Here is a 57,671-nt window from a genome sequence, read left to right on the forward strand (position 1 = left end):
TGCGCGTCAAGTCCGATGGTAGTGGCGTCGAACTCGCCAACGTCAAGATGTCGATGAATCCCTTCGATGAAATCGCCGTCGAGGAAGCCATGCGTCTCAAGGAAGCCGGCAAGGCCACTGAAGTGGTCGCCGTCTCCTGCGGCGTGACGCAGTGCCAGGAAACCTTGCGCACCGCCATGGCCATCGGCGCCGACCGCGCCATCCTGGTCGAGACCGATGCCGAACTTCAGCCGCTGGCGGTGGCGAAGCTCCTGAAAGCTCTGGCCGACAAGGAACAGCCGCAACTGATCATCCTCGGCAAGCAAGCCATCGATGACGACAATAATCAGACCGGCCAGATGCTGGCCGCCCTGCTGGGCTGGGGACAAGCCACCTTTGCTTCCAAGGTCGTCATCGACGGCGACAAGGCGATTGTCACCCGCGAAGTCGATGGCGGTCTGGAAACCGTGTCGCTGGCGCTGCCGGCCATCGTCACCACCGACCTGCGCCTGAACGAGCCGCGCTACGTGACCTTGCCCAACATCATGAAGGCCAAGAAAAAGCCGCTGGACGTAGTCAAGCCGGCCGATCTCAACGTCGATGTGGCGCCAAGGTTGAAGACCCTGAAAGTGGTCGAGCCGGCCAAGCGTAGCGCCGGCATCATCGTGCCGGATGTGGCGACCCTCGTGGCCAAGCTGAAGAACGAAGCCAAAGTCATTCAATAATATTCAAGATATTCAAGGAATCCATCATGACTGCATTGGTCATTGCCGAACACGATAACGCTACCCTCAAGGGCAGCACCGCCCATACCATCACCGCCGCCCTCCAGTGTGGTGGCGACGTCCACGTCCTCATCGCCGGCCATAACTGCGGCGCTGCCGCTGCCGCTGCCGCCCAGCTGGCTGGCGTGGCCAAGGTATTGGTCGCCGACGCGGCGTACTTTGCCGATGGCCTGGCCGAGAATGTCGCCGAGCAGGTGCTGGCGCTGGCCAGGGATTATGCGCACATCCTCGCTCCGGCGACTGCCTATGGCAAGAACATCGCCCCGCGCGTGGCCGCCAGACTGGATGTGGGCCAGATTTCCGAAATCACCAGGGTCGATGCTTCCGACACCTTCGAGCGGCCGATCTATGCCGGCAATGCGATTGCCACCGTGCAATCGATCGATCCCATCAAGGTCATCACCGTGCGCACCACCGGCTTTGACTCCGCAGCCAGCGGCGGCAATGCCGCCGTCGAGACCATTCCTGCCGTGGCCGATTTCGGCAAGTCGGCGTTCGTCTCGCGCGAAGTGGCCAAGTCCGACCGCCCCGAACTGACCGCCGCCAAGGTGATCGTCTCGGGTGGCCGTGGCATGGGGTCGGGCGAGAGCTTCAAGATTCTCGAGCCCCTGGCCGACAAGTTGAACGCCGCCATGGGCGCTTCGCGCGCCGCGGTGGACGCGGGCTATGTGCCCAACGACTGGCAAGTGGGCCAGACCGGCAAGATCGTCGCGCCCCAGTTGTACATCGCCGTCGGTATTTCCGGCGCGATCCAGCATCTGGCTGGCATGAAGGATTCGAAGGTGATCGTGGCGATCAACAAGGATGCCGAAGCGCCGATCTTCAGTGTGGCCGATTACGGCATCGTCGGCGACCTGTTCGAGATCGTGCCGCAACTGGTCAAGGAACTCGGCTGAGTTCGTGGTTCGCGCCGCATAAGGCAGTAAAAGTCACGGGGCGGCCTGCCCCGTGACCGGGTATAAAAATTATCGGAGACAATCATGAGCTATCGTGCGCCGCTGCAGGACATGCAATTTGTCCTCAACGAATTGGCCGGCCTGGATAAGGTTGGCGCGTTGCCGGGTTGCGAGGATGCGACGCCGGAAACGGTCGATGCAGTCTTGCAGGAAAACGCCAGGTTTTGCAGCGAAGTGGTGGCGCCGCTGAATGTGAATGGCGACCGTGAACCGAGCAGCTGGAAGGATGGCGAAGTCACCACCACCAGGGGCTTCAGGCAAGCCTTCCAGGCCTACGCGCAAGCCGGCTGGCAAGGCGTGCAGCACCCGGTCGAATTCGGCGGCCAGGGTTTGCCGAAACTGGTGGCGACGCCGTGCATTGAGATGCTCAACTCGGCCAATCTGTCGTTTGCGCTGTGCCCGATGCTGACCGATGGCACCATCGAGGCCCTGATGACCGCCGGCAGCAGGGCGCAGCAGGAAACCTATCTGGCCAGGCTGATTTCCGGCGCGTGGACCGGCACCATGAACCTGACCGAGCCGCAGGCCGGTTCCGACCTGGCGCTGGTGCGCACCCGTGCCGAGCCGCAGGGCGATGGCACGTATAAATTGTTCGGCACCAAGATTTTCATTACCTATGGCGAGCACGACATGGCCGCCAATATCGTCCATCTGGTGCTGGCCCGCACGGCCGATGCCCCCGCCGGCGTCAAGGGCCTGTCCTTGTTCATTGTGCCGAAATTCCTGGTCAATGCCGATGGCTCGCTGGGCGCGCGCAACGATGTGCATTGCGTCTCGATCGAGCACAAGATGGGCATCAAGGCCAGTCCGACCGCGGTATTGCAGTTCGGCGACCATGGCGGCGCCATCGGCAACCTGATCGGCGAGGAAAATCGCGGCCTGGAATACATGTTCATCATGATGAATGCCGCGCGTTTCGCGGTCGGCATGCAAGGCATCGCGCTGGCCGAGCGCGCCTACCAGAAAGCGGCGCACTTTGCGAAGGAGCGCATCCAGTCGCGCGACCTGGCCGGCTCGGCCGGTCCGGTTGCCATCATTCACCAGCCGGATGTCAGGCGCATGCTGATGTCGATGCGCGCCCAGACCGAAGCGGCGCGCGCGCTGGCTTACGTCACTGCGGCCGCGCACGACATTGCGCTGCATCATGCGGATGCGCAAGTACGCCAGGAGCAGGACGCCTTTTACGAATACATGGTGCCCATCGTCAAGGGCTGGTCCACCGAGTTGTCGGTTGATGTGGCGTCGACCGGCGTGCAGGTGCATGGCGGCATGGGCTTTATCGAAGAAACCGGTGCCGCCCAGTATTACCGTGATGCCCGCATCCTGCCGATTTATGAAGGCACCACGGCAATCCAGGCAAATGACCTGGTCGGCCGCAAGACCGTGCGCGATGGCGGCGCTACCGCCAAAGCCATTCTGGCGCAGGTGCGCGCCACCACAGTGCAGTTGGCGGCTGCGGAATCCGACAGCCTGCAGGCGATCGGCCGCCAGCTCGCCCTTGGCGCCGACGCGCTTGAGGCCGCAGTGGACTATGTGACAGGCAATATCAAGGCCGATATCAAGGCCGTGTTCGCCGGCAGCGTGCCTTATCTCAAACTGGCCGGGATCGTGCTGGGCGGCTGGCAAATGGGACGGGCGGCGCTGGCGGCTGCGCGCAGGCTCCAGGACGGGCAGGGCGACAAGCGTTTTTATCAGGCCAAGATCGCCACCGCGCGCTTTTTTGCCGAGCACATCCTGCCGCAATCGGCGGCTTACAGGACGGAAATCGTGGAAGGCGCCGGCAGCGTGCTGGCATTGGACGCAGACCAGTTCTAGGCGGAATGCCGCCGGCGCACAGAAGGCAGCCTGCGGGCTGCTTTCTGCCTTTTCCATTGCGGGCCTTGTATCCCGGCTCTGCGCCATATCAATTGGGCCATCGGCCTTGCCCTGATTTTCAGCCCTGCCTGACCTACACTGACTGGAACTGATGCTTTTTCCGTGAGGTCGAATCATGAAACGTCTGACGCTAATGGTGTTGATGTTTGTAATGGTGGGCGGCGCGGCAATGCTTGCAAAGGCTGCGGAGTTCGGCCAGAACGAAGTGGCGGCAATCCAGGGCGCGGTACAGTTGCAGATCGAGGCGCTGGCGAATGACGATGCGGCCGGCGCGTTTGCCCTGACGACCGAAAATACGCGCAGCCGCCTCGGTTCGCCGGACAATTTTCTGAAGATGATCAAGGAGCAGTACGACCCGGTCTATCGCCATCGACTGGCACTGTATCAGTCACCGCAAATCGTCTTTGGTAAGGTCTACCAGGTCGTGCGCCTGACCGATCTCGAAAGCCATGTCTGGGTGGCGATTTACCTGATGCACAAGGATGAGGAAGGCGCCTGGAAAATCGATGGCTGCCGCTTGATTCAGACAAAAACCATTGCGGTGTAAAGTCGAGCCCGCGAGGTTACCAAGGAGATGGAAATGACCCGTAAATATGTGGATTGCCGCGAATATCCGAGCGAATCGCATTGCAGCTTGGCGATGAGCGCCGATAGCGACGAGGAATTGCTGGAAGCAGCGGTCCAGCATGCAGTGGCGGTGCACCAGCACCAGGACACGCCGGAACTGCGTCAACAGATTCGCCAGTTGTTCAAGGAAGGCGCGCCGCCAATGGAGATGCCCATGGCCGGCGGCATGGCAGGGCGCACGGAATCGGAGGCTCAGCGTAGCCGGCCGACATAATGCTGGCTGCTTTCCGGCGGCGCTGAACTAGTCGCTGGGATGGTTGGCGCCGGCGGCAGGTTTTGCGCGAGTTTCTGAATGGCGACGCGTGGGGCAGGTGGTGCTATGGGAGATGTTGCCGACGCGGCTAGGTTGCGGTGCGCCAGCAAGGGCGGTTTGGGCGGTTCCAGCATGAACAGCCCGGCTTCGTCAAAATAGATTGTATCCAGCCGCTCGCCGATTTTTTGTACCTCAGGATTGCTTGATTGCAGCGCCAACTGGATCAAATAGCGGCAATAGTCCGGATCGATGCGCATGTACTCGACATCGGTGATGCGGCCGGTTTCCCGTCGCAATGCCACATGCAGGCGCCCCATCAGGGCAAATGCCTGGTTTTCCAGTTCCGCCATGCGTGCCATCTGGTGCGCGCTCATGCTATCTGCTCCCCATGCTGAGAAATGTCCAGGCCTTCGCGTTCCGCCTCAGGCGACACGCGCAGGCCGACCGCCATCCTGATGACCCACAGGATCAATGCCGTCACCACGCCGGAGTAGAGCGCGGTGACGAAGACGCCCACCAGTTGTGTTTCCAGGTAGCCTTCCACGCCGCCGATGGATTTGACTGCGAAGACGCCCGTCAGGAGCGCGCCGACGATGCCGCCGATGGCATGCACGCCGAATACGTCGAGCGAATCGTCGTAGCGCAGGATCGACTTGAGGGTGGTCGCACCCCAGTAGCAGGCCACGCCGGCCACCGCGCCGATGGCCAGGGCGCCCTTGATGTCGACAAAGCCGGAGGCCGGAGTGATCGCCACCAGGCCCGAGACCGCGCCCGATACCAGGCCGAGCACGGACGGCTTGCCGCGGGTGACCCATTCCGCCAGCATCCAGGCCAATGCGGCGACGGCGGTCGCCAGCTGGGTGACCAGCATGGCCATGCCGGCACGGCCGTCGGCCGCCCCTGCCGAGCCGGCATTGAAGCCGAACCAGCCTACCCACAGGAGCGAGGCGCCGATCACGGTGAAGGCCAGGTTGTGCGGTGGCATGGGTTCCTTGCCGAAGCCCTGGCGCTGGCCGAGCATGACCGCCGCCACCAGTCCGGAGACGCCGGCATTGATGTGCACCACCGTGCCGCCGGCGAAGTCGAGCACGCCGCGCGCTGCCAGCCAGCCGCCTGGTTCCCATACCCAATGGGCGACCGGCGCGTAGACCAGCACCGACCACAGGGCGATGAACAGCAGCAGGGCGGAAAATTTCATGCGTTCGGCAAAGGCGCCGGTGATCAGGGCCGGGGTGATGATGGCGAAGCTCATCTGGAACATCAGGAATACGCTTTCCGGCACGGTCGGCGCGAGCGGATGGACGCTGAGCTTGCCGGCTTCTTTCAGGTAGGTGAGACCATCCAGCATGATGCGGTCCAGTCCGCCGATGAATTGCGAACCGGGGGTGAAGGCCAGGCTATAGCCAACCACCACCCACAGCACGGTCGCCACGCAGCAGGCGGCAAGGCTGTGCGCCATGGTGCCCAGCACATTTTTCTTGCGTACCATGCCGGCGTAAAACAGCGCCAGGCCGGGGATCGTCATCAGCAATACCAGCGCCGTCGATGTGAGCATCCAGGCGGTGTCGCCGGCGCTGATGCTGGCGACATCCGCCAGGCCCGGCCTGGCGATCGCCTGGGCAGCTTGCTGCGCCGCCGCCGGCTGGCAAAAGATGGAAAATAGAGCAAATAGTGCGCAAAGCGCGTGCGAGTAGCGTCGTGCCATGATTCCCCCGGTTGCTTGCTTTTGAATGCACGAGACGTGCGGCTAATTCCAAAAGAGCATTTTTTGTGCCATGCAGCAATAACTGTCGCAGGCGGGAGAAAATGGCAGGAAAGCGCCGGGAAACTGGCAGAAAAGGGGCAGAAAGGCGCAGATGGTGGTCATACGCACCAATGAAGCGCCTGGCAGATGCGTATTAATGGGGCAAAAAGCGGGGCAAAAACCTAGCCGTAGGCACCGCCGGTAAACAACAAATCCAGGGCACGGGCAAGCACGGCGATCAGGGCAATGGCGCCAATGCCGGTCGTAAGCACCAGTACCACCGCCAGCCAGCCGCCCGAATGCGATTGCTTGCCTGATTGCGGGTTCCGGGTCTGGTCCCATTTTTCATCGGGAGTCAGCCCCAGGACCAGCGCCATGATTATGCCTGCCAGGATGGACGCCACCAGGGGCGCGGCGGTCAACAGCAGGACCTGCTCGGGCCAGAGGCCGACGGCGATGCCGGAGAGTGCCAGCGTTGACAGGTGCAGCCAGCCCCAACGGTCGCTGATTCCATGCAGATAGAACCGGTGCAGGCCAATGCCGCCAAACAGCAATGCCAGTAAAGTTGCGAAGGTTTTGTTCTTGTGGGGCGCTGCCATGGGTCTCGTCCGGGAAGGGTGGGCTGGTTTGGTGCGGGTGCGGGCCAGTGTCTGGCCAGTTGCCAGTCGGCATTGTAGCGGGTGGCGCCGTATTGCGTGCACAATGCACAAGCTGCTGACAAGCTGCCGATTTATCGCCTGCGCAAGCCGTCAGTCGTCAAGGAGTTGTTTGTCAAGGCATACTCCGCTATAATCTATGGCTTTTTCCGCGTACGTACACTTTTTGGAAATATTATGGTCGTTATTCGTTTATCCCGTGGTGGCGCCAAGAAGCGCCCGTTCTTCAACATCGTTGCTACCGATTCGCGCAATCGTCGTGACGGCCGCTTCATCGAGCGTATCGGCTTTTACAATCCGATCGCTTCTGACAAAGAAGAGGGCTTCCGCGTTGCTCAGGATCGTCTGAGCTACTGGCAAGGCGTTGGCGCGCAACTGTCGCCGACCGTGGCCCGTCTGGTTGCAGAAGCCGGCAAGAAAGCCGCTGCTTAAGGTTTGACAGCTGTTTTGACAGGCAAGACTGCATCGGAGGTTGTTCTCCCCGAGGACTTGGTGCTGGTGGGTCATATCACCGGTGCCTACGGCCTGCAGGGCTGGGTCAGGATCCGGCCTTATTCGGCGGATGCTGACGCGCTTTTGCACGCCAAGACCTGGTGGCTGGACAAACCGGTGACGCGCGATGTCGAGGTGATGGAAGCCAGGCAGCATGGCGGCGATACCGTCGCTCGCCTGGTGGGTGTGGCGGACCGCGATGCGGCAGAAGCGCTCAAGGGCGCAACCGTGCACATTTCACGCCGGTATTTCCCGGCGCTGGCTGACGGCGAGTTTTACTGGATCGACCTGATCGGTCTGGCGGTGGAAAACCTCCAGGGCGAAACGCTCGGGCAGGTGGCCGACATGATGGACAACGGCGCGCATCCGATTTTGCGAGTGGCGCCGCCGGTCGAGCCGGAGCAAAAACCGGCGCCGGAAATGCTGATTCCCTACGTCGAGCAATTCGTCAAGACGGTGGATTTGGCAGGCAAGAAGATTACAGTGGACTGGGGTAGAGATTATTGAGACCCCGGTAGCCAGGATGGCAGGTGAAGAGGGAGTGCGGGATGCAATTTGATGTCGTCACGCTGTTTCCGGAAATGTTCGCCGCCATCACGCAATCAGGCATTACGCGACGCGCTTTCGAGCAAGGCAGGTGTGGCTTGTCATTGTGGAATCCACGCGATTTCACCAGCGACAATCACCGCACGGTCGATGACCGGCCTTACGGCGGCGGCCCCGGCATGGTCATGCTGGCCAAGCCGCTGGAAGCGGCGATCGATGCCGCGCGGGCGCGCCAGCAAGCGTTGGACGTGGCGCAGCCGCGGGTGATTTACCTGTCGCCGCAAGGACGGCCGCTGACGCACGAACGCGTCATGCAACTGACGGCGCAGCCTGGCCTGGTGCTCTTGTGCGGACGTTATGAAGCGGTGGACCAGCGTTTGCTGGATCGTTGCGTCGATGAGGAAATCAGCCTTGGCGACTTCGTGCTGTCGGGTGGCGAATTGCCGGCGATGGCGCTGATGGATGCGGTGATCCGCCAGTTGCCGGGCGTATTGCACGACGATGCCTCGGCAGTCGAAGACAGTTTCGTCAACGGCTTGCTGGATTATCCGCACTACACACGCCCGGAAGTGTATGAAGGCGTGGCGGTGCCGCCGGTATTGATGGGCGGGCACCATGCCGAGATCGTCAAATGGCGGCGCGAGCAGGCGTTGGCAGCGACGGCGGCGAAGCGCCCGGACCTGATCGACAGGGCGCGCGCAGCTGGCTTGCTGACGAAGGCAGACGAAAGATATATTGCGGGAAAGAGTTAAGCGCAGCGGTACTCTGTCCCCAACTGACTATAACTGATTAGTAGTAGCAGTAAAGCGCGGATGTCCCCATCCGCATATTCAACCCCATCCTCTACCGGGAATTGGTGGTAGCCCAGGCTACCCGGCGCCGGCAAGATGGTTACAGGAGCTAAAAATGGACTTGATCCAGCAACTCGAACAAGAAGAGATTACCCGTCTCTCCAAGAATATTCCCGATTTCGCCCCAGGCGATACCGTGATCGTCAGCGTCAACGTGGTTGAAGGCACCCGCAAGCGTGCCCAGGCTTACGAAGGCGTGGTCATCTCGCGTCGCAACCGCGGTCTGAACTCCAACTTCATCGTTCGCAAGATTTCTTCGGGCGAAGGCGTTGAGCGTACATTCCAGCTGTACTCCCCGCTGATCGCTTCGATCGAAGTCAAGCGTCGCGGCGATGTGCGTCGCGCCAAGCTGTACTACCTGCGTGAGCGTTCGGGCAAGTCGGCGCGTATCAAGGAAAAGCTGCCGAACCGCCGCGCTGCGGCTGCGAAAGCCGCGGAATAATCCGGCTGTTTGCATTGGCAAAAAGGGCGCCTCAGGGTGCCCTTTTTTTCGACCTGCGCCGGCATGATTTCGCCGCATCCACTAGAATCGAGACTGGACTACGTGCATTGGCGCGCTTGCCGATGTTTTATCTGACAGGAAGCCGTTTTGCCCAAACTCGTTTTTGACCCGCGCGACATGGCGATCGATTCGATTGCCGGCGAAGCCGCGCTTGGCGCCGACCGGCTCAACGCCGACTGGCTGCGCCAGCGTTTCGCCACGCCACCCGTGTGGGTGCCTGAAATTAGCGCCGATTCGCGCATCCGCGCGGCGGATACGCTCGCCACCCCGACGCTTGCCACTCCGGCCTCGGTCCTGATGCCGATTATTCTGCGTGAAACCGGCCCGACCCTGCTGCTTACCCAGCGTGCAGCGCATTTGCACGACCATGCCGGCCAGATCAGCCTGCCCGGCGGGCGCCACGAGGCAAGCGACAGCTCGGCGATTGATACCGCCTTGCGCGAAACCGAAGAGGAAGTCGGCCTGCATCGGCGTCATATCGAGGTGATCGGCACTCTGCCGGACTATCAAACCATCACAGGCTACTGCGTCACCCCGGTGGTGTCGCTGGTGCAGCCGCCATTCGACCTGCGCGCCGACCCTTTCGAAGTCGCCGAAATCTTTGAAGTGCCGATGCATTTTCTGATGGATGGCAGCCACCATCAGCGCCGCAGCGCGGCATTGCCTGTCACCGGTGGCCGCCGCAGCTTTTATGCCATGCCGTATGAGCGCTTTTTCATCTGGGGGGCGACGGCCGCCATGCTGCGCAACCTCTATCATTTCCTGCGGGTCTGAATTTGCCGGGTTGAGTTTGCCGGGTCTGAGTTTGATTAAGTTCGGGCGCTGCGTTATCGTATCGCACGCACAACTTTACAAGAAAGCTGTCTGATGACTTTTTTTGCCATCCTCGTTGTCTTGCTGATCGAACAAGTCCAGCCGCTGCGCGCCGACAATCCGGTCAGCGCCGCCTTGCGCACCCTGGCCCATCGCATGGAGGTGCGCTTCAACGCCGGCCAGGCGCAGCACGGCAAGCTGGCATGGTTCGCCACCATGGCCGCGGTGATGGTGCCAACCGCCCTGGTGTACTGGCTGTGCGCCAGTATCGGCTTCCTGGCGGTATTTGCCTGGACCGCCCTGATCGCCTATCTGACCCTGGGCTTTCGCCACTACAGTCATTACTTCACCGCGATCCAGATTGCGCTGAGTTCGGGCGATGAAGAAAGCGCGCGCAGCCTGCTGGCGGAATGGACCGGCCAGGATACCTCGACTCTGGACAGCAGCGAACTGTCGCGCATTGCGGTGGAAACGGCGCTGGTGACCACCCACCGCAACGTCTTCGGGGTGTTTTTCTGGCTCCTGCTGCCGGTTGGCCCGGCGTTTGCGGTGATGTACCGCGTTGCCGAATACCTGGCGCGCGCCTGGAACGAACCGGATCACCTGAAAAACGAAGCCTTCGGCCGCTTCGCCACGCGCGCTTTTTACTGGATCGACTGGCTTCCTTCACGCCTGACCGCAATCGCCTTCGCCGTGGTCGGCAATTTCGAGGATGCCATCTATGCCTGGCGCAATTTCGCCCATCGCTGGCCGGACGAGGCCGTCGGCGTCATCCTGTCGGCCGGTGGCGGCGCGCTCGGGGTACGCCTGGGTACGCCGGCGGTGAGTGCGGCCAGCGTATTGCCGGCCGATGCCTCGCTGGTCGATACGGCGACGATCGAAGCTGAAGGCCCGCCCGGCGATGTGCCGCAGCCGCGCACCTTGCAAAGCACGGTGGGCCTGGTCTGGCGTGCCCTGTTGTTGTGGATGCTGCTGTTGCTGCTGATCTCGATCGCGCTCTGGGTGGGCTAGCTGTCAGTTTCATATCGTGGAATGTCATGTCATTGACTGCAAGCATGCGATATAATGCGCAGGCGCTAGATATTGCCGTCGATGCCGGCGGCGAGTCTACATTTGAATTTGCTACCTGACGAGCCGCCCGCATGGCAGACATTGCCGACAAACCCCAAGAAGCACGTGAGTTTTTTATCCAGGGCGTGACCAGCGATGGCAGAACTTTTCGTCCCAGCGACTGGGCCGAGCGTTTGTGCGGCGTGATGGCCTGTTTCGGCCAGGAAGGCAGCAATCGCCAGGATGCCCACCTGCGCTATTCCCGCTATGTCCGGCCGGCGCTGCTGGAAGGGGTCAAGTCGGTCGTCGTCAGCGAAGACCTGCGCAAGATCGAACCGCTGGCCTATCACTTCGTCTTGAATTTCGCCAAGGACAACGATTTGCGCATCGTTGATGCCTGCCTGTTGCCGGAGCCAGGCCAGCGCGCCTGAGTGTACCGGCAACCACGCGCCGTTGCGTCTCGGCACGTCACGCCGTGCATTTACTTTCTTTGTCGCACTAAATAAGCTAACCTAGCAATGCAATCGCCAGGCTGGATGCATCGTCATGCGCTTGCATTTTTCGCCCCGATTGCAGCACGATTGCCAGCTCATGCTCATGGCCGAACCTACCATCCAGAATCGGCCTCCGAGGCCCGTGCCGCTTGCCGCCCTGCTGACCCTGTTGCTGGGGCTGGCAGTCGCTATCGGCTTGTTCCTGATCTTGCGCGACCTCGAATACAAGGCGCAGGATACGGATTTCAGGCAGCAGGCCAGCATTCGCGCCCTGCGCCTGGAGCATGGACTGGCGGAAGCGGTCAACGCGGTGGAAATCGCCAACCAGCTGTTTGTGGTCAACGAGACGGTCAGCCGCGAACAGTTCCGGCTTTTTACCCAGCCCTTGCTGAAGAATTACCCCTACATTCAAGCCTTTAACTTCCACCGCATCGTCACGGACAGCGAGCGCTCCGCCTTTGAGGCTGAAATGCGCAAGCAGTTCGCCGGTTTCATGTTGACCGAACTGGCAGGGGGCAAGCCGGTTCCCGCCAGGATCAAAAAGCGCTATATCGTCGTCGATTTCCTCGAGCCGATGCGGGGGAACGAGGCGGCTTTCGGACTGGATGTCAGTTTTCATGCGCATCTGGTGGCAACCATGCAGCATGCCGCCGAGACCGGCTTGCCCGCCGCCTCGGACCTGCTGCGGCTGGCTCAGGGCGAAGCCGATGCGCGCATCGGCTTCCAGGTGGTCGTGCCGGTGTATCGCAAGGGTGCGGCGCTGGATGATGCCGGCGCGCGCCGGGCCGCCTGGATCGGCGACACCGCGGTGATCTTCAGCGCAAAAAAACTGATCGAGAAGGCGTTCGGCAGCGATGGCTTGCTCGAAGAAGGCAGTCCGGATGTCAGCGTCTATGCGGCCGCCGCTGCGGTTGAATCCCAGCTTGCCTTTCGCAAGGGACTCCCGCCGGCCAGCGGGCCGCAGGGCGGCGCGCTGCTGCGCTGGCTGTCGCCAAGGCAGATCAGCCCGGTCACGCATGACTTTCTGGTGGCTGGCAAACCCTGGCATATGATGCTGTCGCCCGCAGCGCCGACGGCGATTGTCGGGCAATACGGCTCTTTCTATGTACTCATTGGCGGCGTCCTGTTCAGCTTCCTGGCCGCCGCCTATATCCATGCGCTGGTGACGCGCGAGCAGCGGGTGCAGCGCCTGGTGCAGGAGCGCACCCGAGAAGCGCATCTGGCCAACCGTCTGCTGCGGGAAGATATCGCCGCCCGCGAACGCCTGGAAAAGGATTTGCAGTTGCGCAAGCGCGCCATCGAAGCCAGCCCCAACGCCATCATCATCACCAGCGCCGAGGCGCCCGATTATCCGATCGAATACGTCAATCCGGCCTTCCTGCACATGACCGGTTATACGGAAATGGAAATCCTCGGACGCAGCATGCGCCTCTTGATGGGTAACGACAGCAAGCAACCGGGAATCGCTGAATTCAAGTCCGCCACCATAGAGCAACGACTGGGTCACGCGGTCATGCGCAGCTATCGCAAGGATGGCACGATGTTCTGGAACGACCTGTACACTTCGCCGGTGCGCGATGCCGACGGCAGGGTCACGCATTTTGTCGCGGCGCAGTATGACATCACGGAGATGAAGCGCTATGAGGCCGAGCTGGAAATCCGCGCCAACCAGGATACCGTCACCGGACTGGCCAACCGCAACCTGTTGCGCGACCGCCTGAGCCAGGCGCTGGCGTTTGCCGCGCGCTACATGCACCCGGTCTGGGTGGTGCATCTGGATCTCGACCGCTTCAAGTTCATCAACGACACGCTGGGCCTGTCGGCTGGCGACCAGTTGTTGAAGCAGGTTGCCGAGCGCCTGCAGGCTTGCGTGCGCGCTACCGATACGGTGGCGCGCCTGGCCGCCGATGAATTCGTGCTGGTGCTGCCTGAACGTAGCGACGAAAGCTCTGCCATCCACACGGTTCAGCGCATCATGGACGCGGCGGCCAAGCCATACACCATCGAAGGCCACGAGTTTTTCATGACCGTCAGCGCCGGCATGGCGGTGTATCCGACCGATGGCGAGGATGCCGAGACGCTGATGAAGCATGCCGACGTCGCCATGTACCGTGCCAAGGAAACTGGCCGCAACAACTACCAGTTCTATACGCCGGCGATGAACGAGCGCGCGCTGGAGCGGCTGCGCCTCGAAGGCGACTTGCGCCTGGCGCTGGAGCACCGGCAGTTCGAGCTGCACTACCAGCCGCAGGTCGACCTGTGTACCGGCAAAATCCATGGCATGGAGGCGCTGATCCGTTGGCAGCACCCGGCCTACGGCATGGTGGCGCCGGCGCGTTTCATCGGCCTGGCCGAGGAAACCGGCCTGATCGTGCCGCTCGGCGCCTGGGTGGTCCGCACCGCCTGCATGCAGGCGAAATCCTGGCAGGACGCCGGCCTGGGCGAGCTGCGGGTGGCGGTAAACCTGTCGGCGCGGCAGTTTACGCAAAAGGACCTGGTCAAGTCGATTGCCAATGTCTTGCGGGAATGCGGCCTGGCGCCGCATTGCCTGGAACTCGAACTGACCGAAAGCATGCTCATGGACGATGTCGAGCGCGCCATCGGCATCTTGCGCGACCTCGCTGGCCTGGGCGTGCAAATCTCGGTGGATGATTTCGGTACCGGCTATTCCAGCCTGGCTTACCTGAAACGCTTGCCGATCGATGTCCTGAAAATCGACCAATCCTTCGTGCGCGATATCAGCATCGACCCCGACGATGCGGCGATCGTCGCCACCATCGTTTCGCTGGCGCACAGCCTGCGCCTGCAGGTGATCGCGGAAGGGGTGGAGACCGCCGAGCAGCTGGAATTCCTGCGCGACCATGGCTGCGATGCGATGCAGGGGTACTACTTCAGCAAGCCGGTGCCGGCGGACCAGTTCGAGGCAATGCTGCGGCAGGGGAAGTGCTTGGCGGGATCGGCGAATATTGCGGGATAGTAGGTATAGTAACTAGGGTCTGTCTGACTGAACGAAATCAATCTGGATGAGTCGATAGGCGATGAGCCGAATTGATTTATCCGAGCGGCAATGGCGTCAGTTGGCGCCCTATTTGCCGAGTAATCCGCGCCTTGGTCACACGTACGTTGAGCATAGGCATGTTCTCAACGGCATACTATGGCGTTTAAAAACCGGGGCGCCGTGGCGTGACGTCCCGGAACGCTATGGTCCCTGGCAAACCTGCTATGACCGTTTTGTGCGATGGTCGCGCAATGGCACGTGGCAACGAATATTGACCCTGCTGCAGGCAAAAGCGGATGCCTCCGGTCACATCGACTGGGACGGTGCGGCACTGGACGCGACGCACATCAAGGCGCATCGCAGTGCCAGCGGCGCCCGCAAAACCGCTGCCAAAGCGGAAAAAAGGGGACCGTAAGCAACGAATGGCTGGGCCGCTCAAGTGGCGGACGTACCAGCAAAATTCATTTGTGCGTAGACGGCAATGCACGCCCGCTCGCCCTGGTGATCACTGCCGTTCAATGCGCTGATGTCACCCAAATCGCACCGGTGCTCGATGCCATTTCCGTTCCTCGTTCTTGACCGGGCGGCCCACGAAAGCGCCCGTCGCGTCTGCGGGTAGACCGCGCCTACGGCGCACGCAAGCTCTGCAAGTTGATTCAAAGCCGGGGCATCCAATGTGTCTGCCCCGAGCGCGAGGATGCAAAAGCCGCACGCCTGAGGCGTAGTAGTGGCGGCGGCAGTCCACCTTCCTTTAATCCCGATGACTACAAGGGGCGCAATGTCGTCGAGCGTGCCATCAACCGCTTGAAAGACTTCCGGGCAGTCGCAATTCGCTATGAAAACGGGGACCCAACTTCCTTGCGGCTGTCACTGTAGCGGCTATTGTGCTCTGGCTCCTATGAAGTCAGTCAGACAGACCCTAACTGGTTTATTGGATTCATGCATCAGCCAATTAACGTTCATCACAGTATATTTGCCGTTTGTCGGATTAGGGTGGATTTCCTTAAATGCAACTTCTACGATGCTAGTTACCAAATAGCAATGTCTAGTTAATGATGAATTCACAATAAATTTCCATTGCCCACATGAATATAAAGCACACAAACGGCTTTACGTTAATTGAGTTAATGATAACGCTGTCGATTGCGGCCATTCTCATGGCACTTGCTGCGCCCAATTTTGGAATCTTTGTGTTGAACAGTCGCATGACGGCGCAAAGCAATGATTTATTGTCAGCGTTTCAGCTGGCGCGCAGTGAAGCGATTAAGCGCGGTGTGCGCGTCAGTCTATGCAAAAGCGCCAATAACACTTCCTGCGCTGCGTCCGGTACCTGGGCGCAGGGGTGGATCGTGTTTGTAGATGGAACTACTGCCGGGACGGTTGACGGGACGGGAGCAAATGCGGACGTTGTGCTTCGCGCATTCAGTGCTTTAACCGGAAACAGCCGGCTGGCAGGGAGTGCCAATGACGTCGCAAGTTATGTGTCGTTTACTGCTTCCGGCGCAACTTCGTTGACGGCAAACCGCCTTGTTTCGCTGTGCCCGCCCAGCCCTGCAGCAGTCGTCGGGCGGGACATTCAAATTGCGCCGTCCGGCCGCGTGCGTGTACAAAAACCGCCTGCCACTGCATGTACCTGAGGAGGAAAAATGCGGCAAAAAGGATTTACCCTGATTGAAGTGCTGATTGCAATGCTGGTGCTGGCAATTGGCCTCTTGGGACTGGCCGGGTTAATGGCAACGAGTATGCGCAATAACCATAGCGCCTACCATCGCACCCAGGCGGTTTGGCTGGCGAATGACATGATAGACAGGATGCGGGCAAACCGTGCGGTTGCGTTATCGGGAACGAATAACTACGTCATCGCCATTGGCTTGGCAACATCTGCTTCTGCGGGTATGGCGGGCACGGACGTCAACAGCTGGAAAACCTTGCTTGGTCGGACTTTGCCGGCAGGTGATGGTTCGATTGCAGTAACACCTGCTTCGCGCGCTGCCACCGTGATCATTCAATGGAACGACGCTCGGGGGAGTCAAGGCAGCACTACGCAACAGTTTCGTGTGGATACACAGCTATGAAAAAACAAGAGCGCAGCCTGTTGTTTTTCAAGGGCCAATCGGGTTTCAGTTTAATTGAATTGATGGTTGCGATAACCATCGGCTTCATAGTTGTCCTCGCGGTCAGCTATCTGTATTTGGGTAGTAACCAGGTATTCCGGGCTACGGACAATATGTCGCGTCTGCAGGAAAACGCGCGCTATGCACTGGATAACATGGCCCGTCACGTCCGCATGACAGGATATATCGGCTGCGGTAACTTGCAGAACATGACAGTCACAGTCATTGCAAACGCGCCGGCGGAAGGCATCACGACTGCGAACGCTGTTTCAGGCCTTGACTATGTGTCACCTGCTGCGGCGATCGGTGGCATCACGCGCCCGGCAGGGGACACCATTTCGATCAGAGGGATGTTCAGGGAAGGCGTGCCAGTTACTGAGGATGGCCAGCCTTCCAATGCAAACCTGAAAATTGCGGATAACCGTTACGGGTTTGCGCAAGGCGATGTCCTGACCGTCACTAACTGCACTCATGCAGATACGTTCAAGGTTACGAATAATCCGGGCGCAGCCACTCTGCCCGGAGTGGTAAATATAACGACGCTGACACATGCAAACAGCACCAATACCGGGAATCGACTTGGCAAATATGGTACCGATGCCATCGTGTCGAGAATAGATCAATATAGCTATTTCGTCGGAGTTAACCCGGCAAGCAAGCGGGCCCTGTTCCGCTCGGGGCCGACCAGCGCGGATGCGCCGGTTGAACTGGCTGATAACGTCGAGGATATGCAAATCGAGTATGGCGTCGACACCAATGGTGATTCCGCCGCAGATAGCTATCTTACCGCGACCTCAGTAGGCGCGGACTGGGATAAGGTGGTGACTGCGCGGATTCACTTGCTGATGGCCAGTGCAGAGAATAACGTCGCATCATCAGCGCAACGATATGTTTTTAACGGTGCTACGGTGACCGCGACCGACCGTCGCCTATACCAGGTTTTCACTACCACGGTTGGCTTGCGCAACCGCTTGCCCTGACGGAGATTATTGATGGTCTTTTCACAAAGACAGCGTGGCGCTGCCCTCATTACGGGCTTGATCATTATGGTGATCCTGACCTTGCTCGCGGTCGCCAGCATGCGTACCACGATTATGGAAGAAAAAATGGCAGGTAACGCGCGTGACATCGATATTGCGTTTCAGTCTGCCGAAGCCGCTATAAGGGCCGGAGAAGACGTCCTGAATGGCGCCACGCTCCCGGCGTTCAGTACATCGGGAGCTCATCTGACGGCTGCGGTTCGAAATGATGAATACTGGCTTTCCACGCATAACTGGGGCACGAGTTCGATTGCATACTCTGGCACCCTCGAGGGGACGTCTGGCAATCCGCGGTATGTAATCGAAGAAATGGCGGCTGTGCCTGAGTCCGGAGGCAGCCTGAAAATGGGCGCTATTGAAGAAAAAGGAATATACAGAATCACCGTGCGCGGGGCGGGAGCCAGCCCTAACGCAAAGGTATATCTCCAGTCAACCTATCGTCGCTGATATTGTAAAAATATAACGAATGAAAATCATGCGTCCAATTCAAGCCTTGATTCTGGCGGCATCGTTCTGCGTGTTGACGCCCACCGCCATGTCAGTGGATATCGCCCAGAAGCCGGTGTTTCTCAATCCGCCCGACCCGCGCATCATGCTGGTGATGTCGCGTGACCACGAACTGTCGAAAAAAGCCTACAGCGACCATTCCGATCTCAATAACGACGGTGTATTGGACATAACGTATACCGATACTATTGATTATTATGGTTATTTCGATAGTAAAAAATGCTACACGTACGCCAACAGTCGTTTCGAGCCCGCAGGCTCTGCGGCAGGAGCGAATAGTCACCACTGCAGCAGCCAGTGGAGCGGCAATTTCCTGAACTGGGTCAGCATGACGCGCATGGACGTGCTTCGAAAGACCCTTTATGGCGGATTGCGGTCTACTGATGATGATGGCGGGAGCGCAGTCGGGAAAACGGTGCTGGAACGCGCCATGCTCCCGTCTGATGTGCATGCCTTCAGCAAGACGTTTGCTCCTGCCGGCGGCGCAACCGAAATGTTGCGATACACCCCTTATAACCAGGCGATTGTTTCATTTTGTAATGCGACACGTTCAAGTGGCATGTCCCGGGCCACGACAGCGGCACCCCAAATACAGGTGGCCTATGGTGCTTTTCCGCGGTGGGCAATGACTGCCCTGAATCAGTGCGGGACCAGTAACACCGCCAGTGAAGGTCGGCCCGCCACATTGGCGGCAGACCTGACGGCGCGGGTGGCAGTGTGCGTGACGGGCATGCTTGAAGATAATTGCACTGCCTATGGCGCCAACCGCAAGCCAACAGGCTTGCTGCAAAAATACGGCGAAAAGGAGGCCCTCTCCAGGGTGCAATTTGGGCTTTTAACCGGCAGTTATTCCAAAAACAAGTCAGGCGGAGTATTGCGTAAAAATACCTCCTGGTTAACCAATAATCTAACTGCAGCAAATAATGAAGTTAACTCCTCAACCGGGCAATTCATTAACCAGGGCACCAGTGATGCCGGCATCATCAATACCGTTAACCGCATACGAGTTTCTGGATGGGATTATGGCGCAAACACGCACCAAAATGGCTGTAACTCTCCCGGAATATTGACATTTGCCGACGGTCAGTGTGTCGACTGGGGTAATCCTCTCGCCGAAATGTATCTGGAGGCGATACGTTATCTGGCTGGTAAAGCAGCGCCGACCACAGCATTTGATACGACGACCGATGAGCAAACGCATTTACCTAGCTTGCCCAAAGTGACCTGGCAAGATCCCTTGCCGAATGATCAGTGGTGTGCGCTGTCCAGCACCGTGGTGTTGTCGACAGGCTTGAATTCATTTGACCGAGACCAACTGACAGGACATGGCATTGCCAACCTTGACGTCGTCGCTTCAACAAATACAGTCGGCAAGCTGATACTTGAAAATGGTACGAATACTTATCTAATTGGCAGTAACGGCACTGTCACTACCACAGATGACCAGTGCACCGGCAAGGCATTGACCGCCGATGGCACTACCAGTAACTTGAGCGACGCTTCCGGCATCTGCCCGGAGATTCCAAGCCTGAAGGGCGGTTATCACATTGCGGGACTGGCTTTTTCCAATCAATCGATCGATTTGCGCCCGGAATATCAGACAAAACGGAATGCGCGGTGGGGGCCAACAGTCCCAATCCCAATCTGGCGCGCGCGGCACGCCAGCCAATGGAAGTCTATACGGTAGCGCTTGCCGAAACGCTGCCAAAACTTGAAATACCAGTGGCGGGCGGCAAAATCACTTTTCTCCCGGCATGTATGGCGAACTCCAGCGGTTCTGCCACTGCCGCCACTACCGGCTGGCGCGTTTGCTCGCTGACGGACATGCGCTTCCTGAGTTATGGAATGGTAAACGGAGCGCCGGCGGGTTCCATTGAAGTCTCTTGGGAAGATTCCACCTGGGGGAATGACTATGATATGGACGGGGTTGCTGAACTGGACTTCTGTGTGGGAGCCGCCTGTGATCCGGCTTTGGGAGTCGCGTCTAATCAATTAAGAATCCGAGCCCAGGCAACTTATGCTGCTGCCGGCCATGCCTTGCGCTTTGGCTATACCGTGACTGGGAGCTCCGCCGACGGTACGCACCTCGATATTCTGCGCCCCGGGGGCCAGAATTTCACATCCCTTCCTGCTCCCGCTACGGTAACGCCGCCAACCGCCCGGACATTTAGTGTCGGCGCCTCGGCTGCAAAGTTGCTCGAAAGCCCGCTGTTGTATGCCGCAAAATATGGCAAGGCCAATTCGGACCTGACAGGCGGCGGGGCTAACAAGGATCAACCGGACGGCATACCCGATAATTATTTCAAGGTGACCAACCCGGCCGGGCTGTTTGACGCTCTTGGCAAGGTATTCGAGGAAGCCGCCGTTGCTGATGCCTCGGCTGCTGCAATCGCCAGTAACTCAACCAGGCTGAATACGGATACGCATGTCTATCAGGCGCTCTTTCACAGCCCAGCCTGGACCGGGGACCTCAAGGCGATGCCGTTGAGTTCGACCGGCACGGTCGGCACTGCCAGCTGGTCAGCCAGTGCAAATATTCCAGCCGCGGCGAGCCGGAACATTAAAACCTGGAATGGCACTACGTGGAATGACGCTAATGGCTCGGGCCTGGATTTCAACTGGAGTAATCCGGTACTTTCGAGCGAGGTGACCGCTGCGCAACAAACCGCGATCGGCAGTGCGGATATTTTGAATTATATTCGGGGCGACCAAAGCAAGGAGAAAAACCAAACCAATGGCATTTACCGTGCGCGTTCCAGCCGCATGGGGGATATTGTGAATTCCGATCCGCACTATGTGGCAGCTGAAAATTATGGCTACGATCAGCCAGGCAGTGGGTTATTGGCTGCACAGAAGACCGAATACACGACTTTCCGCACCGGTATCAAAACCACCCGGAAGAAAATGCTTTATGTTGGCGTAAATGACGGCATGCTTCATGCCATTAATGCTGCCAATACCGCAGTCGACGGGGGTGGCGACGAAATTTTTGCCTATGTACCCAATGCAGTTATTCCGAATTTGAGTGCGCTGGCCCAGCCTAACTATCAGCACCGCTTTTACGTTGATGGCTCTCCCAACTCCGGCGACGCCTACTTGGGAGGGTGGAAAACCGTTTTGTTAGGTACATTGGGAGCAGGGGGCAAGGGGGTCTTTGCGCTGGATATTACCAACCCCGATAATTTCGACGCTTCCAAGGTTATCTGGGAATTCACGGATGCGACTGATCTTGGCATGATCATGAGCCGTGCGCACGTCGCGCGCATGAATAATGGCCATTGGTATGCCATATTCGGCAATGGTTATAACAGCTCGTTAGGCAAAGCGAAATTGTTCCTGGTTCCTCTCGACAAATCCCAAAACCTTCCCGTTATTAAAATTGATACCGGAGTTGGCACGGATAATGGGATGTCCGAACCGGCACTCCTCGATACCAATGGTGACCGCATCGTTGATGTGATCTATGCCGGAGATCTGCGAGGCAATGTCTGGAAGTTCGATATGTCATCGACGACTGCCAGCAATTGGGAAGTCGCATACCAATCCGGTAATGGTAATAACGCTGTTCCGGCACCTCTTTTTAAAGCGCAAATCATCAGTGGTTCGCCGAGCGTGGCGGTCGAGCAGCCGATCACGGGCGCCCTGGAAATTGGCGCCGCACCTGGCGGTGTATCTGGCTATATGGTCTATTTCGGCACGGGCAGCTATTTAGGCAATACGGATGTAGGCGTGACGGCCACCCAGACTGCCTATGGCATTCTTGACGCCGGCAACAAGATTGCGCCTGGTAACACCGGACGCGATTCATTGCAACCGCAAACCTTTGTCTACGAAGGGGCCCGTACGAGCACGGATTCGAGCCTGGTCCGCGTCGCCAGCAATAATGCGGTGGCATATACCGGAGGCAGCGCGAAACGCGGATGGTATCTGGATTTGTTGTCTGCTGCCGCTCCGGCCAGTCCTGTCAGTCCGGCTAATCTTGGCGAAAGAATTGTGGCGGTGCCCTTGCTGCGACACGGCAGAGTGATTTTGACTTCTATCGTTCCCTCTTCCGCAGTGTGTGCTCAAGGCGGCTATAGCTGGATCACGGAGCTTGATGCCTTGTCGGGCGGGCGGTTGTCCTACAGCGTATTTGACCCGAATAACGACGGGCTATACAACGCCGCGGACAATGCGGTTTACGGCCCGAATGGCGCAACTTCGAATCCGGCAAGCTCAATCAAACTAGGGGATGAAGGATTGATGAAGGCGCCGACCGTGATCAGCGCGGGCGAAAAAGAATACAAAGTGGGGAGCGGTACTGCTGGTAGTGTCGTAGTCATCAATGAAAAAGGCACGAATGGAAAACCGCGCTCCTCGTGGCGACAAATTTTCCCCAAGTGATAATCGTTTATAGGGACTCTGAATATGCAACGAGCCACAAGCCAAGGCTTCACACTGATTGAATTGATGATTACAGTTGCTGTGATCGGCATACTTGCTGCAGTTGCTTATCCTAGCTACACGCAATACGTTCAACGTAGCAATCGTGCGGCTGTAAAAGCCATATTGCTTGAAGATGCTCAATTTCTTGAGAGGAATTTTACGACGGCTAATCGTTATGACCGTACCAGCGCGGACGTTGAAATTACCAGCGCTACCTTGCCTAAGAGACAAAGCCCTGAAAGTGGGGCGGCGAAATATAACATCACAGTGGAGATGGGGACTGCACCTGCGCAAACTTTTACGCTTTCAGCAACGCCAACGGGTTCGATGACCAGCGATGCGTGCGGTACTTACACCTTATCGTATACCGGAGTACAAGGATCAGGTGGCAGCGTGGCGGAGTGCTGGGGGAAGTAACTTGACAAGAATTCAATGAGTAGCGAATAGGAACGTAGGCATTTTCAATCGCTTACGTTTCTACTTCGATGTACATTTCACTATTGACTGCTCTGCCGTTTATCTCGCCTGGTTGATAAACGGAATTGTAAAATTGCAAAATAATTTCTTCTTCTGTTGCTTTATCTGCAGTTGATTTTTCCGCAAAAATAGAATGAACTTTTCCACGTGCATCGATCAATACGCGTAAAAGAGAGGTGGCCCAGTTTGTTTGGACAGCAATTTGCTGTCGTTAAGTGGGGCTTTGTGAAGTAGGGTTATCCATGGCACCGCTCGCCGCCCCATGCGCAGGGCAAGAGCGTGCGGCGCGGTGGATAGCCCGGGCCCTCATCTACGCGGCCTGCCGAAGGGCCGGAAGATTGTCATAGTAGAACGCATCTGGCACCGTGCCGTCAAGCGCGCTGTGTGGGTGCCGGCTGTTGTAGAACGCCAGATGGCGCCCAATGCCGTCGCGTGCCGCGCTCACCGTTTCGTACGCGCGCAAGTAAACCTCCTCGTATTTAATCGATTTCCACAATCGCTCGACGAACACGTTGTCGCGCCAGCAGCCTTTCCCATCCATGTGTAAAAACATGCCTAAATGCAACCGTTGATCGTCATATTTCTGCCGTCAATCCGAGTTCACAGAAAAATTTGGCGAAATTCCTGGAGAAATTTATAAAAATGTTCTAAATTTCCAGTGTTTCCAATGGGAAACAATAATTAACAATTTAATAGAGCGATTAAACACATCATGAAAACTCAGGGTGACGATGGTTTTACGTTAATCGAGCTGATGGTGACAGTGGCAATTATCGGCATACTGGCGGCAGTCGCCTATCCCTCATACACGCAACATCTCGTCCGCTCCCACCGCGCCGCAGCGCAAACCTACATGCTGGGATTGGCAAACCAGCAGGCACAGTTCCTGTTGGATGCGCGCAGCTACTTTTGCACGAATACCGCCGGCTGCCCCCATGTGCTGACAGCCGCAACGACGCCAGCATTCAATCCGCCCGCTGAAGTCAGCGGTCACTACACGGTCGCGGTTACGTCCAACAACGCGGGACTGCCGACGTACACCATCACCGCCACCCCCAAGGACATTCAGGCCGGCCGGGATACAAAATGCAAGACCTTAACGCTGGACCACACGGGGGCAAAAGGCATCTCCGGCGGCACCGGGACCGTTGCTCAATGCTGGTAAAGAAAATCATGGGAACCAAGTCCAATAAGCGCGCAACCTCGCTCCCGCCGGCTGCATTTGGCCGCAATGGGCGCAGTCTCGGCTTCAGTTTGGTGGAGTTGATGGTGACACTGGCGATTGCCGCCATTTTATTGGCGGTCGGCGTTCCTTCTTTTCGCGACTTCGTATTGAATCAGCGCGTTAAAACAGCCTCCAGCCAGATTTTCTATGCGTTGACGCTGGCGCGCAGCGAAGCAATCAAGCGCAATGCTGAAGTCCGGGTGCAAAAGGTTAACACCGGCTGGCAGGATGGCTGGACAGTCGCTACTGTCACCGGGGCGGTTACGCTGGGCACCCAGGATGCGTTTGCTAATTTGGCGATAGCAGGATCCGCTAACAGCGTTACCTACGGTGGCAGCGGCCGCCTTACCGGGGGGTGAGCTCGACTTTTGCGGTAACAGGCGGCTCAAGTGCCCGTTGTGTGACGGTAGGTTTGAGTGGCGTGCCCAGTACCAAAAAAGGAAGTTGCTGATGGACGCTTTCATTAAAGTCAAAGGGATGGAAAAAGGCTTCAGCATGATCGAGGTGCTGGTGACGCTGGTGATTTTGCTGGTGGGCTTGCTGGGACTGGCGGGCATGATGATGAAAAGCCAGCGCGCCGAAACGGAATCGTATCAGCGCGCGCAAGCACTGCTCCTGCTGCAGGATATGGTTGGCCGCATCAATGCCAATCGCAAGGTGGCCTCCTGTTATGCGACCAGTGACGGCGCCAGCGGCACGCCCTATCTTGGCACCGGTGTGAATACCACGGCGACACCGCCGACATGCACAAGTGGCACCACAGAGCAGCAAGCGACAGCGATCCAGGACATGAAAGACTGGAACGATATGTTGAAAGGTTCTGCCGAGCTCTCAGGCATCAACAAGGTGGGTGCCATGATCGGCGCGCGCGGCTGTGTCAGTTTCGATGCCGCCGCAAACGTTTATCGCATCAGCGTAGCGTGGCAAGGCCTGGGCGACAGTGTTGCCCCGCCCAGTGCCGTGGCTTGCGGCAAAAACCAGTACAACAACGAGAACCATCGCCGCGTGGTCAGCACGACACTGCAGATTGCTACTTTGAGTTTATGATCATGACGCGCCCAGACAAAAAAGCAAGTCCGCCCCAGTGCCTGCGCAAGTCATCGCGCAACGCATCGCCATTGCGGCGCGAGTCGGGATTCACCCTGGTCGAGCTGATGATCGCGGTCACCATCGGCCTCCTGCTGGTGGCTGGCATCACCACGCTGATCGTCCAGCAAAGCGCGACACGAAACGAGATGGAAAAGTCCAGCCGCCAGATTGAAAACGGGCGTTATGCTGCGCAACTTTTGCGTGATGATATTCAGCTTGCCGGTTACATCGGTGAATTTTTCAAGCCGACGACAATTCCAGGCGCCTTGCCCGACCCCTGCGAACTCGACCCCGCCGATCTGGAAACCGCGTTTACGTTCCATATCCAGGGATATGACGCGCCCGATCCGGTGCCTGCACCATTGTCTGCCTGCCTGCCGGACGCAAACCATGTGCCTGGAACCGATATTCTGGTGGTTCGTCACACCGACACCGCCAGCATTCCTGTGGCAAGTGCGGTAGCAAATCAGATTTATTTGCAAACCGGCCTTGATCCGGTGACGTCGATTCTGACTTATAAGCTTGCGACGGGCACCGATACTTCAGTGTTCAACCTCAAAAATCTGAATGGCACGGTCGCCAGGCTGCGCAAGTTTCTGGTGCATATCTATTTTGTCAGTCCATGCAATGCAATGAGCGGCGCAACATGTACCAGCAGCGACGATAACGGCAATCCGGTGCCAACCTTGAAACGCCTTGAATTGGGCCTGGTGGGCACTGTCGCCGGTTTTAATCTGCTTCCCCTGGTGGAAGGCATTGAAAATCTGCAGCTGGATTACGGTATTGACAGTAGCGGCGACGGTGCTCCGGACGAATACAAGACCACGCCAACTGCATTGGCCGACTGGGCCGATGTGATGACCGTCCGGGTGAATCTGCTGGCGCGGAACAATGAGACAAGTGCGAGATACCAGGATACGAAGACGTACAAGCTGGGCCTGGCAGCTGAAACCACGGCAACCAATGATGGCTACAAACGTCACGTGTTCAGCCAGGTGGTGCGTGCCGTTAATCCCAGCGGCCGGAGAGAAGAATGAGCATGCAAAGCACAAAGCGTAGCCAGTCAGGCGCAGTCCTGGTAGTGAGCCTGATCATGCTGGTCGTTCTCACCATTTTGGTGATCTCGGCAGTCATGTCCAGCAACACCAACCTGCGCATTACCGGCAACATGCAGGTGAAGGATGAAGCGTCGTCGGCCGCCCAGCAGGCAATCGAACAAGTCATCGATATTAATAACCCAGTCGATTTCACGACCATTGTGACGCCCAGCCAAACCATTAATATCGACACCGGCTTGGCGACCTATGCTGTGGTAGTGGAAAAACCTTCATGCCTGAATACGACGCCCGTGTTCAGCAACGATCCTGGCCTGGATATCACAAAAGAAGACGACAAGCTTTGTATCGGTGAAAACGATCCGCTGGACTTGTTCGATTCCGAGGGCAAGCCTGTCGCCAAACTCACCAAATGCAATGACCAGCAATGGAATGTCAGGGCATCGGTGACCGATACCAGTACCGGTGCAGCCGTAACGCATCAACAGGGTGTTGCAAAGCGCTCGTATAAGCCAACTTCATGCTGAGTTGGCGCTTTTCACATCAAAATTTTAATTGTAATAAACGCACATTCGCAGGCAAGCGTTCTGGAGGACTGATCATGAAACCGACTCGATTAATTGCGGCAAGTATGCTGGCATCATTGCTGAGTTATCCGCTTGCCGGCATGTCCGAAGATATCGACCTCTACAGTGCGATCAATGCGGCTGGCATGCCCAACGTCTTGCTGGTGATGGATACCGGCGCGAATTTTTCAAATAGCGCCGCAGCGCCCTGTACCGCTTACGGATCGGGCGGCGCGCCATCGCTGGGCGCCACGGCGGGCGGGGTAGAGCAATGCGCATTGGTCGATGCCATTGAAAGCTTGCCGGATAGTACTGTCAATATCGGCATCATGGTCTACAACGCGAATGGCTTTACCAGCGGTGCCGCGCCTGGTGTCGGCCCCTGTATCGGCGATGCCGGTGGTTGTCTGGTGAAGCCGCTGACCTTGATGAATTCTGCGAACAAGGCTGCATTCATCCAGTTTATCAAATCCTGGAAATCTTCCGGTAGCAATAGCTCAACGGAATTTAATGTCAAGACCAACAACCAGAAAACCGGTAGTGCGATGCAGGAGGCTTGGGCCTACTACCATGGCAAAACGGGCATGTCCGGCAAAAACTACGGGGCATCGCTACTAACCACCGGATGCCAGCGCAATTTCATTATTTTTATCGGCAATTCATTCAATAATGCCGCCAGCCCCGGCGACCCGAATCCCGGTCCGGAAAACAGCAGCGACGGCTTGTATTCCGCGCAGGTGGCGGCATCGGCCGCGCAGAAAATCAAGCTGTCGAATACCATAAAATTCAACACCATGACCTGCGGCGTGGACTCTCTGGCGGCCACCAGCAATAGCAACAACTGGTCGGAAAACTGGGCCGATGAATGGGCCCGCTACATGAATGAAACGGACTTCTCGACGGGACTCAGCGGCTACACCGGTTCGCAAAATATCATCACCTATACGATCGGCGTCATCAACAATGGCACCAATTCCTGCAAGCCCGATTATCCTGCCTTGTTAAGCAACATGGCCAGCTACGGCGGCGGCAAGTACTTTCAAACGGGGAATGCTTCCGAAGTAAAAAATGCATTACTGTCCGTGCTGAATGAAGTACAGGCGGTAAATAGCGTTTTCGCTTCTGCCAGCTTGCCCATCAGCGTCAATACCCAGGGTACTTTCCTGAACCAGGTGTATATGGGCATGTTCCGTCCGGATGGTGCTGGCAGTCCAAGATGGTCGGGCAATCTCAAGCAATATCAGTTCAAATACGATGACAATAGTGGAAGGCTGATTTTGGCCGACAATCGGTCGCCGGCGCAGTCTGCACTCAGCTCCGCCGGCACCGGTTTTATCGACCCCAATGCGGCGAGTTTCTGGACTAAAAAAGACTTGGCGGTCGAGCCCGACCTAGGGGGGGGGTTCTGGCGAAATGCGCCGAGCGGCGAAGGTTCCGGCAAATCCTATGACAGCCCGGATGGTGAAGTCGTGGAAAAAGGCGGTATTGCACAACGCTTGCGGCTTGCCAATCTGAACAACAATTATTCGGCGACGGCAGGCAGCGCAAACAATCCGCGCAAGTTGTATACCTACTGTCCGAGCGGAGCGTCTTGCGAGGCAGCGTTGACGCATGCCTCGAATGTATTCGCGCCTACCAATGCCGTAATTACTGCAGCAAAATTCGGCGGCGTAGCCGGGATCAGCGTGTCGTCATTGACGCGCGCTGGCACCACGGCCACGGTGGTCACTGTGGCCAATCATGGCTTTGTGACCGGCGACCAGATTTCCATTGGGGGCGCTAACCAGATTCCCTACAACGGCACATTTACGATTACTAAAGTAAATGACACTACATTTACCTATACCGTACCGGAATATCCGCCCGCTTCCCCGACCGGCACGTTCACGGCATCGGTGCCGGGTGTTTCCAGCAAAAGTATCACCAGTCTGACCCGGGGGGCAGGTACACCGAATGCCGTCGTCACTGCAACGGCGCCTGCGCATGGCTATACGGTCGGGCAAAATGTCACGATTACTGGCGCGAGTTACGCCCAATACAATGTGTCGGCAACCGTTACCGCGGTTCTGGGGACGGATCAATTCCAGTATGTGATTACCGAAACACCTGCCTTCCCGGGCACATCTCCGGGAGCGAATGCACAGGCATGGGTAGGCGACAGGTGCGTTACGAACGGCAATGCCAAGAATTGCGTGAGCATTGAGAGTATTTACCGCAGCGGCAATACCGTGATGGTGACTGCCAGCATTAACGGTAATGGCAGCTTGCCCGCCGTGTTTTCTGCTGGCGCGGCCACGCTTGCCAAGATTTCCGGCGTCACCATGAACGAATACAATAGTTCAACCGGCTATGCGATCACCGGTATCGGCGCCAGCTGCAGCATTACGACCCAGACCTGGAATGCGGCAAGCTCAAGCATGGTGCAAACGATAATCGCAGGCACGCCCAACAAGAGCTTCTGCTTCACCAGTTTCCCCTCGAGCTTGATTTCCCCGCCGGTAGTGACAGATGCGGCGACGGTTTCGACCAGTGTCGATACCGGCATACCTTATCCGGTCACGCTGGCGCGCAACGGCACCACCGTCACGGCGACTTCCAGCACAGCGCATCCGTTCACGGCTGGACAAACGGTCTCGATCAGCGGCAACGCCGGCCCTAACGAAGAGGCCTATGTCGGCAGCTTCGCCGTGTCTTACATCTCGAATACCAAGTTCAGCTATCAGGTTGTCGTCACGCCGGCATTGACTGCCACAGGCACCATCACGGCCGCCAAGGCAGGCAGCATCGATGCAGCTACGCTGATCAACTGGGTGCGCGGCGAAGACAATGTCGGCGATGAAAAGGGTCCCGGTACCGCTGTTAGCAATGTGCGGCCATCGATCCATGGCGACGTGCTCCATTCGCGTCCGCTGGTGATCAACTATGGCGGCGTATCGCCGAAAGTCGTGGTCTTCTATGGCGCCAATGATGGCGTGTTCCGAGCCATTAACGGTAATCAAACCACCGCTATCGGCAGCGTACTGGCAGGCGGAGAAATGTGGGGGCTGATCCTGCCCGAGCATTATTCCAAGCTGAACCGGCTGCGCATTAACAGCCCCGAACTCAAGTTCCCGACAACGTCCGATGCGATTACCCCGACGCCACAGCGTAAAGATTACTTTGTCGACGGGCCTACCGGCGTCTATCAAAAGCTTAATGCAGACGGCACCACCAACAAGGCGATCATCTATCTGTCGATGCGCCGCGGCGGCCGCTTCATCTATGCAATGGATGTGACCGACCCGGCGGACCCCAAGGTCTTGTGGAACAAGGGCTGCCGGGGAACGCCGGTTGCTTGCGATACCAATTATGAGGAACTGGGTCAGACCTGGTCCCGGCCGCGGATTGCCCTCTTAAAAGGCTATACCGATAACGCGGGTGCCGCCAAGCCGGTGCTGATTTTCGCCGCAGGCTACGACACTGCGCAGGATTCGGAACCGCACTATGCGGCACCTGGCGTCGACAGCATGGGACGCGGCATCTTTGTCGTGGATGCAATGACCGGCGCGGTCATCTGGAGCGCCAAGGCTGCCGCAACGGGTGCCTCTACGACCAGTTGCACCGGAACGTCGCCGACTGTCTGCGCGGTCGTGGGCATGAAGTACAGCATGCCCTCTGATATCACGATACTGGACCGGGATATGGATGGACGGGTGGATCGTGTATATGCAGCCGATGTCGGAGGCAATGTCTGGCGCGTCGATTTCGAACTGGCTGCAGGCAATGCGCCCGCCAACTGGAAGGTCAGCCAGCTGGCCGCCCTTGGTTGCGACTCGGGCGCCTGTGCTTCAGGCACCACGCCGCGCAAATTCCTTTATCCGCCCAGCGTGGTAACGGTCGGCGCAGCAGGCGTGTCCGGCTCTTTCGATGCAGTCATGCTGGGTTCGGGTGACCGCGAACACCCGCTGTATAGCACGGTGCTCACCTCGTCTTATAAAGTGCCGAACCGGTTTTACATGTTGAAGGACCTGGCAACCGGCAAAGATGCCGGCAGCCAGACCACCATTACGCATGATTCGAATTCGGACGGCTTGTTTGATGCCACTACCAATCTGTACAGCCTGAGCAGTGCTGACAGAGGCTATTACCTGGATTTCGCCGAAGGCGAGAAACTGGTGAATGCGCCGTTGACTGTCGGTGGCACTGCTTATTTCGGGACAAACCAGCCGTCGCCGCCAGGTGTGTACTCCTGCGATGCCGGACTGGGGATCGCCAGGTCGTATGGTCTTGATCCCTTTACAGCAAAGTATTACGCCAATGAATTGCATGGTGGTGGCTTTCCGCCAAGTCCGACGGCGGGGGTCACCATGGACGCTTCCGGGAAAAAACGGGAATACTGCATGGGCTGCAGCCAGCCACCAAGTGATCCTAATGACCCTAATGCGAAGCCGCCATGCGTTCCCTCGGCCCTTGAAACTTGCGATGCGGGCAAAGAAGGCAAAAAGCAACTGAAGCGGACGTACTGGTACAAACAGTAACCGCGTCTGCCAGAACCTCACAGCCGACTTGGGAAAAGGGACGATCAGATGATCGTCCCTTTTGTTTTATGCAACATCTATCGTTGACAAGCGGCACCAAGACGCGAAAGAGCGGCGTTCCTGTCCCTTTGACATCGAATGGCGACGAAAGCAACGACATTGATTTTCATCTAAATCTTCAATGGAAATAAGTGGCAATGTTGCCAGAATAAAATGGCCGCCAAGATCTGGTGACCTATAATGTTTTTAATATTCGACGCTGGTAACCATGATGGACACAAGAGAAGAACGCGACACCTTCGGTCCCATCGCCGTCCCCGCCGATAAATTATGGGGCGCCCAAACCCAGCGCTCCCTCGAACACTTCCACATCTCCAGCGAGCGCATGCCGCCGGAACTGATCCGCGCCCTGGTCGAAGTCAAGCGTGCCTGCGCCAAAGTCAATGCCGACCTGCAACGGCTCGACCAGGCCAAAGCCGACGCCATCCGCCAGGCCGCCGACCAGGTGATCGTCGGCGAGCATCCGGATGAGTTTCCGCTGTCCGTCTGGCAAACCGGCTCCGGCACCCAGACCAATATGAATGTCAATGAAGTGCTGGCCAACCGCGCTTCCGAACTTCTGGGCGGTGAGCGTGGCGAAAAGCGGCTGGTGCATCCCAACGATGCCGTCAACCTCGGACAATCCTCCAACGATATTTTTCCGACCGCCATGCACGTGGCAGCCTGCGTGGCGCTCACGCAAGCGCTGCTGCCGGCGCTGCGCCAACTGAGAGCAACGCTGGCACAGAAGGCAAGCGATTTCGCCGGCATCGTCAAGATCGGCCGCACCCATTTGCAGGACGCCACGCCGCTCACCCTGGAGCAGGAATTCTCCGGCTATGTCGCCCAGCTTGGGCACGCCGAGGCGGCGATTGCCGCCGCCTTGCCGCTGCTGCATGAACTGGCCGCGGGCGGTACGGCGGTGGGCACCGGCCTGAATACGCCGGCCGATTTCGGCGACCGCGTCGCCGCCGAGCTGGCGCAACGCCTGCAGTTGCCATTCACCAGTGCCATCAACAAGTTCGCCGCGCTGGCGGGACACGAAGCCTTGCTGTTTGCGCACGGCGCCCTCAAAACCCTGGCCGGGGCGCTGATGAAAATCGCCAACGATGTGCGCTGGCTGGCATCCGGACCGCGTTCCGGCCTAGGCGAAATCAGCATTCCGGAAAACGAGCCCGGCAGCTCGATCATGCCGGGCAAGGTCAATCCGACCCAGGCCGAAGCACTGACCATGTTGTGCTGCCAGGTGTTCGGCAATGATGTCGCCGTCAACATCGGCGGCGCCTCCGGCAACTTCGAACTGAACGTCTTCAAGCCGATGATCGCGCATGATTTCCTGCAGAGCGTGCGCCTGCTGGCCGATGGCATGGCGAGTTTCGAGGAGCATTGCGTGCGCGGCATTGAAGCCAACCAGGCGCGCATCGCCGAATTGATGGAGCGCTCGCTGATGCTGGTGACCGCGCTGGCGCCGCACATCGGCTATGACCGCGCCGCGCAGATCGCCAAGCAGGCGCATCACGACGGCACCACGCTGAAGCAGGCGGCACTGGCGCTGGGCTTTGTGAGCGAAGAGGAATTCCAGCGCTGGGTGCAGCCGGAACGCATGACACGGCCGGATTGAATGGCCGGGCGCATGGCGATGGGGCAGGGCGGGGAACCAAGCACCGGCAGGACAGGTCTTTCTGTGGTTATACTGCAGCAGGATATTGTCAGACACTTACATGCCGAAACACGAAAAACTCATATTTGTCGATCTTGAAACGACCGGCGCCAATCCCATCGTCGATCGCATCACCGAAATCGGCATCGTCGAAGTGCAGGGAGACCAGGTTTCGCACTGGTCAACGCTGGTCAATCCGGAAATCCCGATTCCGCCTTTCATCCAGAGCCTGACCGGCATTTCGGACGCCATGGTCGCATCCGCGCCGGTGTTTGGCGAGCTGGCCGAAGAGGTGCTGGCGCGCCTGCAGGGCGGCTTGTTCATTGCCCACAATGCGCGCTTCGACTACGGCTTTTTGCGCAATGCCTTCAAGGCCGCAGGCCACAGCCTGCGCGCTGAAGTGCTGTGCACCGTCAAGCTGTCGCGCAAGCTGTTTCCCGAATACGCCAAACATAATCTCGATGCCCTGGTTCAGCGCCATCAGCTGCAGGCGCTGGGCCGCCACCGCGCCCTGGCTGACGCCGATCTGCTGTGGCAGCTCTGGCGCAAGCTCGCACGCGAGATTGCCCCGGACACCTTTGAGCAGGCGCTGGCGCAACTGCTGCAGCGCCCCAGCACGCCGACCCATCTGGCGCCGGAAGTGCTGGACGATATCCCGGATACGCCGGGCGTGTATCTGTTTTACGGCGAAAACGATGCGCTGCTGTATGTGGGAAAAAGCGTGCATTTGCGTCAGCGCGTGCTGTCGCATTTCAACGGCGACCACCGCCTGTTCCAGGACATGCGCATGTCACAGCAGATCCATCGGCTGGAGTGGCGCGAAACCGCCGGCGAGCTCGGCGCGCTGCTGCTGGAGGCGCAATTGATCAAGGACCGCCAGCCGATTCACAACCGCGCGCTGCGGCGCCAGCGGGGCTTGTGCGCCTGGCAGTTGAGGGCACAGGAGGATGGAGCAACGCAGCCGGTGCTGGTCAATGCCAGCGATATGGATTTTGGTGCGGCAGAAGGCCTGTACGGTTTGTTCAGTTCGCGCAAGAAGGCCGAGGCGAGCCTGCGCGACATCGCCGAGTCGCATCAGCTGTGCCTGGTGCAGCTTGGGCTGGAAAGCCGGGTCGAGGCCGGCAAGCCGTGCTTTGCCCATCAATTACGGCGCTGTCGCGGCGCCTGCGTCGGCAAGGAGCCGCAGGCGCTGCACCAGGCGCGGCTGCAGGCGGCGCTGGCCAGCCTGAAACTGGTCACCTGGCCGCATGCGGGGCCGGTCGCCCTCATCGAGACCGCGGCCGACGGTTCGCGCGAGGAGGCGCATGTGGTGCACAACTGGTGCTACCTCGGCAGCGCCAGTGCGGAAGCGGATGTGTGGTCGCTGCTTGAGCAGTCGCGGACGCGTCCGGCGTTCGATGTGGATACCTACAAGATACTGGTGCGCGCCCTGGCCAAGGGGCAGGTGCGGGTGCGACCGTTGCCGCGCCTGCTGGATCAGGCTGCGGCTTAATGGCAGGATGATGGCAGGATGAAGGCGGCCCGGGCATCGCCTGGTGCCGGTTTGCCCCTATAATCGCAAAAAACGTGAAAGGGGACCCATGCTGATCAATTGCGCCGCCTACCAGAAAGGCCGGAAGATCGCTGATATCCCGGTCGACAAAATCAGCAGCTACATTGCGCGCGGCGATTGTTTCGTCTGGGTTGCGCTGAAGGATGCCGAGCCGGCCGAGCTGGACGTGATGCGGCAGGAATTCGGTTTGCACGAGCTGGCGGTGGAGGATGCGCACCACGGACACCAGAGCCCGAAGGTCGAGGAGTATGGCAGCTCGATGTTCATCGTGGTGAAGACGGTCGAGCTGGTCGAGGGCGCGCTGCAGGTCGGTGAGCTCGATATTTTTATCGGCGAGAATTACGTGCTGTCGGTGCGCAGCCACAGCCATCAGGATTTTCTCGGCGTGCGCGCACGCGCCGAGCGCGAGCCGCACCTGCTCAGTCATGGTCCTGCGTTTGTCGTGTACGCGCTGATGGACGCGGTGGTCGACCGCTACTTTCCGGTGATCGAGGCGCTGGAGGCCGAACTCGAGGAGATCGAGGATCGCATGTTCGAGCAGGCTTCCGAGCGCTCCAACATCGAGCGCCTGTACCAGTTGAAGCGCAAGGTCACGGTGCTCAAGCACGTTGTGTCGCCGCTGATGGAGTCGGCCGGCAAGCTGTTCGGCGGGCGCGTGCCGCCCTTGTTCGAGCATTCGCAGAATTACTTTCGCGACGTCTACGACCACCTGTACCGCATCAACAATTCGATCGAGGCCATTCGCGACACCGTCAATACCGCGATCCAGGTCAACCTGTCGATGGTGGCCATCGACGAGAGCGTGGTCAACAAGCGCCTCGCGGCCTGGGCGGCGATTTTCGCAGTGGCCACCGCTTTCGCCGGCATCTGGGGCATGAATTTCAAGGCGATGCCGGAACTGGACTGGAAATACGGCTATCCGACCGCGCTGGTGCTGATGACGACGGTATGCGGCTATCTGTATATCCGCTTTCGCAAGGCGCGCTGGCTGTAGCCATGGAAAACAGGGTCAGAGTCCATTTCGGCTTCGACGCGCTGCCGGCGCCTTGCCTGGCGCTGTTTGCCGGGGCGGCGGACGAGGCAGGATTGTTTTTCAGCCTGCCCTGGCTTGCCAATCTTCACAGTACCGCGCTGGCGGATCGGGGGCTGCGCATCTATGCGATCGAATCCGCGGCCGGCGACGGCGCGGTGCGCCTGGCACTGCCACTGACCCATCGGAAAACGGCGGCAGGGGTGGCTGGCGCGCGCGAGCTGGCTGGCTGCGCCAATTTTTATTCCTCGCTGTTCGGCCCGGCGCTGGCGGGTGGCGTTGCGCCATCCCCGCAGGATTTTTTCAGGCTGGCGCAGGCCATCGCCAGCGAAGCGCCGGCCTGGGATGTGGTCAATCTGCAGCCGATGGCGCTCCAGGCGCCGTCCTTCGGCATGTGCGTCGCGGCTTTCCGCCAGGCTGGCATGGCGGTGCAAACCTATTTCTGCTTCGGCAACTGGTACCTGGAAGTAGCGGGGCGAAGTTACCGCGAATATGCCGAAAGCCTGCCTTCCCGGCTGAAGAATACGCTGGCGCGCAAGTCCCGCCAGCTGGCGGCGGCGCACGATGTGCGCATCGCGATCCTGGCGGATACGGCGGATGCGGAGCAAGGCATTGCCGCCTTTGAACGCGTCTATCGTTCCAGCTGGAAGTCGGCCGAGGCGTATCCCGAATTCATTCCCGGCCTGATCCGGATGTGCGCGCAACAGGGCTGGCTGCGCCTGGGCGTGGCCTATGTCGATGGCGGGCCGGCGGCGGCCCAGTTGTGGATCGTCAGCCACGGCGTGGCGTCGATTTACAAGCTTGCCTATGACGCGCGCTTCGCGCCCCTGTCGATCGGCTCGATCCTGACGGCGCACCTGATGCAGCATGTCATCGACGTCGATCGGGTCAGGGAAGTCGATTATCTGACCGGTGACGATGCCTACAAGCGCGACTGGATGTCGCATCGCCGCGAACGCTGGGGGATGATTGCCTTCAATCTGCGCACCGCACGTGGCTTGCTTGCGGCCGCGCGTCACATTGGCGGTCGCGGGCTGAAAGGCTTGTGGCGGCGCCTGCATCCGGCCGGCTGAGGCAGCTGGGACCCACTGAGGTCAACTGAGGCCAGCTGAGTGAGGCCAGCTGAGCTTCTGCACTTATCAATATTTCTGACTGGCAATGCAATTTGCCCCCGTGTTTCCTCAGGCATACATTGCTCTGGGAAAGCTGGGAAAAATGGTGTAATCTCGCGAACAGTGTGTTGCATTTCTGAAAATATTGTCCGGGTTAAAAGATTATGTCAACGATCAAAAACAAGCGAACCATGTCTCTTGCCGCCCTGACGGTGGCGATTGTTTTCGGCGCCAGCCTGGCTGGATGCGGCAAGGGCGATGTGCAAAAACTGGTGGCCGAGGCAAAGCAGTATGAGCAAAAGGGCGAGCACAAGGCGGCGATCATCCAGTTGAAGAATGCCTTGCAAAAGAACCCCGGCGATCGTGAGGCAAGATACCTGCTCGGCACCATCTATCTCAAGACGGGCGACGGCCCTTCGGCGGAAAAGGAACTCAGCAAGGCCGTCAGTCTCGGCATGGATGCGGCCCAGGTGCGGCCTGACTTCGCCAGGGCCTTGCTGATGCAGGGGCAGTATCAAAAAGTGCTGGATGAAACGCAAGCTGTTGATCTCAAGGGCAATGCCGTCATCGCCAGCTTGCGTGGCAGCGCCTACCTGGCGCTGGGCAAGGTCGAACAGGCGCGCGCGTCGCTGGAAGCGGCCTTGCAGGCCACGCCCGACCATCCGGAGGCGCTGATTGGCCTGGCGCGTCTGGCGCTCTCGCAAAAGGATATCGCCCGCGCCAACCAGTTGATGGAACAGGCGACGACCAAAAATCCCGGACATGTCGAAGCGTGGTTGTTCAAGGGCGACCTCGAGCGCGCGCAGAACCGCATCGATGCATCGCTGGCGGCATATGGCGAGGTCTTGAAAATCAAGCCGGGTGACGCCGGCGCCCACATCGCCCGCGCCTATGTCGCAATCGGCAGCGGCAAGCTCAAGGAAGCCCAGGCCGATATCGAGGCCGCCAAAAAGTCCAATCCCAATGGCCTGTTGGTGTTCTATACCCAGGCCTTGCTCGACTTCAGCGAGAAAAAGCATGCCGTGGCACTGGAGTCGCTGCAGCAGGTCTTGCGCGCCGCGCCCGAGCACATGCCCAGCGTGTTGCTGGCGGGCGCCGTGCAATATGCACTGGGCTCCAGCGAGCAGGCCGAACAGCATCTGAAAAAATATCTGGAGCAGAATCCGGACAACCTGTACGCGCGCAAGCTGCTGGCCTCGACCTTGCTGAACAGCCGCCAGGCGCCAAGGGCGATCACGACGCTGGCGCCTGCCTTGAAAGACGATGCAAAGGATCCGCAACTGTTCATGCTGGCCGGCGAGGCGCACATGCAAGCCAAGGATTTCGGCAAGGCCACCGAATACTTTGAAAAGGCCAATGCGCTGGCGCCGAACACGGCACGGGTGCATGCGGCCCTCGGCATGAGCAAGCTGGGGCAGGGCGATAACGAGCGCGCCATCGCCGAACTGGAAAAGGCCACCAGCCTCGATGTCAAAGCCGCGCAACCCGGCATCTTGCTGGTCATGACGCATCTGCGCCAAAAGGAATACGACAAGGCCCTGATCGCGGTGCTCAGGCTGGAGAAGGAGCAGCCGGATAATCCGCTCGTCCAGAACATCAAGGGCGGGGTGTACATGGGACGCAAGGAGCTCGCCAATGCGCGTGCGAGCTTTGAAAAGGCGGTGGCGCTGCAGCCGTCCTATTTCCCCGCCGTGCAAAACCTGGCGCAACTCGACCTGCAGAACAAGCAGCCGGAGGCAGCCAAAAAGCGCTACCTTGCGCTGCTGGAGCACGACAAGAAAAACCTGCAAGCCATGATTGCACTGGCCGGCCTGGGTGTGGTGCAAGGCAACAATGAAGAAACCAGGACCTGGCTGGAGCGTGCCGTCAGCGAGCATCCGGATGAGGCGCAGCCGGCAGGACTGCTGGTAACGCATTACCTGCGCCTGGGCGACAAGCAGAAGGCGCTGACGCTGGCGGCCAAGCTGCAAAGCGCGCATCCGGACAATCCGAAGTTCCTCGGGATATTGGCCGAGGCGCAATCGGCCGGTGGCGAGCCGCGCGCGGCGCTGGAGAGCTTCGGCAAGCTGGCGGCATTGCAGCCAGAATCGGCGCAATTGCAGTACCGTATCGCCACCATCAACCTGATGCTGAAAGACGAGGTGGCAGCCGCATCCGCCCTGAAAAAATCACAGCAACTCGATCCGGCGTTCCTGCCGGCGCAACTGGCCATGGCCGGCATCGACGTGCAAAAGGGACGCTTCGAGGACGCGCTGGCGATTGCCCGCCAGGTGCAAAAGCAACATGCCAGGCTGGCTGCTGGCCATGCGCTGGAAGGCGATATCCTGATGGCGCAGAAGAAGCCGGCGCAGGCGGTCGGCGCCTACGAACGTGGCGCCGCAATCGAACCGAGCGGCTTGCTATCCGTGAAACTGCATGGCGCACTGGTACAGGCTGGCAAGAACCCGGCCGCCGAAGCCCGCCTGGGACATTGGTTGAAGGATAATCCGTCAGATACCCGCGTGCGCATGTACCTGGCGAACTACAAGCTGGTGTCCCGGCAAAACAAGGCGGCGATCGAACAATTGCAGGCAGTCGTCAAACTCGAGCCGCAAAACGCGCTGGCCCTGAATAACCTGGCCTGGGCGCTGGGCGAAGAAAAGGATCCGCGCGCCCTGCAATATGCTGAGCAAGCCTTCAAGCTGGCGCCGGAAAATCCCGCGGTGCTCGATACCCTGGGATGGATGCTGGCGGAAAAAGGCGATGCCGCGCGTGGCTTGACGCTGTTGCAAAAGGCCAGCGGCCTGGCGCCCGGTTCTGCCGATATCCGCTATCACTATGCGCAGGCGCTGATGAAAACAGGCGACAAAGCCAAGGCCCGCAAGGAAATCGAACAATTGTTGACCAACAAGGGTTTCGCCAAGGCGGATGAAGCCAGGGCTTTGCTGAAACAATTGTAAGCATTCTCAAGGGGGCCGCATCCCGGATCCCAGATTTGCGGCCCATTACTTTCAAGGCTGGCTGTTTTTGCAAAACAGCCAGCCTTGTTTCATTTATATTGCCAGTCACAAACAAGTTTTTGTCGATCTGCAAAAACTCACTGCCGAAAATTGTTCAGTACGAAATTTTCCCGCGATCGCTTCTCCCCCTTTTCTTTTCATGGCTGCAATGCTTTGCAGCATTTTTCTGCAAATTCAGGCCTAAAAACGTATCCGCGCGGAACTTAGTTCTGAACAGAAAGGTCTTTAATGGGCTTGCAAGCAGGAAACGATGAATGACAAGCGCCCGCCTATTGCGGCGCAATCAATAAAAAACGTTCATTTTCACAACGCACTAAATTCAGATTGTTGCCTCATGCAAACGATCATGATGCTACTACCAGGAGCAGAATATTTTGATTCAACGAGCCCCACGCACCCATTTTAAAAAATCAACAAACGCCGCCGTCGCCGCAGGAAAATCCCGCCAACGCGCCGCTTCGAAATTGCTGGTCGGCTGCACGCTCGGCCTAGCCACGCTGTCGTCCTTTGCCGTCACGATCGATGAAGTCGTCTCCGACATGAGTTCGAAGAGCGAGGTCATTGCGATCGATCCGCGCTATGAATGGCAATACCAGCCGGCCATCGTCATGCATGCGCCGCGCGGCGATGCGATTCCCAGCTGGTGGACCGGCAACCGCCCGGAGTGGACCTATAGCGTGCTGACCTGGTTTACCACCCAGGAAGCGCAGGGCAATGCCGCCACCAACAGTCGCGTACAGGTTGCCAACCTGCGCTTCTATGTCTTGTCGCAGGCGACCCGTACCTGGAAGCAGCTCGACACCAAGGCTGCGCCGTACTCGGAAATGTGGAGCTATCCATTCGCCTATGCCGGCGCCGGCTCGGTGCGCAGCGAATCTTCCGGCGGTGTGTCGATCAAGCCGGATTACCCGAATTTCTATCATGGTTACGGCAATCCGATTTCCATCGATCCGAAGGATGTGCGCGCAGTCTATGTTTCCATGGATTTCCGCCTGGCAGTCGAAAACACCAGCAAGCCGGATGACCGTGACAGCGCCAAGTATGTGGTGAATGCCGGCGCCGATTACTGGCCGGGCAATGGCCAGGCCACCTGGAGCCTGGGTTATGCACCGGGCATCGGTACCGGCCGCACCAAGCTGGCCACCAAGGACTGGCGCACCGCGACCCTGCTGGTGCCGAACAAGAACTACGGCAGCACCATGGAAGAGATCCGCCAGAATCCGCCACCTTCGGTGACGGGCATCGGCGGCACGACGGCGACCACCACCACCACGACCAAGGCTGCTGTGACCACCACCGCGGCCATGACGACCACGACCAAGTCGGCTACGACCACGACCAAGTCGGGCACCACCACCACCGCCAGCGTCACCACCACCACGGCGCCGATCAATACCGGCACCTCGGGCACGCCGGTGTCGACCTCGGCCTATGCCGCAGTGACCGCCAAGAACTCAGGCAAATGCCTGGATGTGTCGGCGCGGTCCAATGCCGATGGCGGCGCGATCGTGCAATGGGCCTGCAACGGCCAGGACAACCAGAAATGGGCGATGCGTGACATGGGCGGCGCCCAGTACCAGCTGGTCGCGCGCAACAGCGGCAAGTGCCTGGATACCCGTGGCGCGACCGCGAACGGCGCGGCCATCGTGCAGAATGCCTGCGGCACCAGCGCGCAGCAGCTGTGGACGCGCCGTACTTCGACCAGCGGCCATTCGCAACTGGTCTCGGTTGCCAACGGCAAGTGCCTGAACGTGCGTGGCTATTCCTCGCGTGACGGCGCCATCATCGAGCAGAATGCCTGCACCAACAGCGACAGCCAGCAATGGTCGTTGCCGGTGTCGGCACCTCAGCCATCGACTCCGCAGCTGTCAGGTGCGCAGGCAATCACCGCCAAGCATTCGGGTAAATGCGTGGACTTGAGCGCATGGTCGAACGCCAACGGTGTGCAGATGCAGCAATGGTCTTGCAACGGCGGCACCAACCAGCAATGGCTGTTCAAGGATGTCGGCAATGCGCGTTACCAGATCGTCTCCAAAACCAGCGGCAAGTGCCTGGATGTCAAAGACGGCAACACCGCCGATGGTGCGATCGTCCAGCAAATGGATTGCCAGGCCGGCGCCACCAAGCAGCAATGGACCTTCCTGCCGGAAAACGGTGGTTACAACAAGCTGAAGTCGGTTGCCAGCGGCAAGTGCATGGATGTGACTGCCATGTCGACTGCCGATGGCGCCAAGCTGGTGCAGTGGAGCTGCAGCGCTACCAATGCCTCCGGCGGCGACAACCAGCGCTGGATGATCCATTAATTAACATAGCATCCGGCATACAAGTGCAGATGAAAACCACGCCAAGCGACTGGCGTGGTTTTTTTTCAATCCACAAGTGTCAAAGCGTCAATGCATTTCGCCCAGCAAGCGGTGCGCCAGTGCCTTGGCTTCTTCCAGTGCTTCCTGGGCCGTATCCGACATGGCATTGACTGTGCGCGGGTCGGCATCGCTGTCCGTATTTCCCATTGGCATGAGTAATACGACTCCCTGATATTTACCATTTGGTAAACGCTGAATATCCGCCTCGGCTTTCCAGGCTGCTTTGGTGTAGGTAATGGCCGCCATAATTCATCTTCCACGAGAACAAGTACGCAGCAAGGCGAGCCAGTCGCTTTGCCTTGTTACTGCGACTCTGCTGCTTAGAGCGGCAAATGCGCGGCCGGTTTCAAGTTTGATATTAATCAAGACTTACCCACAGCAACTGTTGTCAAGCTTGTGGATAACTCTGTGAGTGAGTCGGCAAGTCATTGAAAATTCAAGGAATTTCCATGCTGTCTCGGAAACGCGCACGCCTGTTCAGCCATTTTCGCTGTCGCGCAGGCTGCGACGCATGATCTTGCCTGTGACAGTGGCCGGCAAGGCGTCCATGAAGCTGATTTCACGTGGATATTCATGCGCGGCCAGGCGCTGTCGCACATGGTCCTGGATCTCTGCCACCAGCGCGTCGGAGGGATGGCAGCCCTCTGCCAGCACGATGAAAGCCTTGACGATCTCGGTGCGCTGCGCATCTTTCTTGCCGATCACCGCCGCCATCCTGACCGCCGGGTGCTTCAGCAGGCATTCCTCGATCGGCCCGGGGCCGATGCGGTAGCCGGCGCTGGTAATGACATCGTCATCGCGGCCGACGTAGCGGATGTAGCCGTCGCCGTCGAGTTCGCCGAGGTCGCCGGTCAGCAGATAGTCGCCGGCGAATTTTTCGGCGGTGGCGACAGGGTTGTTCCAGTAACCGAGGAACATCACCGGATCGGGCGACTTGATGGCGATGTTGCCGCTCACGCCAGGCGCCACCGGCACGCCGCGCTCATCGACGATCGCGACCGTGTGGCCAGGGACGGCGCGGCCGATCGTGCCCGACTTGCGCGGGAAAAGGACTGCGCAGCCGGAGATAACGATATTGCATTCGGTCTGGCCGTAGAATTCATTGATGGTCACGCCCAGGGCTTGCTGACCCCAGGCGATCAGCTCATCGCCCAGCGCTTCGCCGCCACTGGCTACCGAGCGCAGGGTGAAGTCCCACTGCTGCTTCGGTTCGGCAATCGCGCGCAGCATTTTCAGGGCCGTCGGCGGGAAAAAGATGTTGCGCACCTTGTGCCGGGCGAGCAGCTCGAACACCGCCGCCGGTTCGAATTTTTCGAAGCGCCGTGCCAGCACCGGCACACCGTGGTAAAGCGAGGGTAGCAGCACATCGAGCAAGCCGCCGATCCAGGCCCAGTCCGCCGGCGTCCACATGAGGTCGTCCTCTTGCGGGAAAAAATCGTGGGACAGTTCGACGCCCGGCAAGTGGCCCAGCAGGACCCGGTGCGCATGCAGCGCGCCCTTGGGCTTGCCGGTGGTGCCGGAGGTGTAGATGATCAAGGCCGGGTCTTCCGCCAGCGTGTCCATCGGCGCGAACGCCGGCGATTGCGCGGCGATGCTGGCGTGGAAGGCGCGGCAGTCCGGCGGATAGTCTTCCGCATTCGTCTCGATGCAATACACGGCCCGCAGCGCCGGCAGCCCGGCACGTATGCCATCGATCTTGCGCGCGCCCTCGATGTCCGTCACCAGCGCCGCCGCGCCGCTGTCGCCCAGGCGGTACTGCAGGGCGTCCGGGCCGAACAGGTAAAACAGCGGTAGGGCAATGGCGCCGATCTTGTAAGCGGCCAGATGGGCAATCACGGTTTCCACGCATTGCGGCAGGAAGATGGCGATGCGGTCGCCGCACTTGATGCCGGATCGCGTCCAGTGATTGGCCAGCTGGTTGGAAAGCGCCTTCAGCTGGTCGAAGCTGTACGTCGTGACCTGGCCATGCCGGTCTTCGAAAATGATCGCGCGCCGCCCGAAGCCATCGGCCCAGCGGTCGCACGCCGCCACGCCGATATTGAAGCGCTCGGGAATATCCCAGTTGAAATTTTCCGCCAGTTCTGCAAACGTATTTTCTCTTTTCAGCATTTATCTTCTCGCATTCTGGTTCCTGGCATCGGCGATGCCTGTTTACTTGTCCGCCGTACCGGCTTTCTTTCCATCTTCAAAACGTCGCAGCGTCCCCGCAATTTCTACCTGCAGTTGCCGCAGGGCATTCAGGTCCGGGTTGGGCGGGGCGAATGCGCTCCACAGCAACTCGGTGACCTGGCGCGCGGTGGCTTCCAGGTCCGGCACGCGGCCGCTGGTGATGCATTCCCACAGAATATGCTCCATCGAACCGTACACCATGTCGCGCATCAGTCGCAGCGGCATGTCGGCACGGATTTCCCCGGCCTCTTTGGCGGCGGAAAGGACCGCCATCAGCGGCGCGGTATACCGGCGCTGCAGATCCGCGAGAAGTTTGGCAAAGCCGATATCGGGGCTGCGGCCTTCGCTCAGGACCAGCGCGCACAAGCCCTGGCCATCGCGGATCAGCGTATTCAGGTGCTTGTAGACGATGTAGCCGAGCCTGGCGCGGGTGCCCTGAATCAGCGGCACCTCGTTTTCCAGCTCCAGGCTGATTTCGTCATACCAGTCGCTGATGACCTGCATGCACAGTTCGCGCTTGCTGCCGAAATAGGTGAACACCGTCGCTTCCGAAATGCCCAGGCGCTGGGCGATTTCGAGGGTCGTCGATTTCTCATAGCCGAATTCGGAAAATACCTGCCTTGCGGTAGTCAAGACCGCCTCGACGCGCTTTTGCGACTTTGGCGTCAAGGTGACGCGCCGCTCCTGAAAAGATAGCAATTTCGACATGGCAATTATTTTTGAGTCTTCCTTAATTGAGGCTTGCTTAATTAATTGATGCTGATATTATCACGGCATGCGCTTCAGGTAAGAAGAATTATTGATTGTTTTGAGTATTGCTTAATAACAGGGCGAGCATTCGTCGTTGCACAAGGAAACCACATGCAAGTCATTAAATCTCAATTGAACCCCCGCTCGGAAGAGTTCAGGGCCAATGCCACGCAAATGCGTACGCTGGTGGACGAGTTACGCGCCAAGTCTGCCCAGGTCGCCAAGGGCGGTGGCGACGCTGCACGGCAAAAGCATCTGGCGCGTGGCAAGCTGCTGCCGCGTGACCGCGTCGATCAGTTGGTCGATCCGGGCACGCCATTCCTGGAAATCGGTCAGCTGGCCGCCAATGGCATGTACGACAATGAAGCACCTGCTGCCGGCGTGATCGCCGGTATCGGCCGCGTGCAGGGACAGGAATGTCTGATCATCGCCAACGACGCCACCGTCAAGGGCGGCACCTACTACCCGATGACGGTCAAGAAACACTTGCGCGGCCAGGAAATCGCCGAGCAAAACAATCTTCCCTGCATCTACCTGGTCGATTCCGGCGGCGCTTTCCTGCCCAGGCAGGATGAACTCTTCCCGGATCGCGATCATTTCGGCCGCATCTTCTACAACCAGGCCACCATGTCGGCCAAGGGGATTCCGCAAATTGCCGTGGTGATGGGCTCGTGCACCGCCGGCGGCGCCTACGTGCCCGCCATGAGCGACGAAACCGTGATCGTCAAGAACCAGGGCACCATCTTCCTGGGCGGCCCGCCGCTGGTGAAGGCGGCAACCGGCGAGATCGTCAGCTCGGAAGACCTGGGCGGCGGCGATGTGCATACCCGCATCTCCGGCGTGGCCGACCACCTGGCGGAAAACGACAGCCATGCGCTGTTCCTGGCGCGCCGCATCGTCGCCAGCCTGAACCGCACCAAGGCGCCGACCGTGAAGCTCGAAACCTCGGAGGAGCCGCTCTACGATCCCGAGGAAATCTACGGCATCATCCCCACCGACACGCGCAAGCCTTTCGACGTGCGCGAGGTCATCGCCCGCGTGGTCGACGGTTCGCGTTTCGATGAATTCAAGGCGCGCTACGGCACCACGCTCGTGACCGGTTTTGCCCACCTGTACGGCATGCCTGTCGGGATCGTCGCCAACAATGGCATCCTGTTTGGCGAGTCGGCGCTCAAGGGCGCGCACTTCATCGAACTGTGCGCGCAGCGCGGCGTGCCGCTGCTGTTCCTGCAGAACATCACCGGCTTCATGGTCGGCCGCAAGTATGAAAACGAAGGTATCGCCAAGCACGGCGCCAAGCTGGTGACTGCAGTGGCGACGGCCCAGGTGCCGAAGCTCACCATGGTGATCGGCGGCTCCTTCGGCGCCGGTAACTACGGCATGTGCGGCCGCGCCTACAGCCCGCGCTTCATGTACGCCTGGCCGAATTCGCGCATCAGCGTCATGGGCGGCGAGCAGGCGGCCGGCGTGCTGGCGACCGTGCGCCGCGAAGGTATTGAAGGCAAGGGCGGCATCTGGACGCCGGAGCAGGAAGAGGCTTTCAAGGCGCCGATCCGCGAACAGTTCGAGGTGCAGAGCAATCCCTACTACGCCACCGCGCGCCTGTGGGATGACGGCATCATCGATCCGGCCCAGGCCCGTCGCACGCTTGGCCTGTCGCTGTCGGCGACGCTGAATGCGCCGATCCCGCAAACCCGCTTCGGCGTTTTCCGCATGTGAGGCCGGCATGACTTACGCCACCATAGAAATCGAACGCCGCGGCGCCGCCGACGCCAGCATCGCCTGGCTCTGGATGAATCGCGCCGAAGTGCACAATGCCTTCGACGAGGCCCTGATCGCCGAACTCACCGATGCGCTGGCGGCGCTGGGCGATGACGCCAGCGTGCGCGCCATCGTGCTGGCCGGCCGCGGCAAGAGCTTTTCCGCCGGCGCCGACCTGAACTGGATGAAACAGCAGGGCAGCGCCTCGATGGAAGACAACCTGGCCGCTGCGCGCCGCATGGCAAAGCTGTTCCGTACCCTGGCTGAATGTGCCAAGCCCACCATCGCGCGCGTGCATGGCGCCGCCATCGGCGGCGGCATGGGTCTGGCGGCTGCCTGCGATATCTGCGTCGCCTCGACCCAGGCTTCGTTCGCCACATCAGAAGTCAAGCTGGGCATCATCCCCGCGGTGATCAGCCCGTTTGTGGTGCGCGCCATCGGCGAGCGCCAGTCGTATCGTTATTTCCAGACCGCCGAGCGCATTGCCGCCGCGCGCGCCAGGGAAATCGGCCTGGCCCATGAAGTGGCAGAGCCGGATCAGCTCGACGCCCAGGTTGACGCCTTCGTGGCAGCCTTGCTGGCAGGTGGTCCGCTGGCGCAGGCCGCTTCCGCCGACCTGATCCGCGCGGTGGCCAACCGCCCGATCACCGCCGAACTGATCGACGACACCGCACATCGCATCGCCAAAATACGGGCGACACCGGAAGCCCGCGAAGGCTTGACGGCGTTCCTCGAAAAACGCCCCGCTGCATGGACAAGAAACTGAGGAAACCAGGTATGTTTACGAAAATTCTGATTGCAAACCGCGGCGAAATCGCCTGCCGCGTCATCAAGACCGCACGCCGCATGGGCATCGCGACGGTGGCCGTGTACTCCGAGGCGGACGCCAATGCGCGCCACGTGCGCCTGGCCGACGAGGCCGTGCTGATCGGCGGCGCCGAAGCGCGCGCTTCTTACCTGGTGGCCGAGCGTATTCTTGAGGCCGCAAAGCAGACCGGCGCGCAGGCGATCCACCCCGGTTATGGCTTCCTGTCTGAAAATGAAGAGTTCGCCGAGGCGTGCGAGCGCGCCGGCGTCGTCTTCATTGGCCCGCCGGCTTCCGCCATTCGCGCCATGGGTTCGAAATCGGCTGCCAAGGCGCTGATGGAAAAAGCCGGCGTGCCGCTGACTCCTGGCTACCATGGCGACCGCCAGGAGCCGGAATTCCTTGCCGAGCAGGCAGGGCGCATCGGCTATCCGGTGCTGATCAAGGCTTCCTCAGGCGGCGGCGGCAAGGGCATGCGCCGCGTCGATGCGGCAGCCGACTTCGCTGCCGCGCTGGCGTCCTGCAAGCGCGAGGCGATCAACGCCTTTGGCGACGATCATGTGCTGGTTGAAAAGTACGTGCTCAAGCCGCGTCACATCGAGATCCAGGTGTTCGGCGATACCAAGGGCGACTGCGTCTACCTGTTCGAGCGCGACTGCTCGGTGCAGCGGCGCCACCAGAAAGTGCTGGAAGAAGCGCCGGCTCCCGGCATGACGCCGGCGCGCCGCGCCGCCATGGGCAAGGCCGCGGTGGATGCCGCCAAGGCGGTCGGCTACGTCGGCGCCGGCACGGTGGAATTCATTGCCAACCAGGATGGCAGCTTCTACTTCATGGAAATGAACACTCGCCTGCAGGTGGAGCATCCGGTCACCGAAATGATCACCGGCCTCGACCTGGTGGAATGGCAGTTGCGTGTGGCCTCGGGCGAGCCGCTGCCGTTGGCGCAGAACCAGCTTGCCATCCACGGCCACGCCATCGAGGCGCGCATCTACGCCGAGGAACCGGAAAAAGGCTTCCTGCCATCGACCGGGCGCCTGTTGCACCTGGCGCCGCCGGCCGAGTCCGACCATGTGCGCATCGACACCGGCGTGGAGCAGGGCGACGAGATTACCCCCTATTACGATCCGATGATCGCCAAGCTGATCGTCTGGGATCACGACCGCGACCAGGCGCTGGCGCGCATGCGCAAGGCGCTGACGCAATATCGCGTAGTAGGCGTGGCCAACAATATCGAGTTCCTCACGCGCCTGACGACTTGCCCGTCGTTTGCCAATGCCGACCTCGATACTGGCCTGATCGAGCGCGAGGAAGCGACCCTGTTCCCGGCGGCTGCCGCCGTGCCCGAAGCCGCCTGGCTGCTCGCCGTCCTGGCGGAATTGCTGCATGAGGCTGGCGCTGCAGAAAAATCGGCAGAGCGCGGTTCGCCCTGGCTGGGGCTGGACGGCTGGCGCCTGAATGGCCGCGGCCAGCGTACCATCGCCCTGCGTCACGGTGACGTGCGCCAGGACGTCGGTGTCGCCAGTGTCGCCGGCGGCTGGGAGCTGTCGCTCGGCGATAGCCGCGTATTTGCGCGCGGTGTCCTGCAATCCAACGGGCAGTTGCATGTCCAGCTGGGCGAGCGCCGCCTGCACGCCGCCGTGGTGATCGCCGCCGAGCGCCGCCACGTATTCGTCGATGGCCGGGCCTGGCCGCTGGCGCGCGTGGACAACCTGTATACCGGCGGCGAAGGCGATGAAGCCGGCGGCGGCCTGCGCGCGCCAATGCCGGGCAAGATCGTGGCCCTGCTTGCACAGCCAGGCGCCACCGTCGAAAAAGGCACCCCGCTGCTGGTGATGGAAGCCATGAAAATGGAGCACACCATCACCGCGCCTGCCAACGGCACCATCAAGGCGTTTTCCTATGCGCCCGGCGACCAGGTCGCCGACGGCGTCGAACTGGTCGAATTCGAGGTGACAGAGTGACACGGCAAGTACGCATTATGGAAGTCGGCCCGCGCGACGGCCTGCAAAACGAAAAGGAAGTCGTCAGCACGGCCACCAAGCTGGAGCTGATCGAGCGTCTTGCCAAAGCCGGATTGCAGGACATCGAAGCGGCTTCCTTCGTCTCGCCCAAGTGGGTGCCGCAGATGGCTGACCACGCCGAGATCATGGCGGGCCTGCCTTCTGCGGAGCGCTACCCCAATGTGAATTATTCGGTGCTGACGCCCAACCTCAAGGGCTTCGAGGCGGCAGCCGCCGCCGGCGCCAGGGAAGTGGCGGTGTTTGCCGCCGCTTCCGAGGGGTTTTCGCAAAAGAATATCAATTGCTCGATCGCCGAATCGCTCGAGCGTTTCGTGCCGATCTTCGAGGCGGCGAAGCAGCAGGGTATTCGCGTGCGCGGCTACGTTTCCTGCGTGGTTGCCTGCCCCTATGACGGCCCGGTTGCGCCGGAAAAGGTGGCGCAGGTGGCAGCGCGCCTGCTGGAACTTGGCAGTTACGAAATTTCGCTGGGCGACACCATCGGCGCCGGCACGCCGGCGTCGGTATTGCGCATGCTCGAGGCGGTCGAGCGCGTGGCGCCGGTGCGCAAACTGGCTGGGCATTACCACGACACCTATGGCATGGCGGTCGCCAACGTGTACGCTTCCTACCAGTTCGGCCTGCGCTCGTTCGACAGTTCGATCGCGGGCCTGGGAGGCTGCCCCTACGCCAAGGGCGCCACCGGCAACGTGGCGACCGAAGACCTGGTCTATCTGTTCAACGGCCTGGGCGTGCAGACTGGCGTCGACCTGGATGCTTTGGTGGATTGCGCCGACTGGATCAGCGGCATGCTGGGTCGCGCGCCGAACTCCAGGGTGTCGCGGGCCATGCTGGCTAAGCGCAACTAAGCCAGGGAGCCGCGCTTCGTGATCACTCTGTACCATTGCATGAGCGCCCGTTCCTTCCGTCCTTTGTGGATGCTGGAGGAACTGGGCTTGCCATATGAATTGAAGATGCTGCCGTTCCCGCCGCGCGTGCTGGACCGGGGCTATCTGGAAATCAATCCGCTGGGCACGGTGCCGGCGCTGTTCGACGGCGAGGTGCAAATGACCGAGTCGGCGGCGATGTGTCAGTATCTCGTGGCACGCGCTAGTCCGACGCCGCTGAACGTCGAGACGCACGAAGAAGGCTACGGCGCGTTCCTGAATTATCTGCACTTCGGTGAAGCGACGCTGACGTTTCCGCAAACCCTGGTGTTGCGCTATACCCGTTTCGAGCCGGCCGAGCGGCGCTCGCCGCAGGTCGCCGAAGACTATGCGAAGTGGTTCCTGGCCCGCCTGCGCAATTTGGAGCCGCTGCTGACGCAACACCACTATCTGGTGGCGGATCGCTTCACCGCTGCCGATGTTTCGGTCGGCTATGCCCTGCTGCTGGCCGAGCACCTTGACCTGAAAGCCCGTTTCACCCCGGCCGTGCTGGCGTACTGGGAGCGCTTGCGCAGCCGCGAGGGATTCAAGCGCGCACTGGCGGCGCAGGAAAAGGCAGCGCTGGCGCAAGGCATATTGACCGTGGCTGCGCCGGATATCCGGCTTGCCCCTTAACGCCTGAATAACAAGGAAATTCATCATGTCCGCACAACCCCTCGTATTTCAGCCGGCACCCGCCGCCGTGACGCCAGTCGTCGCCGACAAGTGGCCGGTGGACGCCATCGTTGCCCTGTTCGAGCTGCCGTTCACGGAATTGCTCTACCGCGCCCAGCAGGTGCACCGTGAACACTTCAACCCGAGCGAAGTCGAACTGGCCACGCTCCTGTCGATCAAGACCGGCGGCTGCTCGGAAGATTGCGGCTATTGCCCGCAGGCGGCGCGCTATGACACCGGCGTGGTCGCTGAAAAGATCCTGCCACTCGACACCGTGCTGCAGGCCGCGCGTGAAGCCAAGGCGCAGGGCGCCAACCGTTTCTGCATGGGCGCAGCCTGGCGCGAGCCGAAGGACCGCGACCTGGTGAAAGTCGAAGAGATGGTGCGCGAGGTGAAGGCCCTGGGCCTGGAAACCTGCGTCACGCTCGGCATGCTGGGGCAGGGCCAGGCCGAACGCCTGCGCGCCGCCGGCCTGGATTACTACAACCATAACCTCGATACCGCGCCGGAATTCTATGGCGACGTCATTTCCACCCGCGAATACCAGGACCGTCTCGACACGCTGGGACGGGTGCGCGGCGCCGGCATCAAGGTGTGCAGCGGCGGCATCGTCGGTATGGGCGAATCGCGCCTGCAGCGCGCCGGGCTGATTGCGCAGCTGGCCAACATGGACCCGTACCCGGAATCGGTGCCGGTGAATAACCTGGTGCAGGTCGAAGGTACGCCGCTGTACGGCACCGATCCGATCGATCCGCTGGAATTCGTGCGCACGGTGGCAGTGGCCCGGATCACCATGCCGAAGGCGCGGGTGCGGCTGTCGGCCGGGCGCCGGCAGATGGGCGAGGCGGTGCAGGCATTGTGTTTCGTGGCCGGCGCCAACTCGATTTTTTATGGCGAAAAGCTGCTCACCACGGGCAATCCGGAGATCGATGCCGACCGCGCCCTGCTGGACAAGCTCGGCATGCGCGCGCGCGGCACCGCCGTGGATGCGCGTTGCGAGATTGATTCCTGAGCAATTTCGACATGATGCCTGAATTGCATCAGGCACCAATCCTCGACTGGGAGGGTGCCTTGCGGTATCATTACACAGTCATTGGGGAGTAGCCGCTCTTCCCCCGAAGAGGCTTATGTCAACACACTTGACCCGCAGGTCATGGCATAAGCGGTTCTGCAGCTTGGCAAGACTTTTGACCACAACGCTTCCGTGCAGGCCGGGGGAAGTGTCGTGGTCATTCGTTTAATGCCCGGCTGTGGAATATCTCGAATTCATGGAATCCCTTCTCGTTTCAACCGGCGTCGTCGCCCTCGCTGAAATCGGCGACAAGACGCAATTGCTCGCCTTCCTGCTCGCCGCCCGCTTCAAGAAGCCCTTGCCGATCATTGCCGGCATCCTGTGCGCGACCATCGTCAATCATGGACTGGCCGGCGCCTTGGGTGCCTGGATTACGGCCAGCATCACCCCGGAAGTCTTGCGCTGGGTGCTGGGTGTTTCCTTCATCGGCATGGCCATCTGGACCCTGATCCCCGACAAGATTGAGGAAGAGGAAACCCAGGTCGCCAAACGCTTTGGCGTGTTCGGCGCCACCCTGATCACTTTCTTCCTGGCCGAGATGGGGGACAAGACCCAGATCGCCACCATCGCCATGGCCGCGCATTATGCTGCGCCGCTGATGGTGGTGATCGGCACCACCCTGGGCATGCTGATCGCGGACGTGCCGGCGGTGTTTGCAGGCGACAAGCTCGCCGCAAAAATTCCCATGAAACTGGTGCACTCGATCGCCGCCGCGATTTTTGCTGTGCTGGGCGTGGCGACCTTGCTGGGGGCGGGGGCGAAGCTGGGCATCTGATTTTTTCGGCATGGAGGTCGTTTCAGGTAGTACGGAAAGACCTCTGTGATGCTTGATCTGCATGATAAAAGTATGCCACCCTTGCGGTGGCATTTTTTCTGGCGATTGCCCCAGGCGTCAGGGCTGCCCGGCGAGCGCGCGCAGGCGTGCCAGTTCTTCGGCAGCAATCGCAATGCCGTCGCGTTCAGACTGCGCGCGCTGGCGGTAGCGGCGGTCGCCCGGCTGGCGCGGCTGGCCCGCTGCCTGCATCTGCCGCACCAGGATCTCGCAGCGCTGGGCGAAGTTGTTGCCCGCGCCTTTAGATGGATCGATCACGATCAGCAGCTGGCCGGTCCACGGCGTTTGCGCGCCAGGATAGCCGGACCAGTCGAAGTCGAACGAGAAGTTACCGCCGGTGAGGGCCGCCGCCAGCAGCTCGACCATCATCGACAATGCCGAACCCTTGTAACCGCCGAAGGGCAACAGGGCGCCGCCGTCGAGAATGGCCTTGGCGTCGCAAGTCGGCTGGCCGTTGCGGTCGACGCCGTAACCTTCCGGCAGCTGTCGGCCTTCACGCGCGGCGATTTGTACGTCGCCGTTGGCGATGGCGCTGGTGGCAAGGTCGAACACCAGCGGGTCATGGCCTTCGCGCGGTGCGGCAAAGGCGATCGGATTGGTGCCGAACAGCGCCTGCTTGCCGCCGTGCGGCACCACGCATGCCATGCTGTTGACGAAGGACAGCGCCACCAGCCCGTCGCGGGCGAACGGTTCGACGTCCGGCCACAAGGCGGCGAAGTGATGTGAATTATGGATGGCCAGCAGGGCGATGCCGTTGGTGCGGGCCTTTTCCAGCAGCAGCGCGTGCGCTGCCGCCAGCGCCGGCTGGGCGAAGCCGTTCTTCGCATCGACGGCGATGAAGCCGGGTGCCGAGTCCTTGACTTCCGGTACGGCCTTGCCATCCACCCAGCCGCTGGCCAGGGTGGAGACATAGCCGGGGATGCGGAAGGTGCCGTGGCTGTCGGAGCCGTCGCGCTGGGCACTGGCGCAGTTGTTGGCGAGGATGGCCGCCACCTCGGGCGAAGTGCCGTGGCGCTCGAAGATACTTGCCAGCAGCGCGGAGAGCTCGACGAAGGAAATATGAGTCTTGTTATCCTGCCCGGATTGCATGGTCTTGATTCCTGTTTCTGACTTCTTTAATAGGTGAGGCGATGGTCGGCCGATTGATTATCAGCCGATGGTCATCAGGCTGGCGTTGCCGCCGGCGGCTGCGGTGTTGACGCTGACCACGCGTTCGATCAGCAGGCGCTCGAGCGGGATCGCGCTCACGCCACGGGCAAGACCAATGACGCCGACGATCGGTCCGGTGCGTTGCACCAGCTGCTCGCACACCGCGCGCAACTGGTCGCTGTCGCCGTGATGCATGACAGCGTCGAAATGCGCCGCGTCGGCGCGCCAGTCCGCCACCATGCGGATACGCTCCCGCACAGCCGGCGGCAGCTGGGCTTGCAGCGCGCGGGCGGGCTGCTCATCCGGCCATAATAGCGCACTGCCTACCGCCAGCGCAGCGGCCAGCTGGCACAGCCGGTCGGCTTCGCTGTCGGCGAGCCCGAGCACGGTTTCGCGTGGCAGCAGGCGATAGGTATTGCGCTCGCCGGTCGGTCCCGGCAGCACGCGCGTCAGGCCGCTCTGCGACAGCGTGGCGAAGGCGTCGCACTGGCTGGCGAGCTCGCCCAGGTCCTGCTGCATTGCCCACTTCTTCAAGGCTGCCAGCGGCGCGCCCTGGCGTGTCTGCAGCGAAGTGCGCAACTGGGTGTCGGTCGGGCCGTCCGCTTCCATGCGGGCGAAAGTGCGGCCCACGCCGTCAAGCGGACAGGTCGACAAGAGACGATACAGGTACAGCGGGCCACCGGCCTTGGGGCCGGTGCCGGACAGACCCTCGCCGCCGAAAGGCTGCACGCCGACCACCGCGCCGACCATGTTGCGGTTGACGTAGATATTGCCGACATGGGCGCGGTCCACCACCCGGGCGATGGTTTCATCGATGCGCGTATGCACGCCCAGCGTCAGGCCGTAACCGGTGGCGTTGATCTGGTCGATCATGACGTCCAGGTCCTCGCGGCGGTAGCGCACCACGTGCAGCACCGGACCGAAGATTTCGCCCTCCAGTTCGCCCAGGCTTTCAAGTTCGATCATGGTCGGCAGAACGAAGCTGCCACGCTGCAGCACGCCGTCCTCGGCGGCGCGGGCGATCTGGTGCACGCGGCGGCCCCTGGCGCGCATGGCCTGGATGTGCTTGTCGATACCGGCTTTTGCGCGGGCGTCGATCACCGGGCCGATGTCGATGTTGAAGTTATCCGGGTTGCCGATACGGCATTCCGCCATTGCGCCCTTGAGCATCTCGATCACGCACTCGGCGACGTCCTCCTGCACGCACAGCACGCGCAAGGCCGAGCAGCGCTGGCCGGCGCTGTCGAAGGCGGAGGCGATGACATCGGCGACCACCTGCTCGGTCAGCGCCGAGGAATCGACAATCATGGCGTTCTGGCCGCCGGTCTCGGCGATCAGCGGCACCGGGCGGCCATGGGCGTCGAGGCGGCCGGCCAGCTTGCCGGCGAGACCGCGGGCGACCTCGGTGGAGCCGGTGAACATCACGCCCTTGACGCGCTCGTCGCTGATCATGGCGTTGCCGATGACACTGCCTTTACCCGGCAGGAGTTGCACTACGCCCTGCGGAATGCCGGCCTGCAGCAGAATGCGCACTGCCTGCGCGGCGACCAGCGGCGTCTGTTCCGACGGCTTGGCCAGCACGGTATTGCCGGCGGCGAGCGCGGCAGCGACCTGGCCCGTGAAAATCGCCAGCGGGAAGTTCCACGGACTGATGCACACGACCGGGCCGAGCGGGCGATGGCTGTCGTTGGCGAAATCCTCGCGCACCTGGACGGCATAGTAACGCAGGAAATCTACCGCCTCGCGCACCTCGGCGACGGCGTTGGCAAATGTCTTGCCGGCTTCGCGCGCCAGCAGGCCGATCAGCGGCTGCATCTGCGCTTCCATCAGGTCACCGGCACGCTCCAGTGCGGCGGCGCGTTCCGCCGGCGGCGTCGACTGCCAGATCGGCGCGGCCGCAAGTGATGCCTGCACCGCACGGGTCACATCGTCCAGACTGGCCGTGTGCACGTGGCCGACGACATCGCGGTGGTCGGCCGGATTCAGCACGGGCATGCTCGTGCCTTCGCCCACCGCGCAGCCAAGCATCGGCTGCGCGCGCCAGTCGGCGTGGCCGCTGCCCAGCAGCGCGGACGACAGCGAGCCGAGGCGGTGTTCGTTGGACAGGTCGATGCCGCTCGAATTGGCGCGGGCGCTGCCATACAGCGCCTTCGGCAGCGGGATGCGCGGATGCGGCAGGCCGGCGCCGCCTTCGGCGGCGGCCATCGCCTCGATGCGGACGACCGGGTCCTCGACCAGTTCCTCGATCGATATCGCGGCGTCGGCAATGCGGTTGACGAAAGAGGTGTTGGCGCCGTTTTCCAGCAGGCGGCGCACCAGGTAGGCCAGCAGGGTCTCGTGGGTGCCGACCGGCGCGTAGATGCGGCAGGGGCGGTTGAGCTTGCCGTCGGCTACCTTGCCCACCACCTGCTCGTACAGCGGCTCGCCCATGCCATGCAGGCACTGGAACTCGTACTGGCCGGGATAGTAATTCTGCCCGGCGAGGTGATACACGGCCGCCAGCGTATGGGCGTTATGGGTGGCGAACTGCGGGTAGATCGCTTCCGGCACCGCCAGCAGCTTGCGCGCGCAGGCGACGTAGGAAACGTCGGTGTACACCTTGCGGGTGTAAACCGGAAAGCCCTCGAGGCCATCGAGCTGGGCGCGCTTGATTTCGCTGTCCCAGTAGGCGCCCTTGACCAGGCGAATCATCAGGCGGTGACGGCTGCGGCGCGCCAGATCGATCACGTAGTCGATCACGTAAGGGCAGCGCTTCTGGTACGCCTGGATGACGAAGCCGATGCCGTTCCAGCCCGCAAGCGCCGGCTCGAAGCACAGGCGATCGAGCAGGTCGAGCGAGATTTCCAGGCGGTCGGCTTCCTCGGCGTCGATATTGATGCCGATGTCGTACTGGCGCGCCAGCTGGGTGAGCGACAGCAGGCGCGGGTAGAGCTCGTCCATGACGCGCTCGTACTGGGCGCGGCTGTAGCGCGGGTGCAGCGCCGACAGCTTGATCGAGATGCCGGGGCCTTCGTAGATGCCGCGTCCGTGCGAAGCCTTGCCAATGGCGTGGATCGCCTGCTCGTAAGAGGCGAGGTAACGGCGGGCGTCGTGCCCGGTCAGCGCCGCTTCGCCCAGCATGTCGTAGGAATAGCGGAAGCCCCT

The 57,671-nt window shown here is 60.2% G+C and carries 48 protein-coding genes, 2 pseudogenes and 1 riboswitch (2 of these 51 running past the window's edge); of the genes and pseudogenes, 40 read left to right on the forward strand and 10 right to left on the reverse strand.

Annotation, left to right across the window (positions count from 1 at the left end; translation table 11 throughout):
- From D3878_RS22130 to D3878_RS22150, 5 genes are all read left to right on the forward strand, one after another.
- A protein-coding gene (locus tag D3878_RS22130) for an electron transfer flavoprotein subunit beta/FixA family protein (protein ID WP_119787437.1) crosses the window boundary here: on the forward strand, positions 1 to 704 show its 3' portion. Its footprint begins 49 nt before the window's first position; only the last 704 of its 753 coding nucleotides appear in the window; the start codon falls outside the window, past its left edge; its stop codon occupies positions 702 to 704.
- A 26-nt stretch (positions 705 to 730) separates the two neighbouring features.
- Positions 731 to 1,660, forward strand: coding sequence for an electron transfer flavoprotein subunit alpha/FixB family protein (locus D3878_RS22135; RefSeq protein WP_119787438.1), 930 nt, complete (start codon positions 731 to 733; stop codon positions 1,658 to 1,660).
- 84 nt (positions 1,661 to 1,744) lie between these two features.
- Positions 1,745 to 3,535 carry an acyl-CoA dehydrogenase gene (locus D3878_RS22140; protein ID WP_119787439.1) on the forward strand — a complete coding sequence of 597 codons (1,791 nt, stop codon included), beginning with the start codon at positions 1,745 to 1,747 and terminating at the stop codon, positions 3,533 to 3,535.
- 175 nt (positions 3,536 to 3,710) lie between these two features.
- Positions 3,711 to 4,142 carry a DUF4864 domain-containing protein gene (locus D3878_RS22145; protein WP_119787440.1) on the forward strand — a complete coding sequence of 144 codons (432 nt, stop codon included), beginning with the start codon at positions 3,711 to 3,713 and terminating at the stop codon, positions 4,140 to 4,142.
- A gap of 33 nt (positions 4,143 to 4,175) precedes the next feature.
- Entirely contained in the window at positions 4,176 to 4,436 is a 261-nt protein-coding gene (locus D3878_RS22150; protein ID WP_119787441.1) for a DUF1059 domain-containing protein, read from the forward strand.
- On the opposite strand, the gene D3878_RS22155 is transcribed toward D3878_RS22150, so the two are convergent.
- The 3 genes from D3878_RS22155 to D3878_RS22165 form a co-directional block, all read right to left on the reverse strand.
- On the reverse strand, positions 4,415 to 4,849 hold the full coding sequence (locus D3878_RS22155) for a hypothetical protein (protein ID WP_119787442.1): 435 nt from the start codon (positions 4,847 to 4,849) through the stop codon (positions 4,415 to 4,417). The genes D3878_RS22150 and D3878_RS22155 overlap by 22 nt on opposite strands.
- Positions 4,846 to 6,180 carry an ammonium transporter gene (locus tag D3878_RS22160; protein WP_119787443.1) on the reverse strand — a complete coding sequence of 445 codons (1,335 nt, stop codon included), beginning with the start codon at positions 6,178 to 6,180 and terminating at the stop codon, positions 4,846 to 4,848. Before D3878_RS22160 ends, D3878_RS22155 begins: the two co-directional genes overlap by 4 nt.
- Positions 6,181 to 6,401: 221 nt before the next feature.
- Positions 6,402 to 6,818, reverse strand: coding sequence for an NINE protein (locus D3878_RS22165; RefSeq protein ID WP_119787444.1), 417 nt, complete (start codon positions 6,816 to 6,818; stop codon positions 6,402 to 6,404).
- A 234-nt stretch (positions 6,819 to 7,052) separates the two neighbouring features.
- Between D3878_RS22165 and rpsP the strand changes: the two genes are divergently transcribed.
- From rpsP to D3878_RS22240, 16 genes and pseudogenes are all read left to right on the forward strand, one after another.
- Positions 7,053 to 7,307: a 30S ribosomal protein S16 gene (rpsP, locus tag D3878_RS22170; RefSeq protein ID WP_119788085.1), complete on the forward strand. Its 255-nt coding sequence runs from the start codon at positions 7,053 to 7,055 to the stop codon at positions 7,305 to 7,307.
- A 15-nt stretch (positions 7,308 to 7,322) separates the two neighbouring features.
- A complete protein-coding gene (rimM, locus tag D3878_RS22175) occupies positions 7,323 to 7,874 on the forward strand; it encodes a ribosome maturation factor RimM (RefSeq protein WP_119787445.1) in 552 nt (183 codons plus the stop codon).
- A gap of 41 nt (positions 7,875 to 7,915) precedes the next feature.
- Positions 7,916 to 8,665, forward strand: a complete 750-nt coding sequence (gene trmD / locus D3878_RS22180; RefSeq protein ID WP_119787446.1) for a tRNA (guanosine(37)-N1)-methyltransferase TrmD — start codon at positions 7,916 to 7,918, stop codon at positions 8,663 to 8,665.
- A 154-nt stretch (positions 8,666 to 8,819) separates the two neighbouring features.
- A complete protein-coding gene (gene rplS / locus D3878_RS22185) occupies positions 8,820 to 9,206 on the forward strand; it encodes a 50S ribosomal protein L19 (RefSeq protein WP_119787447.1) in 387 nt (128 codons plus the stop codon).
- A gap of 177 nt (positions 9,207 to 9,383) precedes the next feature.
- A complete protein-coding gene (locus D3878_RS22190; RefSeq protein WP_119788086.1) occupies positions 9,384 to 10,040 on the forward strand; it encodes a CoA pyrophosphatase in 657 nt (218 codons plus the stop codon).
- 93 nt (positions 10,041 to 10,133) lie between these two features.
- On the forward strand, positions 10,134 to 11,090 hold the full coding sequence (locus tag D3878_RS22195) for a CobD/CbiB family protein (protein WP_119787448.1): 957 nt from the start codon (positions 10,134 to 10,136) through the stop codon (positions 11,088 to 11,090).
- 131 nt (positions 11,091 to 11,221) lie between these two features.
- The gene (locus tag D3878_RS22200; protein ID WP_119787449.1) at positions 11,222 to 11,560 is read left to right on the forward strand and encodes a DUF3579 domain-containing protein; all 339 of its coding nucleotides are present in this window, start codon (positions 11,222 to 11,224) and stop codon (positions 11,558 to 11,560) included.
- Positions 11,561 to 11,726: 166 nt separating this feature from the next.
- A complete protein-coding gene (locus D3878_RS22205; protein ID WP_119788087.1) occupies positions 11,727 to 14,600 on the forward strand; it encodes a bifunctional diguanylate cyclase/phosphodiesterase in 2,874 nt (957 codons plus the stop codon).
- A 61-nt stretch (positions 14,601 to 14,661) separates the two neighbouring features.
- Positions 14,662 to 15,523: pseudogene (locus D3878_RS22210) on the forward strand (IS5 family transposase).
- A 183-nt stretch (positions 15,524 to 15,706) separates the two neighbouring features.
- Positions 15,707 to 16,258: a GspH/FimT family pseudopilin gene (locus D3878_RS22215; protein WP_119788088.1), complete on the forward strand. Its 552-nt coding sequence runs from the start codon at positions 15,707 to 15,709 to the stop codon at positions 16,256 to 16,258.
- Positions 16,259 to 16,267: 9 nt separating this feature from the next.
- Positions 16,268 to 16,696: a type IV pilus modification protein PilV gene (gene pilV / locus D3878_RS22220; RefSeq protein ID WP_119787450.1), complete on the forward strand. Its 429-nt coding sequence runs from the start codon at positions 16,268 to 16,270 to the stop codon at positions 16,694 to 16,696.
- Positions 16,693 to 17,715, forward strand: a complete 1,023-nt coding sequence (locus D3878_RS22225; RefSeq protein ID WP_158592365.1) for a PilW family protein — start codon at positions 16,693 to 16,695, stop codon at positions 17,713 to 17,715. Before pilV (D3878_RS22220) ends, D3878_RS22225 begins: the two co-directional genes overlap by 4 nt.
- A gap of 12 nt (positions 17,716 to 17,727) precedes the next feature.
- Positions 17,728 to 18,222 (forward strand): pilus assembly PilX family protein, encoded by a 495-nt coding sequence (locus tag D3878_RS22230; RefSeq protein ID WP_119787452.1) that lies wholly within the window; start codon positions 17,728 to 17,730, stop codon positions 18,220 to 18,222.
- A 19-nt stretch (positions 18,223 to 18,241) separates the two neighbouring features.
- A complete protein-coding gene (locus tag D3878_RS24160; protein ID WP_199688228.1) occupies positions 18,242 to 19,969 on the forward strand; it encodes a hypothetical protein in 1,728 nt (575 codons plus the stop codon).
- Positions 19,951 to 22,665, forward strand: a complete 2,715-nt coding sequence (locus D3878_RS24165) for a pilus assembly protein (protein ID WP_199688229.1) — start codon at positions 19,951 to 19,953, stop codon at positions 22,663 to 22,665. Before D3878_RS24160 ends, D3878_RS24165 begins: the two co-directional genes overlap by 19 nt.
- Positions 22,666 to 22,689: 24 nt before the next feature.
- Positions 22,690 to 23,124: a type IV pilin protein gene (locus D3878_RS22240; RefSeq protein WP_119787453.1), complete on the forward strand. Its 435-nt coding sequence runs from the start codon at positions 22,690 to 22,692 to the stop codon at positions 23,122 to 23,124.
- A 52-nt stretch (positions 23,125 to 23,176) separates the two neighbouring features.
- On the opposite strand, the gene D3878_RS23945 is transcribed toward D3878_RS22240, so the two are convergent.
- Positions 23,177 to 23,344: an energy transducer TonB gene (locus D3878_RS23945; protein ID WP_158592355.1), complete on the reverse strand. Its 168-nt coding sequence runs from the start codon at positions 23,342 to 23,344 to the stop codon at positions 23,177 to 23,179.
- Between the two features lie 150 nt (positions 23,345 to 23,494).
- Positions 23,495 to 23,740: pseudogene (locus D3878_RS22245) on the reverse strand (integrase core domain-containing protein); the annotation flags it as partial.
- Positions 23,741 to 23,896: 156 nt separating this feature from the next.
- Between D3878_RS22245 and D3878_RS22250 the strand changes: the two are divergent.
- The 12 genes from D3878_RS22250 to D3878_RS22305 all read left to right on the forward strand — a co-directional run bounded on the left by D3878_RS22250 (position 23,897) and on the right by D3878_RS22305 (position 42,331).
- Positions 23,897 to 24,349, forward strand: coding sequence for a type IV pilin protein (locus D3878_RS22250; RefSeq protein WP_119787454.1), 453 nt, complete (start codon positions 23,897 to 23,899; stop codon positions 24,347 to 24,349).
- Positions 24,340 to 24,768, forward strand: a complete 429-nt coding sequence (locus tag D3878_RS22255) for a GspH/FimT family pseudopilin (RefSeq protein ID WP_158592356.1) — start codon at positions 24,340 to 24,342, stop codon at positions 24,766 to 24,768. Before D3878_RS22250 ends, D3878_RS22255 begins: the two co-directional genes overlap by 10 nt.
- Before the next feature lie 91 nt (positions 24,769 to 24,859).
- Complete coding sequence (gene pilV / locus D3878_RS22260; RefSeq protein ID WP_119787456.1) at positions 24,860 to 25,456, forward strand: type IV pilus modification protein PilV; 597 nt, start codon at positions 24,860 to 24,862, stop codon at positions 25,454 to 25,456.
- 2 nt (positions 25,457 to 25,458) lie between these two features.
- A complete protein-coding gene (locus tag D3878_RS22265; RefSeq protein ID WP_119788089.1) occupies positions 25,459 to 26,535 on the forward strand; it encodes a PilW family protein in 1,077 nt (358 codons plus the stop codon).
- Between the two features lie 2 nt (positions 26,536 to 26,537).
- Positions 26,538 to 27,080 carry a pilus assembly PilX family protein gene (locus D3878_RS22270; protein ID WP_338016825.1) on the forward strand — a complete coding sequence of 181 codons (543 nt, stop codon included), beginning with the start codon at positions 26,538 to 26,540 and terminating at the stop codon, positions 27,078 to 27,080.
- 74 nt (positions 27,081 to 27,154) lie between these two features.
- Entirely contained in the window at positions 27,155 to 31,636 is a 4,482-nt protein-coding gene (locus D3878_RS22275; protein WP_158592357.1) for a PilC/PilY family type IV pilus protein, read from the forward strand.
- A gap of 271 nt (positions 31,637 to 31,907) precedes the next feature.
- Positions 31,908 to 33,296 (forward strand): class II fumarate hydratase, encoded by a 1,389-nt coding sequence (gene fumC, locus D3878_RS22280; protein ID WP_119787459.1) that lies wholly within the window; start codon positions 31,908 to 31,910, stop codon positions 33,294 to 33,296.
- Between the two features lie 100 nt (positions 33,297 to 33,396).
- Positions 33,397 to 34,827, forward strand: coding sequence for a 3'-5' exonuclease family protein (locus D3878_RS22285; protein WP_119787460.1), 1,431 nt, complete (start codon positions 33,397 to 33,399; stop codon positions 34,825 to 34,827).
- An 88-nt stretch (positions 34,828 to 34,915) separates the two neighbouring features.
- Complete coding sequence (gene corA, locus D3878_RS22290; protein ID WP_119787461.1) at positions 34,916 to 35,881, forward strand: magnesium/cobalt transporter CorA; 966 nt, start codon at positions 34,916 to 34,918, stop codon at positions 35,879 to 35,881.
- A 2-nt stretch (positions 35,882 to 35,883) separates the two neighbouring features.
- Positions 35,884 to 36,990, forward strand: a complete 1,107-nt coding sequence (locus tag D3878_RS22295) for a GNAT family N-acetyltransferase (RefSeq protein WP_158592358.1) — start codon at positions 35,884 to 35,886, stop codon at positions 36,988 to 36,990.
- A gap of 230 nt (positions 36,991 to 37,220) precedes the next feature.
- Positions 37,221 to 39,968 carry an XrtA/PEP-CTERM system TPR-repeat protein PrsT gene (prsT, locus tag D3878_RS22300; protein ID WP_233556432.1) on the forward strand — a complete coding sequence of 916 codons (2,748 nt, stop codon included), beginning with the start codon at positions 37,221 to 37,223 and terminating at the stop codon, positions 39,966 to 39,968.
- Between the two features lie 434 nt (positions 39,969 to 40,402).
- The gene (locus D3878_RS22305; RefSeq protein ID WP_147384074.1) at positions 40,403 to 42,331 is read left to right on the forward strand and encodes an RICIN domain-containing protein; all 1,929 of its coding nucleotides are present in this window, start codon (positions 40,403 to 40,405) and stop codon (positions 42,329 to 42,331) included.
- 87 nt (positions 42,332 to 42,418) lie between these two features.
- On the opposite strand, the gene D3878_RS22310 is transcribed toward D3878_RS22305, so the two are convergent.
- From D3878_RS22310 to D3878_RS22320, 3 genes are all read right to left on the reverse strand, one after another.
- Positions 42,419 to 42,637 (reverse strand): hypothetical protein, encoded by a 219-nt coding sequence (locus tag D3878_RS22310; RefSeq protein ID WP_119787465.1) that lies wholly within the window; start codon positions 42,635 to 42,637, stop codon positions 42,419 to 42,421.
- Positions 42,638 to 42,868: 231 nt separating this feature from the next.
- Positions 42,869 to 44,500 carry an acyl-CoA synthetase gene (locus D3878_RS22315; RefSeq protein WP_119787466.1) on the reverse strand — a complete coding sequence of 544 codons (1,632 nt, stop codon included), beginning with the start codon at positions 44,498 to 44,500 and terminating at the stop codon, positions 42,869 to 42,871.
- A gap of 42 nt (positions 44,501 to 44,542) precedes the next feature.
- Entirely contained in the window at positions 44,543 to 45,268 is a 726-nt protein-coding gene (locus D3878_RS22320; protein WP_119787467.1) for a TetR/AcrR family transcriptional regulator, read from the reverse strand.
- A gap of 153 nt (positions 45,269 to 45,421) precedes the next feature.
- Between D3878_RS22320 and D3878_RS22325 the strand changes: the two genes are divergently transcribed.
- The 7 genes from D3878_RS22325 to D3878_RS22355 all read left to right on the forward strand — a co-directional run bounded on the left by D3878_RS22325 (position 45,422) and on the right by D3878_RS22355 (position 53,321).
- A complete protein-coding gene (locus D3878_RS22325; RefSeq protein WP_119787468.1) occupies positions 45,422 to 47,029 on the forward strand; it encodes a carboxyl transferase domain-containing protein in 1,608 nt (535 codons plus the stop codon).
- A 7-nt stretch (positions 47,030 to 47,036) separates the two neighbouring features.
- The gene (locus tag D3878_RS22330; RefSeq protein WP_119787469.1) at positions 47,037 to 47,837 is read left to right on the forward strand and encodes an enoyl-CoA hydratase/isomerase family protein; all 801 of its coding nucleotides are present in this window, start codon (positions 47,037 to 47,039) and stop codon (positions 47,835 to 47,837) included.
- Positions 47,838 to 47,848: 11 nt separating this feature from the next.
- The gene (locus D3878_RS22335; RefSeq protein WP_119787470.1) at positions 47,849 to 49,837 is read left to right on the forward strand and encodes an acetyl/propionyl/methylcrotonyl-CoA carboxylase subunit alpha; all 1,989 of its coding nucleotides are present in this window, start codon (positions 47,849 to 47,851) and stop codon (positions 49,835 to 49,837) included.
- Between the two features lie 17 nt (positions 49,838 to 49,854).
- A complete protein-coding gene (locus tag D3878_RS22340) occupies positions 49,855 to 50,742 on the forward strand; it encodes a hydroxymethylglutaryl-CoA lyase (RefSeq protein ID WP_119787471.1) in 888 nt (295 codons plus the stop codon).
- Between the two features lie 18 nt (positions 50,743 to 50,760).
- Positions 50,761 to 51,435, forward strand: coding sequence for a glutathione S-transferase family protein (locus D3878_RS22345; protein WP_119787472.1), 675 nt, complete (start codon positions 50,761 to 50,763; stop codon positions 51,433 to 51,435).
- 25 nt (positions 51,436 to 51,460) lie between these two features.
- Positions 51,461 to 52,486, forward strand: coding sequence for a biotin synthase BioB (bioB, locus tag D3878_RS22350; RefSeq protein ID WP_119787473.1), 1,026 nt, complete (start codon positions 51,461 to 51,463; stop codon positions 52,484 to 52,486).
- 71 nt (positions 52,487 to 52,557) lie between these two features.
- Positions 52,558 to 52,731, forward strand: a riboswitch (yybP-ykoY riboswitch).
- Positions 52,732 to 52,742: 11 nt separating this feature from the next.
- The gene (locus D3878_RS22355) at positions 52,743 to 53,321 is read left to right on the forward strand and encodes a TMEM165/GDT1 family protein (protein ID WP_119787474.1); all 579 of its coding nucleotides are present in this window, start codon (positions 52,743 to 52,745) and stop codon (positions 53,319 to 53,321) included.
- 117 nt (positions 53,322 to 53,438) lie between these two features.
- On the opposite strand, the gene D3878_RS22360 is transcribed toward D3878_RS22355, so the two are convergent.
- Entirely contained in the window at positions 53,439 to 54,467 is a 1,029-nt protein-coding gene (locus D3878_RS22360; protein WP_119787475.1) for an Ldh family oxidoreductase, read from the reverse strand.
- A gap of 60 nt (positions 54,468 to 54,527) precedes the next feature.
- Positions 54,528 to 57,671: the 3' portion of a trifunctional transcriptional regulator/proline dehydrogenase/L-glutamate gamma-semialdehyde dehydrogenase gene (gene putA, locus D3878_RS22365; RefSeq protein WP_119788090.1), read on the reverse strand. The gene runs 834 nt beyond the window's last position; 3,144 of the gene's 3,978 nt are visible here — the last part of the coding sequence; the start codon falls outside the window, past its right edge — the gene reads right to left on this strand; the stop codon is at positions 54,528 to 54,530.

Origin of the sequence: Noviherbaspirillum sedimenti, from assembly GCF_003590835.1 — a bacterium.
Classification (GTDB): Bacteria; Pseudomonadota; Gammaproteobacteria; order Burkholderiales; family Burkholderiaceae_D; genus Paucimonas; species Paucimonas sedimenti.

Coding starts and splice junctions, on each gene's coding strand:
- prsT (WP_233556432.1), top strand. CDS start 37,221: ATGTCTCTTGCCGCCCTGACGGTGGCGATTGTTTTCGGCGCCAGCCTG.
- D3878_RS24160 (WP_199688228.1), top strand. CDS start 18,242: ATGAAAATCATGCGTCCAATTCAAGCCTTGATTCTGGCGGCATCGTTC.
- D3878_RS22215 (WP_119788088.1), top strand. CDS start 15,707: ATGAATATAAAGCACACAAACGGCTTTACGTTAATTGAGTTAATGATA.
- D3878_RS22230 (WP_119787452.1), top strand. CDS start 17,728: ATGGTCTTTTCACAAAGACAGCGTGGCGCTGCCCTCATTACGGGCTTG.
- D3878_RS22335 (WP_119787470.1), top strand. CDS start 47,849: ATGTTTACGAAAATTCTGATTGCAAACCGCGGCGAAATCGCCTGCCGC.
- bioB (WP_119787473.1), top strand. CDS start 51,461: ATGTCCGCACAACCCCTCGTATTTCAGCCGGCACCCGCCGCCGTGACG.
- D3878_RS22295 (WP_158592358.1), top strand. CDS start 35,884: ATGGAAAACAGGGTCAGAGTCCATTTCGGCTTCGACGCGCTGCCGGCG.
- pilV (WP_119787450.1), top strand. CDS start 16,268: ATGCGGCAAAAAGGATTTACCCTGATTGAAGTGCTGATTGCAATGCTG.
- rpsP (WP_119788085.1), top strand. CDS start 7,053: ATGGTCGTTATTCGTTTATCCCGTGGTGGCGCCAAGAAGCGCCCGTTC.
- D3878_RS22155 (WP_119787442.1), bottom strand. CDS start 4,849: ATGAGCGCGCACCAGATGGCACGCATGGCGGAACTGGAAAACCAGGCA.
- D3878_RS22310 (WP_119787465.1), bottom strand. CDS start 42,637: ATGGCGGCCATTACCTACACCAAAGCAGCCTGGAAAGCCGAGGCGGAT.
- D3878_RS22255 (WP_158592356.1), top strand. CDS start 24,340: ATGCTGGTAAAGAAAATCATGGGAACCAAGTCCAATAAGCGCGCAACC.
- D3878_RS22265 (WP_119788089.1), top strand. CDS start 25,459: ATGACGCGCCCAGACAAAAAAGCAAGTCCGCCCCAGTGCCTGCGCAAG.
- pilV (WP_119787456.1), top strand. CDS start 24,860: ATGGACGCTTTCATTAAAGTCAAAGGGATGGAAAAAGGCTTCAGCATG.
- D3878_RS22325 (WP_119787468.1), top strand. CDS start 45,422: ATGCAAGTCATTAAATCTCAATTGAACCCCCGCTCGGAAGAGTTCAGG.
- D3878_RS22240 (WP_119787453.1), top strand. CDS start 22,690: ATGCAACGAGCCACAAGCCAAGGCTTCACACTGATTGAATTGATGATT.
- D3878_RS22355 (WP_119787474.1), top strand. CDS start 52,743: ATGGAATCCCTTCTCGTTTCAACCGGCGTCGTCGCCCTCGCTGAAATC.
- D3878_RS22285 (WP_119787460.1), top strand. CDS start 33,397: ATGCCGAAACACGAAAAACTCATATTTGTCGATCTTGAAACGACCGGC.
- D3878_RS22225 (WP_158592365.1), top strand. CDS start 16,693: ATGAAAAAACAAGAGCGCAGCCTGTTGTTTTTCAAGGGCCAATCGGGT.
- D3878_RS22320 (WP_119787467.1), bottom strand. CDS start 45,268: ATGTCGAAATTGCTATCTTTTCAGGAGCGGCGCGTCACCTTGACGCCA.
- D3878_RS22145 (WP_119787440.1), top strand. CDS start 3,711: ATGAAACGTCTGACGCTAATGGTGTTGATGTTTGTAATGGTGGGCGGC.
- rplS (WP_119787447.1), top strand. CDS start 8,820: ATGGACTTGATCCAGCAACTCGAACAAGAAGAGATTACCCGTCTCTCC.
- D3878_RS22160 (WP_119787443.1), bottom strand. CDS start 6,180: ATGGCACGACGCTACTCGCACGCGCTTTGCGCACTATTTGCTCTATTT.
- D3878_RS24165 (WP_199688229.1), top strand. CDS start 19,951: ATGGAAGTCTATACGGTAGCGCTTGCCGAAACGCTGCCAAAACTTGAA.
- D3878_RS22340 (WP_119787471.1), top strand. CDS start 49,855: ATGGAAGTCGGCCCGCGCGACGGCCTGCAAAACGAAAAGGAAGTCGTC.
- D3878_RS22140 (WP_119787439.1), top strand. CDS start 1,745: ATGAGCTATCGTGCGCCGCTGCAGGACATGCAATTTGTCCTCAACGAA.
- fumC (WP_119787459.1), top strand. CDS start 31,908: ATGGACACAAGAGAAGAACGCGACACCTTCGGTCCCATCGCCGTCCCC.
- D3878_RS22200 (WP_119787449.1), top strand. CDS start 11,222: ATGGCAGACATTGCCGACAAACCCCAAGAAGCACGTGAGTTTTTTATC.
- D3878_RS22250 (WP_119787454.1), top strand. CDS start 23,897: ATGAAAACTCAGGGTGACGATGGTTTTACGTTAATCGAGCTGATGGTG.
- D3878_RS22195 (WP_119787448.1), top strand. CDS start 10,134: ATGACTTTTTTTGCCATCCTCGTTGTCTTGCTGATCGAACAAGTCCAG.
- D3878_RS22165 (WP_119787444.1), bottom strand. CDS start 6,818: ATGGCAGCGCCCCACAAGAACAAAACCTTCGCAACTTTACTGGCATTG.
- corA (WP_119787461.1), top strand. CDS start 34,916: ATGCTGATCAATTGCGCCGCCTACCAGAAAGGCCGGAAGATCGCTGAT.
- D3878_RS22135 (WP_119787438.1), top strand. CDS start 731: ATGACTGCATTGGTCATTGCCGAACACGATAACGCTACCCTCAAGGGC.
- D3878_RS22315 (WP_119787466.1), bottom strand. CDS start 44,500: ATGCTGAAAAGAGAAAATACGTTTGCAGAACTGGCGGAAAATTTCAAC.
- D3878_RS22275 (WP_158592357.1), top strand. CDS start 27,155: ATGAAACCGACTCGATTAATTGCGGCAAGTATGCTGGCATCATTGCTG.
- D3878_RS22205 (WP_119788087.1), top strand. CDS start 11,727: ATGGCCGAACCTACCATCCAGAATCGGCCTCCGAGGCCCGTGCCGCTT.
- D3878_RS22270 (WP_338016825.1), top strand. CDS start 26,538: ATGCAAAGCACAAAGCGTAGCCAGTCAGGCGCAGTCCTGGTAGTGAGC.
- D3878_RS22360 (WP_119787475.1), bottom strand. CDS start 54,467: ATGCAATCCGGGCAGGATAACAAGACTCATATTTCCTTCGTCGAGCTC.
- D3878_RS22190 (WP_119788086.1), top strand. CDS start 9,384: ATGGCGATCGATTCGATTGCCGGCGAAGCCGCGCTTGGCGCCGACCGG.
- trmD (WP_119787446.1), top strand. CDS start 7,916: ATGCAATTTGATGTCGTCACGCTGTTTCCGGAAATGTTCGCCGCCATC.
- D3878_RS22150 (WP_119787441.1), top strand. CDS start 4,176: ATGACCCGTAAATATGTGGATTGCCGCGAATATCCGAGCGAATCGCAT.
- D3878_RS22330 (WP_119787469.1), top strand. CDS start 47,037: ATGACTTACGCCACCATAGAAATCGAACGCCGCGGCGCCGCCGACGCC.